39 protein-coding genes and 1 pseudogene (2 of these 40 cut by a window edge) are annotated in these 57,671 nt (G+C 52.2%); 13 read left to right on the top strand and 27 right to left on the bottom strand.

Annotation, left to right across the window (positions count from 1 at the left end):
* Positions 1 to 184, bottom strand: the start of a protein-coding gene (locus BUE18_RS13035; protein WP_073476374.1) for a hypothetical protein. Its footprint begins 2,978 nt before the window's first position; the window shows 184 of its 3,162 coding nt (coding positions 1-184); the start codon lies at positions 182 to 184; its stop codon lies off the left edge, out of view.
* A 325-nt stretch (positions 185 to 509) separates the two neighbouring features.
* Between BUE18_RS13035 and BUE18_RS13030 the strand changes: the two genes are divergently transcribed.
* Positions 510 to 1,436 carry an ABC transporter substrate-binding protein gene (locus tag BUE18_RS13030; RefSeq protein WP_170868358.1) on the top strand — a complete coding sequence of 309 codons (927 nt, stop codon included), beginning with the start codon at positions 510 to 512 and terminating at the stop codon, positions 1,434 to 1,436.
* Between the two features lie 444 nt (positions 1,437 to 1,880).
* On the opposite strand, the gene BUE18_RS13020 is transcribed toward BUE18_RS13030, so the two are convergent.
* From BUE18_RS13020 to BUE18_RS12975, 10 genes are all read right to left on the bottom strand, one after another.
* A complete protein-coding gene (locus tag BUE18_RS13020; protein WP_073476369.1) occupies positions 1,881 to 3,002 on the bottom strand; it encodes an acyl-CoA dehydrogenase family protein in 1,122 nt (373 codons plus the stop codon).
* 59 nt (positions 3,003 to 3,061) lie between these two features.
* Positions 3,062 to 4,261, bottom strand: coding sequence for an acyl-CoA dehydrogenase family protein (locus BUE18_RS13015; protein ID WP_073476367.1), 1,200 nt, complete (start codon positions 4,259 to 4,261; stop codon positions 3,062 to 3,064).
* Between the two features lie 65 nt (positions 4,262 to 4,326).
* Positions 4,327 to 5,499 (bottom strand): acyl-CoA dehydrogenase family protein, encoded by a 1,173-nt coding sequence (locus BUE18_RS13010; RefSeq protein WP_083610996.1) that lies wholly within the window; start codon positions 5,497 to 5,499, stop codon positions 4,327 to 4,329.
* Between the two features lie 81 nt (positions 5,500 to 5,580).
* Positions 5,581 to 6,366, bottom strand: a complete 786-nt coding sequence (locus BUE18_RS13005) for a TIGR03084 family metal-binding protein (RefSeq protein WP_073476365.1) — start codon at positions 6,364 to 6,366, stop codon at positions 5,581 to 5,583.
* 38 nt (positions 6,367 to 6,404) lie between these two features.
* Positions 6,405 to 6,899 (bottom strand): MaoC family dehydratase, encoded by a 495-nt coding sequence (locus BUE18_RS13000; protein WP_073476363.1) that lies wholly within the window; start codon positions 6,897 to 6,899, stop codon positions 6,405 to 6,407.
* Between the two features lie 45 nt (positions 6,900 to 6,944).
* Positions 6,945 to 7,187: an acetyl-CoA carboxylase gene (locus BUE18_RS12995; protein WP_073476361.1), complete on the bottom strand. Its 243-nt coding sequence runs from the start codon at positions 7,185 to 7,187 to the stop codon at positions 6,945 to 6,947.
* A gap of 49 nt (positions 7,188 to 7,236) precedes the next feature.
* Positions 7,237 to 8,793, bottom strand: a complete 1,557-nt coding sequence (locus tag BUE18_RS12990) for an acyl-CoA carboxylase subunit beta (protein WP_083610995.1) — start codon at positions 8,791 to 8,793, stop codon at positions 7,237 to 7,239.
* 23 nt (positions 8,794 to 8,816) lie between these two features.
* Complete coding sequence (locus BUE18_RS12985) at positions 8,817 to 10,367, bottom strand: acyl-CoA carboxylase subunit beta (RefSeq protein WP_083610994.1); 1,551 nt, start codon at positions 10,365 to 10,367, stop codon at positions 8,817 to 8,819.
* 40 nt (positions 10,368 to 10,407) lie between these two features.
* A complete protein-coding gene (locus BUE18_RS12980; RefSeq protein ID WP_073476359.1) occupies positions 10,408 to 12,114 on the bottom strand; it encodes an AMP-binding protein in 1,707 nt (568 codons plus the stop codon).
* A 62-nt stretch (positions 12,115 to 12,176) separates the two neighbouring features.
* On the bottom strand, positions 12,177 to 13,352 hold the full coding sequence (locus BUE18_RS12975; RefSeq protein WP_083610993.1) for an acyl-CoA dehydrogenase family protein: 1,176 nt from the start codon (positions 13,350 to 13,352) through the stop codon (positions 12,177 to 12,179).
* 380 nt (positions 13,353 to 13,732) lie between these two features.
* On the opposite strand from BUE18_RS12975, the gene BUE18_RS12970 reads away from it, so the two are divergent.
* The 4 genes from BUE18_RS12970 (at position 13,733) to BUE18_RS12955 (ending at position 23,864) form a co-directional block, all read left to right on the top strand.
* Positions 13,733 to 15,274 (top strand): sigma-54 interaction domain-containing protein, encoded by a 1,542-nt coding sequence (locus BUE18_RS12970; RefSeq protein ID WP_073476358.1) that lies wholly within the window; start codon positions 13,733 to 13,735, stop codon positions 15,272 to 15,274.
* A 1,031-nt stretch (positions 15,275 to 16,305) separates the two neighbouring features.
* Positions 16,306 to 16,821 carry a chemotaxis protein CheW gene (locus BUE18_RS12965; RefSeq protein WP_073476356.1) on the top strand — a complete coding sequence of 172 codons (516 nt, stop codon included), beginning with the start codon at positions 16,306 to 16,308 and terminating at the stop codon, positions 16,819 to 16,821.
* A 62-nt stretch (positions 16,822 to 16,883) separates the two neighbouring features.
* On the top strand, positions 16,884 to 19,652 hold the full coding sequence (locus tag BUE18_RS28700) for a methyl-accepting chemotaxis protein (RefSeq protein WP_073476354.1): 2,769 nt from the start codon (positions 16,884 to 16,886) through the stop codon (positions 19,650 to 19,652).
* Between the two features lie 690 nt (positions 19,653 to 20,342).
* Positions 20,343 to 23,864 carry a PAS domain S-box protein gene (locus tag BUE18_RS12955; protein ID WP_073476352.1) on the top strand — a complete coding sequence of 1,174 codons (3,522 nt, stop codon included), beginning with the start codon at positions 20,343 to 20,345 and terminating at the stop codon, positions 23,862 to 23,864.
* A 148-nt stretch (positions 23,865 to 24,012) separates the two neighbouring features.
* On the opposite strand, the gene BUE18_RS12950 is transcribed toward BUE18_RS12955, so the two are convergent.
* On the bottom strand, positions 24,013 to 27,195 hold the full coding sequence (locus BUE18_RS12950; protein ID WP_244549319.1) for a PAS domain-containing hybrid sensor histidine kinase/response regulator: 3,183 nt from the start codon (positions 27,193 to 27,195) through the stop codon (positions 24,013 to 24,015).
* Between the two features lie 9 nt (positions 27,196 to 27,204).
* Positions 27,205 to 27,633: pseudogene (locus tag BUE18_RS28770) on the bottom strand (PAS domain-containing protein); the annotation flags it as partial.
* Between BUE18_RS28770 and BUE18_RS28470 the strand changes: the two are divergent.
* From BUE18_RS28470 to BUE18_RS12915, 8 genes are all read left to right on the top strand, one after another.
* On the top strand, positions 27,604 to 28,146 hold the full coding sequence (locus BUE18_RS28470) for a hypothetical protein (protein ID WP_244549318.1): 543 nt from the start codon (positions 27,604 to 27,606) through the stop codon (positions 28,144 to 28,146). The pseudogene BUE18_RS28770 and the gene BUE18_RS28470 overlap by 30 nt on opposite strands.
* Positions 28,147 to 28,874: 728 nt before the next feature.
* On the top strand, positions 28,875 to 29,189 hold the full coding sequence (locus BUE18_RS27505; RefSeq protein ID WP_170868356.1) for a hypothetical protein: 315 nt from the start codon (positions 28,875 to 28,877) through the stop codon (positions 29,187 to 29,189).
* 209 nt (positions 29,190 to 29,398) lie between these two features.
* Complete coding sequence (locus BUE18_RS12940; RefSeq protein ID WP_073476347.1) at positions 29,399 to 30,187, top strand: CPBP family intramembrane glutamic endopeptidase; 789 nt, start codon at positions 29,399 to 29,401, stop codon at positions 30,185 to 30,187.
* A gap of 932 nt (positions 30,188 to 31,119) precedes the next feature.
* Positions 31,120 to 32,259 carry a hypothetical protein gene (locus BUE18_RS12935; RefSeq protein ID WP_139264729.1) on the top strand — a complete coding sequence of 380 codons (1,140 nt, stop codon included), beginning with the start codon at positions 31,120 to 31,122 and terminating at the stop codon, positions 32,257 to 32,259.
* A complete protein-coding gene (locus BUE18_RS12930; protein ID WP_073476343.1) occupies positions 32,252 to 33,394 on the top strand; it encodes a hypothetical protein in 1,143 nt (380 codons plus the stop codon). Before BUE18_RS12935 ends, BUE18_RS12930 begins: the two co-directional genes overlap by 8 nt.
* 610 nt (positions 33,395 to 34,004) lie before the next feature.
* Complete coding sequence (locus tag BUE18_RS12925) at positions 34,005 to 35,051, top strand: hypothetical protein (protein ID WP_073476342.1); 1,047 nt, start codon at positions 34,005 to 34,007, stop codon at positions 35,049 to 35,051.
* A complete protein-coding gene (locus BUE18_RS12920; protein WP_073476340.1) occupies positions 35,048 to 36,901 on the top strand; it encodes an ATP-dependent helicase in 1,854 nt (617 codons plus the stop codon). Before BUE18_RS12925 ends, BUE18_RS12920 begins: the two co-directional genes overlap by 4 nt.
* Positions 36,898 to 37,404, top strand: a complete 507-nt coding sequence (locus tag BUE18_RS12915; protein WP_073476338.1) for a hypothetical protein — start codon at positions 36,898 to 36,900, stop codon at positions 37,402 to 37,404. The genes BUE18_RS12920 and BUE18_RS12915 overlap by 4 nt, the downstream gene beginning before the upstream one ends.
* Positions 37,405 to 37,419: 15 nt before the next feature.
* Here BUE18_RS12915 and BUE18_RS12910 read toward each other — a convergent pair whose 3' ends face one another.
* The 14 genes from BUE18_RS12910 to brxC form a co-directional block, all read right to left on the bottom strand.
* On the bottom strand, positions 37,420 to 37,812 hold the full coding sequence (locus BUE18_RS12910; protein WP_073476337.1) for a hypothetical protein: 393 nt from the start codon (positions 37,810 to 37,812) through the stop codon (positions 37,420 to 37,422).
* Between the two features lie 125 nt (positions 37,813 to 37,937).
* Positions 37,938 to 38,666: a hypothetical protein gene (locus BUE18_RS12905; RefSeq protein ID WP_073476335.1), complete on the bottom strand. Its 729-nt coding sequence runs from the start codon at positions 38,664 to 38,666 to the stop codon at positions 37,938 to 37,940.
* Between the two features lie 400 nt (positions 38,667 to 39,066).
* Entirely contained in the window at positions 39,067 to 39,552 is a 486-nt protein-coding gene (locus BUE18_RS12895; RefSeq protein ID WP_073476332.1) for a Mov34/MPN/PAD-1 family protein, read from the bottom strand.
* Positions 39,552 to 41,408, bottom strand: a complete 1,857-nt coding sequence (locus tag BUE18_RS12890) for a ThiF family adenylyltransferase (RefSeq protein ID WP_170868354.1) — start codon at positions 41,406 to 41,408, stop codon at positions 39,552 to 39,554. The genes BUE18_RS12895 and BUE18_RS12890 overlap by 1 nt, the downstream gene beginning before the upstream one ends.
* Positions 41,401 to 42,552 carry an SMODS domain-containing nucleotidyltransferase gene (locus tag BUE18_RS12885; protein WP_073476329.1) on the bottom strand — a complete coding sequence of 384 codons (1,152 nt, stop codon included), beginning with the start codon at positions 42,550 to 42,552 and terminating at the stop codon, positions 41,401 to 41,403. The genes BUE18_RS12890 and BUE18_RS12885 overlap by 8 nt, the downstream gene beginning before the upstream one ends.
* 2 nt (positions 42,553 to 42,554) lie before the next feature.
* Positions 42,555 to 44,096, bottom strand: a complete 1,542-nt coding sequence (locus BUE18_RS12880) for an SAVED domain-containing protein (RefSeq protein WP_073476327.1) — start codon at positions 44,094 to 44,096, stop codon at positions 42,555 to 42,557.
* Positions 44,097 to 44,137: 41 nt separating this feature from the next.
* Positions 44,138 to 44,317 (bottom strand): hypothetical protein, encoded by a 180-nt coding sequence (locus tag BUE18_RS12875; protein ID WP_211482808.1) that lies wholly within the window; start codon positions 44,315 to 44,317, stop codon positions 44,138 to 44,140.
* 15 nt (positions 44,318 to 44,332) lie between these two features.
* Positions 44,333 to 46,363: a protease Lon-related BREX system protein BrxL gene (brxL, locus tag BUE18_RS12870; RefSeq protein ID WP_073476326.1), complete on the bottom strand. Its 2,031-nt coding sequence runs from the start codon at positions 46,361 to 46,363 to the stop codon at positions 44,333 to 44,335.
* Positions 46,364 to 46,365: 2 nt separating this feature from the next.
* A complete protein-coding gene (locus BUE18_RS12865) occupies positions 46,366 to 49,044 on the bottom strand; it encodes a PglZ domain-containing protein (RefSeq protein WP_083610988.1) in 2,679 nt (892 codons plus the stop codon).
* Positions 48,974 to 49,666 carry a DUF4276 family protein gene (locus tag BUE18_RS12860; RefSeq protein WP_073476322.1) on the bottom strand — a complete coding sequence of 231 codons (693 nt, stop codon included), beginning with the start codon at positions 49,664 to 49,666 and terminating at the stop codon, positions 48,974 to 48,976. The genes BUE18_RS12865 and BUE18_RS12860 overlap by 71 nt, the downstream gene beginning before the upstream one ends.
* Positions 49,663 to 50,775: an AAA family ATPase gene (locus BUE18_RS12855; RefSeq protein ID WP_083610987.1), complete on the bottom strand. Its 1,113-nt coding sequence runs from the start codon at positions 50,773 to 50,775 to the stop codon at positions 49,663 to 49,665. Before BUE18_RS12855 ends, BUE18_RS12860 begins: the two co-directional genes overlap by 4 nt.
* A gap of 12 nt (positions 50,776 to 50,787) precedes the next feature.
* Complete coding sequence (gene pglX / locus BUE18_RS12850; protein WP_073476320.1) at positions 50,788 to 54,636, bottom strand: BREX-1 system adenine-specific DNA-methyltransferase PglX; 3,849 nt, start codon at positions 54,634 to 54,636, stop codon at positions 50,788 to 50,790.
* A gap of 5 nt (positions 54,637 to 54,641) precedes the next feature.
* Positions 54,642 to 55,481, bottom strand: coding sequence for a HEPN domain-containing protein (locus BUE18_RS12845; RefSeq protein ID WP_073476318.1), 840 nt, complete (start codon positions 55,479 to 55,481; stop codon positions 54,642 to 54,644).
* A 3-nt stretch (positions 55,482 to 55,484) separates the two neighbouring features.
* Positions 55,485 to 57,671, bottom strand: the 3' portion of a protein-coding gene (brxC, locus tag BUE18_RS12840) for a BREX system P-loop protein BrxC (protein WP_073476316.1). It continues 1,461 nt past the right edge of the window; only the last 2,187 of its 3,648 coding nucleotides appear in the window; the start codon falls outside the window, past its right edge; its stop codon occupies positions 55,485 to 55,487.

Genomic DNA, 57,671 nt, shown 5'->3' with positions numbered 1-57,671 from the left:
ACAGATACACTCGGGCCCCGGAAATGGGGCCGTCCTGAACAGCGCCTGTGATGGCAAGGCCCGCGGCACCTCCGTTGTTGTTTTTCTTCGTAGTGACTGTATCGCTGTCGCTGCTGCTGCACCCGGCGAACAAAGCGGCCAAAATAATCAGGATGAGAACCTGATACAGAAAAGCCTTCTTCATCTTCCTCCTCCATCTACCCAAGTTTTATATTTTTTTGTGGAAAAAGCATCGGGAGTCCAAGCTCCAATGGGGATAGTTAGATATATAAAAATCTATTTTGTGTCAATATCATTTTTAGGCTTGACAAAAAAACTTAGTCATACACAATAACAGGGGACGGAAACAGGCCGCCAGGAAACTTAATTTGCATCCCGGCGGCCCTTGTAAAAACTCTAATCACCGGAAGGCGCAACACATGAAGCACTTACAAAGATCGGAATTGGGTACAGTTGGTTATCTGCATAGAACAAAGATCGGGATCGGGCGCCGTTTCCTGACGCCTTTAATGGTAATGATCGCAGCGCTTTGTCTGGCGGCGCCCGGCGCTTTGGCCTACGGAACCAAGGCGCCCAAGAAAATCCCCATTGTCATGGTGGGGGACCGCCTGGTGGATGTGGCTTATCATTTGGGGGTGGTTCCGGAGGTTATGAGCGTGCGATCCTCCCATTGGCCGGCCTCCAAAGAATTGGAGATGGTTTCGGACACGCTCATGTGTCCCACGCGTACGCTTGGGGATACGAGCCTCTTGGTGGAAACGGCGAAAAAGCATGGAATCACCCGGGTGATCGCCGAGTCCCGGGCCGGATCTTGCAGCGCGAATTCAACCATAAGCATGGTCAAGCTGGAGGACAGGCTGAAAGAGCACGGGATGACCGTGGAATTCGTGGATTTCAGCGAAGGCCTGGAAAAAGCGGTTCAGGAAATTGCCGCGGTTTTAGGGGTTCCGGAAAACGCGGCGTCGGTGTTGGAAGAATATAAAAAGAAGACGGCCAAGGCTGAAAAAGCCATGCCCAAGAAGCCTTTGGGCAAGAAGGTGGTTGTGCTTAAAGGCGTATACAGCGAAGAAACCGGCAAGTCCTTTTTGCAGGTGGAGGCGCCCGAAGGATACACTGACAGATTTCTTCTGGAGCCCCTGGGCTGCGAAAACGTGGGAAACCGGATGTTTCGGGAAGGAGCCAAGGAATCCCACGGTTACTACACCCTGCGCCGGCTGACCAACTTGGGCGTCGCCAACCCGGACGTGATTGTCATGACCGGCGATTCTTACGCCGGGCAAAAGGCCCTCAAGGAAGCGCTGGCGAGAGATCCGGAATTGCGTAACGTCCCGGCTGTCCGGTCCATGGCCGTATACAGCCTGCCCGCATTCGTCAATTCCAGCGCATTGGGGTATCCCGCTATTCTTTACAAGTGGATCAAAGCCCTGGAAATGTAGAGTCCCGGAAGGAATAAAGCGCCGGAAAATCAGGTCCGAGCTTCCTTTGCGCTGCAAATCCTTCCGCCTTGACTAAAAAAGGAAAAAGGCCGGATTACCGAAAGGGCGTCCGGCCTTTTTGCTTTTGGAAAATGGATTAAACCAAAAGCCTCAGGCGAACGGCTAAATAAAAGGAATTTCAGTTTCAGCAGTTTCAAACAGTTTCCAGTTTCAGGGGACATCCTATAATGTCTCCTAAAGCCATGCCGGAATTCCTCCGAGTCCTTGTAGCAGATTGTGGTGAGAATCCCCAGGCCGCCGGCCTCGGAAACGGGCGCGGCGATTTTGGAGGTCCCCGTTCCCCTCAGCCCCATGGCTCCCTGGATAATGGGGTATTGGACGCCCAGCATTCTGGTCAGGTCGTTTTCTATTTTCATGTCCCGTCGCTCCGCCCTTTATGTTGATCTACACAAGCCCTAACCGGTCAGCCGTTTTGTCCAGATGATACTGCACGTCGCCGAAGGCAGTCTCGCAGGCCTTGGCCTTTCGATAATAAAAATGCAGGTCGAATTCGTCGCAAAATGAAATCGCCCCATGAATCTGGTGGCTCAGGGCGGTCACCCTTTTGGCCGCTTCCCCGGTCCAGGCCTTTGCCATGGAGATTTCCACGGAGGCGGGAAGCCCCTGGGCGACGCGCCACGCCGCCTGATAGGAAATCAAACGGGCGCCGTCCACATCCACGACCATGTTGGCGCAGTGGTGCTGGATGGCCTGGAAGCTGCCTATGGCCCGGCCGAACTGCTTTCGGGATTTGGCGTATTCCACGCTTTGCTCGAAGGCCGCCTGGATGACGCCCACCGTTTCAAGGCATTTCGCCAGGGCGGCAAACTCCTGGAGGCCTTCAAGGCCTTCCCGCATTGCTCCCAGCGTTCCCAGGATGTTGGCGCGGGGAATATGCACATTGTGAAAGGTTGCACTGCATTGTTTTTCGTAAGCAAAAGTGTTCAGGGGGGAGCACTGGACGCCGGGGCTGCGGGGATCCACCATCACCACGCTTAAACCCTCGCCCGGCCCCTGTGCAACGCAGAGGATGTAGTCGGAAATATGGGCGTTCTCCACAAAAAGTTTGGCGCCGTTAAGAACCAGATCCTGGCCGGTGTCCGTCAGCGTGGTCTGGATACCGTCCAGCCCGTACCACTGATGCGTTTCGGCGACCGCCAGGGACAAAATGAGATTCCCTTTGGAAATTTGGGGGAGCAGTTCCTTTTTTTGCTCTTCGGTCCCCCATTGAATAATGGCCGCAGCGCCCAGCGCCACGGTGGAGAAAAAAGGCCCGTTGCAGCAGACTTCGCCCATGGCTTCCAGGATGAGGGCGAGGTCCAGAAAATCGCCTCCCATGCCATCGTATTCCTCGGGAATCATGATCCCCTGCCAGCCCAGCACCGCCATTTTTTTCCAGACATTCCGGGAGAAGCCTTCCGGGTCGTCGCGCATTTCCCGCACCGTGGACACCGGGCATTCCTTTTTTAAAAATTCCCGGGCCGACGACTTGATAAAGCCTTGTTCCTTGGTCAAATCCAAATCCATTGATACGCTCCTTTTATCGCTTTCCCTATGGGAAGGATAATATCCCGTTTATCAAGCCGTTACTTGGACGGCAGGCCAAGACCCCGCGTGGCGATGATATTGCGCTGAATCTCCGAGGTTCCGGCGCCGATGGTGGCGGAGATGCAGTCCAGGTATCCCCTGGGCGCCATGCCGTTCATGGGCGCGCCCTGGGCAGGGTCCATCAACATGCTGTACGGACCGAGAATTTCCATGCTGGCGTTGGCCAGCATCCGGCTCAGTTCGGTGGTGACCAGTTTGAGGGCCGAGGACTCCACGCTGGGAATTTTCCCCTGGTCCAGCAGGGTGGCGGTTCTCCAATAAAAAAGATAGGCAATCTCCACCCTTGCGGCGATTTCGGCCAGCTTCCTTCTCACGTGGGGATCTGCGCCGAGAGGCTTGCCGCCCCGCTCCGTCCGTTTTACGTAGCCGCAAAGCATTTCCAGCCCGTGCTTGAAGGCGCCGATATTTACAATAAGCCTTTCAAAATCCAGGGCCGTCATGAGGTAGTAAAAGCCCATGTTTTCCTGCCCTATGAGGTTTCGGGCGGGCACGCGCACATTGTCAAAGAACACCTCATTGAACGAGTGCACCCCTATGATGTTTATGAGAGGACGAATGGCGACCCCGGGGGTATTGTTGTCCACGACGATAATGCTCACGCTCCGGTGGCGATGCCCGTCCGGGTCGGTGCGTGCGATGACCCAGCCGTAATTGGAGGCGTGGGCCAGGCTGCTCCAGATCTTCTGGCCGTTGAGGACGTATTCGTCTCCTTCACGGACGGCCGTGGTCCGGATGGAAGCCAGGTCGGACCCTGCGTCGGGCTCGCTGTAACCCAGCCACATTTCAATTTCGCCCTTGGCGATTCCAGGGACCCAGTCCTCCTTGTTTTCCTCCGTGCCTATTTGCAGGATAGTGGGGCCCATGATGGCCGTGGCAATGTTCAAAGAGGGGGCGCGATAGTAGCTGGTGCGCTCAAAATAGATGGCCTGCTCCATGTTGGAAAGGCCCCGGCCTCCGTATTCCTTGGGCCAGGAGACCGTAAACCATCCTTCATCCACCATTTTTTGCTTAAAACTTTCCGCGTCCTTCCGATCCTGTTCGGAATCATATTCCATGGCGCCGTATCCGCCGGGCCAGCTTCTGGCTCTTTCCTGCCAGTCCGGGGGCAGGGCGCTTTTGATGAATTCTTCCAGCTCGGCTCTGAAAGCCAATTCCTTTTCCGTGAATTGAAACTCCATAGTTGCTCCTTTTTTGATCCGTGAAATCAGGCCTTTCTCGGATTAAATTCGGCGCGTAGGCGTTTTTAGAAGCCTTCGAGCCTGGCGATCACCTGGCACATGACTTCGTCAGCCCCGCCGCCGACGGAAATAATGCGGGCGTCCCGATAAAAGCGCGTAATCAGGGCTTCGTTCATAAATCCCATGCCGCCGAACATCTGGATGCAGTCAGCAGCGACTCCCTGCAAGACCTTGGCGGCCTTCAGCTTGCCCATGGAAATCTCCCGGGTGCATTCCAGGCCCGCCATTTTCATCTGGACGATGTGATAGGTCAGGGATTTCAGGCACTCGATCTCGGTCAGCCATTGGGCCAGGCGATGTTGCAAAAGCTCGCGCTTTATTAGGGGCTTGCCGAACACAACGCGCCCTTTGATATAGTCAATCGTCAGGTCGATGATGTCCTTTGCCACGATGTAGCCTCCGGGGATGGCGGAAAACCGCTCGTGCTGGAATTGCTGCATCTGGTAGATGAAGCCCTCGCCTTCCCGGCCTATGAGGTTTTCCTTGGGGATGCGCACGTCGTCGAAAAAGAGCTCGGCCGTGTCGCTGCTGCGCATACCCAGTTTGTCGAGCTTCTTGCTGACCTGGAAGCCCGGCAGGTTGGTGGGAACCACGAACAGGCTAAAGGAATGATATCCGGGGTCGTCGCTGGTGCGGGCGAGCAGCGTGAGATAGTCCGCCTGGGTTCCGTTGGTGATATAGGTTTTGGACCCGTTGATGACGTAATGGTCTCCGTCTTTCTTTGCGGTAGTGGCCAGGGCGCTCACGTCGGACCCGGCGCCCGGCTCAGTGACGGCGATGGAGGTCACCATGTCGCCCGCTATGGCCGGGACCAGGTAGGTCTCCTTTAAATATTCGCTGCCGAATTCATAAATGGCGGGCGTGGCCATGTGGGTTTGCACCGCAATGGCCACGGGCAGGCCCAGGCCCTGAATATGGGCCAGTTCCTCCAGAAAAACCAGTTCGTACCAATAATCCAGTCCCTGGCCGCCGTATTTGGGATCGTACCGGATGCCCAGGAATCCCAGGTCTCCCATTTTTTTGAACAACTCGTGCAGGGGCGTTTCTCCGGTTTCCTCCCATTCGTCCAGGTTGGGGGCGATTTCCTTTTTCACAAAATCCCGAACCGATTTTCGAACCAAGTCATGCTCTTTGGTGAAATACATCTGGTCTGCCGTCTTGATATTTTGCGTTGTCATGGCTTCCCCCTCTATTTTTGTTTTTGGAATAAGCAGTTGGGTTAATTGGCGGTTTAAAGGCTGCCGCCTTCAGTCAGATTTTCAGGGCTTGGGAAAAGACCCTGGCTTGGGGCCTTCCGCCGGAGGGCCGGCGAATATTTGGGCCACGGACATCCATTTTTCCGCCGCGTCCCCAATCACTTCCAGATTAACGTCCTTGAAATGCCTGCGCTGGATTACCACCAGGCAGAAGTCCTCGGCGCCGCCCGTAATTTTGTCTGCGGCCGTCTCCTCGCCCCAGGTCCACAAATCGCCGGAAGGGCCGGTCAATTCCACCCGCACCGGAGCGTCAGGAGGCGTCAGATCCCGAACCTTGAAGCTCCAGCCAAAGGTGGCCACGCCCAGGTGGGCGATGTGCTTCAAACGGTCGGTGGCTTCCCGCTTGACGCCCAGGGCGTCCACAATATCCTGGCCGTGGGCCCAGGTTTCCATAAGCCTTGCCGTTGCGGAGGATCGGGCGCTCATGGGGATATGCCAGGGAAGGCGCTGCTTGGGATCGCAAGCCAGGTAGGCGTCGATCATGGCCTTGCGCTCCGCCCTCCACCACGCAAGAAGTTCCTGGTTGCTCCGGTTCATGCCGGGCTCCAGGGTGACTTCAAAAAGCCGGTCGAAATTTTCGATCATTTTGGTCATTTCCATGTCGAAACTCTCTTTGTCCGAAGCGGACAACCGGGCGAAATAGTCAAAAAAAGCAATGTGGGAGATTTCCGCCTTGACGGTCCAGCCGTCAAACGGCGTTACAATGCCCCACTGTTCGTCGCTGATGTTTGCAACAATATCGTCCAATGCCTGGCCTTCGGCGGCCAGGTCCTCGCAGATTGCCTTCATGAATGCACTCCTGTATTGGATTGATTTTTTGGCCGCTTTCAGCTCTCCTTTGGCTCGAACATGACCTTTTCGGTGAAAATGGTGACCGGGATGCCGTCCTGGTTTTTCAAAACGTGCTTCAGGTTCACCAGATACTTGCCTTTTGACGTCACGCGGTCCACATAGGCCTCCACCTCCACCTGCAGGGTGTCGCCGGGAAAAGCCGGATATTTCACCACAGCCTCCAGCCCCACCATGCCGTGGAAGGCGCCCAGATTTTCCTCCTGGGCCAGGGTGTCGATCACGTCCATGATTCTGGTTGCAATGAGGCCCATACCCAGCGAAATCAGCAAGGGCGCGGGGGCGAACCTTTTATTATGCAGGCCCGGCAGGGTTTGCTGCACAAACTCCATATCGATAAATGGGGGCTCGTGCAGTCCGATCAGGTTGACGAAATTGACAATGTCCGTTTCAGATAGAGTCCTCCGGTGAGAGGTTATGCGGCAGACCTTTTTATTTTCCTCATTCACAACAACCTCAACTTTTCCTACCATGGCGCCCTCCTTTCCAAATTATTCGCCTTCCTCCTGAACGGGAGATCAGGTTTCAATGACAAACATCACGTCTCCGTCTTTGAGGGGTTGTTCATTTTCCGCAAGGATTTCCACGATGGTTCCGTCCGCCGTGGATTTGACCTTTTGAAATACCTTCATGGTTTCCAAAAGCCCCAGCACCTGTTTTTTCTTCACCACGTCCCCCACTTCGCAATAAGGGGGCTCCTCGGGAGCGGGCCTGCGGTAAAATACGCCGGACATCTTTGCTTTGACTTGTTTCTTCGCCATGCGCGCCTCCTATGGGAATTTCAGAATATGAATGTTTTTTTCGCGCAAATCAGGACGGCGCCGAACCATGCCGCTTGCGTCTTTCGGGCAGGGTTTCTTCCTTGTCCTCGGTGATGGTCAGGGCCTCGATGATCATTTTTCTTGTGTCCTTGGGCAGAATGATTTCGTCCACCATCTGGTTGGACCAGGACATGGCCGTATCAAAGGCGTCGACTTTTTCCCTGGAGTATTTCCAGAAAGTCTCCCGCACGTCCTCCTCGATGCAATCTCCCAGGACCTCCTTGTAGTCCATGGTGGAAGCCTCCACCGCAAACTGGGCGATGGGCCAGGCGTAGGTGATATCCGCGCCCATTCCCTTGAGCCCGCTCATAAACAGGCTGCCGGCGTCGGCGTAGGATTGCCTGAGCACCACCCCGATTTTGGGTATGGTCGCCGTGGCGTAGACGTCCAGAACCTTGCCAATGTGCCTGAGCACTCCGCGCACTTCTTCATCCTCCCCGGGAACGACCGGCGGCGTGTCCACCAAATTCACCAGAGGAATGCTGTAAGCGTCCAGAAGCTGCAGAAAGCGGTAGTATTTGTCGCAGGCATCCACATCCAGGGCGCTTCCGGGATATTTGGGATTGTTGGCCACAAGGCCTACGGAGCGGCCGTCGAACCGGCAAAAGCAGCAGGTCAGGTTTTTGGCGTATTCGTCCTTGATTTCAAAATATTCGCCCTCATCCACGATGGCCTTGATGACGTCGTGCATGTCATAGGTCTGGGAAAAGTCGTCCGGGACGATGTTCGTCAATTCGGGCGTTTCCCGGTGTGGGTCGTCTGTTTTTTCCCACATGGGGGGCTTGTGCCGGTAATTGGATGGCAGGTATCTGAGCATGTCCCTGCACATGAGCAGGGTTTCCTTGTCGTCGTTGCCCACGGCGTCGCAGGTGCCTGTATATTGCATGTGATAGTCGGCGCCGCCCACGTTTTCGTCATAGACTTCCGACGTGGCCGCCTGAGTCTGGCGAGGTCCGCCCAGCCACAGGGTGCCTGAAACCCGGCTCATGAGCAAGAGGTCGCACAGGGTGGGCAGATACGCGCCGCCGGCTATGCACGGCCCCATAAGCACCGTAATTTGGGGAATCACCCCGGAGTACCGGCTTTGGGTCCGAAAGTACCAGTCTATGCCGGCGAAAGGCACGTCCTGATAGCCCAGGCGCCCGCCGGAAGAGTCCATCAAGTGGATCATGGGGAGTCCCCACTGGATGGCAAGCTCGTTACCCCTCGCCAGCTTCATGAGGGTCTGGGTTCCCCCGGAGCCGCCCAGGACGGTGAAGTCGGCGGAATGGACCATTACGGTTCTGCCGTGTATACGGGCTGTACCGAAAAGCACCCCGTCGCAGGGGGCGTCCGACTTTCTGCCGTCAATGCGCACGCCTGTGGTGTTTACGCAGGTTCCCACTTCCTTGAAGGAGTTCGGATCAACCAGGATGTCAATGCGTTCCCGCGCGGTCAGCTTGCCCCGTTTATGCTGGCGGTCAATATGCTCCTGTCCGCCGCCCAGCTTGTTTTTTTCCTGAATATCCAAATATTTTTGAATGGCTGCATCCATTGTTGCGCCCATGCTTCTTTCCTCCCGTTGCTTGATCAGGCCGGTTTGACGGCTCTTCTTTTTTTAGGGGTGAGTTCCCGCTTGTTGGCCGATGCTTTCAAGGCTTTGACGATGCGCTTCCGCGTGTCTCTGGGGTCAATGACTTCGTTGACCGTGTAGTAATGGGTGTAAGCCTTGCCGAAGGTCATGACGCTGAACTGCTCCCTAAGGGTGCTCAGGAGAAAGTCGTACACTTCGTCATAATTGCCGTCCTCCTTGGCTTTGGCCAATTGCTTGTGAAACACCGCAAGCACAATGGATTCAGGACCGGTGGGAGCGAACTCCGCTGTGGGCCAGGCGAAAATAAAGTCAGGCCCCATTTTCGAGCAGCCCATGGTGATGTTGGACCCCCCGTAGGAACGGCGCAGCACTATGGTGATTTTAGCTGTGGTGACGTTGGCGTATCCATGGAGGTTTTTGGCGCCGTGGCGGATCACGCCCCGGCGTTCCCACTTATCGCCGGGCGGGTAGGCCGTGGTGTCGGAAATATTGATGAGGGGGATGTTGAACGTGTCCAGAAACATCATGAACCGGTCGTACTTGTCCGAGGAGTCCGGCTCCATGATGCCGCTCAGTTCATCCGGGTTGCTGGCGACAATCCCCACGGGCATGCCGTCAAACCGGGCGAATCCGGCAATCAGGTTGGGCGCGAAATCCTCCTTGATCTCAAAAAACTCCCCATTGTCCACAATCAGCTCTATGACCTCGTGCATGTCATAGGTGAACTTGGGATTGTCCGGCATGATGGTGAGCAGTTCCTCCTCGCGGCGATCCGGGTCGTCGTCCGAGGCGATTGCCAAAGGCTTTTCCCAGCAGTTTTGCGGCATGAATTCCAGCAGGCGCCGCGTGAGCTCCATGGCCTCCTCATCGCTGCCGGCCAGAAGGTCCACCTGGCCGCTTTCCTCCATGTGGAAGTCCGCGTTTCCCGCGTCCTCGCTTTTCCGTTCGCCTCCCAGCCACATGAATCCCGTGTTTTCGTTCATGATGGTGAAATCGGACAGGACGGGAATTTGGGCCATGGGGCCGGTGCAGGGCCCCAGAACCAGGGAAATCCGGGGGATCACCCCGGAGTACAGGCAGTAGTTGCGAATCAGCTTTGCATAGCCGTACAAGCCGATGGCGCCGTTTTTCAGGCTCATGCGGGAGCCTGCACCGTCGAACATCCCGATGATGGGAACCTGCTCCTTGCCGGCCATGTCCACCAGTTCGGCGATCTTCCAGGCCCCTTGATCCCCCAAAGCGCCGCACAAGACCGTAAAGTCCAGGGAGTAAACCATGATCTGCCGGCCCGCGATTTCCGCCCCTCCCATGACAACGCCGTCAGCCGGGGTGGGCTTGGATATCTTGCCGGAGGCCTCCCGGAAATCCCGCACCAGGGCGCCCATTTCCATGAACGAACCCTTGTCCACCAGAAGATCGATCCTCTCCCGGGCCGTGAGTTTGCCCAGGCTGTGCTGCAGGTCGATGCGATCCTGACCTCCTCCTTCCAGGTTCTGCTCATGAACCGCTGCCAGCCGGTCCATGAACCCGTCCATCCATTTTCCCATTGGTTCTTCCTTTCTTCGTAGGATATCCTAATAAATCGCCTCAGGCCCCAACGTTTGCCCGAAGCACTTTTTTGTCCAGTTTGCCCACGCTCGTGAGGGGCATTTCCTCGATGATCTCGATTTCCTTGGGAACCTCGTAGGGCGCCAGGTGTTCCTTGGCGAAGCTAATGATGTCCGCTTTCAAAGCCTCCTGGTCGCCGTCAAAAGTGTATTCCGCATCCAGCGTGACAAAGGCTTTGGCCACCTCCGAACCCGGCCTGTCGGGATTCGGCGCGCCGATCAGGGCCATGATCTCAATGGCCGGATGGTCCGCCATGATGTCTTCCACCTTTTTTGAAAAAACCTTGAAGCCGCTCACAATGAGCATGTCCTTGGTCCGGTCCACCAGGGTGATGTACCCGTCCTCGTCCATGAATCCCACGTCGCCGGTGTGCATGAATCCCTCGGCGTCTAAGGCTTTCCGGGTTTCTTCGGGCTTTTTGAAATAGGACTGCATGATCATGGGGTTGCGGACCAGGATTTCGCCCGGCTCGCCCAAAGGCGCCTCCTCGCCGGTGGCGGTGTCCACGATTTTGACGTCCGTATTGGGAAGCGGCAGGCCGACGGAGCCCAATTTCTTTTCCCCGTGGAGCGGATTCATGACCGCCACCCCCGTGGTCTCGGTCATCCCGTACAACTCGATGAGCTTTCCCTGGCCGATAACGGCCTCCAACTGCTTTTGGGAGTCCACGGGAAAAGGCGCGGCAGCGGAAACGCACTGGGCCAGGCCTGAATGATCGATGGTTTTAAACCGGGGCTGGGCAAGCAGCATGTAGTAGATGGAAGGGACATTGCCGAAAATGTACGGCTTCTCCTTTTCCAGAAAATCCATGATCATGTTCACGTTGCGAGGGTCCGGCAGCATCATCTGGGTCATGCCGCAATAGATGGCGAAGGCGTTGACCATGAGGCCGGCGATGTGAAACATGGGAAAGGCCGACATGATCCCGACCTGGAGGCCGGTCCATTCCATATAATGGGTGGTGAGCAGCAATTCGGAGACGAAGTTTCTGTGGGTCAGAACGGCGCCCTTGGACGGCCCTGTCGTGCCCCCGGTGTACATCAGATAGGCTGCGTCGTTCGGCCCCAGCTCCACTTCAATGGACCCTGTTGCGTATTCCGGATCTTTGAGGATCGAGGAGAAGGCCATGACGGTCTTTCCGGGAAGAGAGTGCAGCTTGCCCGAGGGGATCTTTTTCAGCAGTTTGCCCAAAATCTGCTTGATCTTGGGCAGGAAGCCGGCCACGCTCGCCCCCACCACCAGCTTGAGGTGGGGCAGACGGTCGGCCATGGGCGCCACCCGATGGACGAAAAGCGCATCCAGCGTCACCAGGCCCTTGATCTCGCCGTCGTTGAGCTGATGCTCCAATTCTTTGGGAGATAAAAGCGGCGACACGCCGGAGCTGATGCACCCGGCCCGCATGATTCCCAGCCAGGCGATGACGTACTCCGGGATATTGGGCAGGTTAATTCCCACCACGTCCCCCTTGCGGAACCCCTGCTTGATCAGCATGCGGGCGAAACGGTCGGCGTAGGCGTCGATCTCGCCGTAGGTAATCCTCACGCCCATAAAAATCATGGCCGTATTCTTTTTGAACCGGGCCATGGATTCATTGATGACCGTTACCCCGTCAGTTTCAAAAAGGTTCGGATCCAGATCAGGAATTTCTTTGCCATAGGATTTTCGCCATATCTGCTCCATTGCCATTCTTCCCTCCTTAATCTTCAGTTCCGGTTGGGTTGCTTCCGATATTGAGATTGAATCCTGGACTAAAATCCTTCGAGCTTGGCGATCACGTCCTTCATGACCTCGTCGGCGCCCCCACCGATGCCCAAGCCTATGGAGTCCCGATAGTACCGGGAGATAGGCATTTCCTTCATAAAGCCCATGCCGCCGTGCATGCGAAGGCACCCGGCGACCATGGAATTGAAAATCCGTCCGGCGTAGAGCTTGCCCATGGAAATCTCCCTGGAGGCGTCCAGGCCGGCCATTTTGATGCGTACGATTTCATAGGAGAGGTGCTTCAGGCATTCGACTTCCGTGATCCAATCCACCAACTGGTGCTGAAGCGCCTGCTTTTTGATCAGCGGCTTTCCGAAGACCACCCGCTCTTTTAAATAATCCACCGTCATGTCGATGATTTCCCGGGCGGCGGTGTAGATGGGGGGCAGCAGGGAGAAGCGCTCGTGCTGGAACTGGCGCATCTGGTAGATGAAGCCTTCCCCCTCCTGGCCGATGAGGTTTTCGGCGGGTATTCTCACGTCATCAAAAAAAAGCTCGGCCGTGTCGCTGCACCAGACCCCGATTTTTTCCAGCTTGCGGCTGACATGCACCCCCTGCAGATCGGCCGGAACCACAAACAGGCTGAAGGCGTGGTAGCCGGGCTCGTCGCTGGTCCGTGCCAGAAGAGTGTAGAAATCCGCCTGGGTTCCATTGGTGATGAACATCTTGGAGCCGTTGAGGACGTAGCTGCTTCCATCCCTTCTGGCGGTGCTTTGCAGCGCGGACACGTCGGAGCCCGCCGCCGGTTCGGTGACCGCAATGGCCCCCACCAGATCTCCTGCGATGGCGCCCCGAAGATACTTGTCCTTGAGGTATTCGCTCCCGAACTCGTCAATGGCCGGCGTGGCCATGTTGGTCTGCACGGAAATGGCGATGGCAAGCCCCAAACCCCGGATTCGGCCCAGCTCTTCCAGAAAAACTGTTTCGTACCAATAGTCGAGCCCCTGGCCGCCGTACTTGGGATCGTACCGGATGCCTAAAAAACCCAGATCCCCCATTTTTTTGAACAACTCCTTCAAGGGGGTGGCGCCGGCCTCCTCCCACTCATCGATATTGGGGTTGATCTCCTTTTTTACGAAGTCGGCCACCGACTTGCGGATCATGTCGTGTTCTTTGGTGAAGTGGATTTGATTGACCGATTTGACTTGTGAGTTGCTCGCCATGGTTTGTCGCCCCTCCGATCGGCTGGAAATTGTTTGTGAAAGCACATTCGCCTGCAGGGAAAACGCCGCCCGTTCAAGACCAGGAATCCGGGGGATGGAGATAGTGTTATTGGATTAAGCACAAACCGTGCCTAAGAGAAATAAATAATAATATTAATAATTTGTATCTGGTGCGATTGATTTCTTATAAGGAAGTTGGGCATTTTAGCCGAATACGGCGAAAATGGGTTGCCAAATATGGCGAAAATTTGATAGGCTGCGTCAAGAAATTTTCTGACCTTTCATTTCTCCAGGAATTTTAAGGGGTTTTACATCCCCATAATTCGTTCGGTAATTAAAATTCGCCGAATACGGCGAATTTAAACCAAGGAGCCTTGCCCGTGGTCGACCCAAACGCCTTTTTTCGGGAAACCTCCCATCCCCTGAACGCCAACCTGGACCTTTTCCGCGCAGTACGCCAGTGCCGGCAGGCCCTAAAACGGTACATGCCTGCGGAAGGGCTGGCCGTCATCCAGTTGGAGCCCTCTCTCAAGTCGGCAAGGCCCATTATCTGGGATCATGACGGCGGCATCCATTCCGATCTCATCGCGAAATCCGTCATCAGCATCCCTGTGGACACCCGCACCCAATGGAAAAAATCCCCCCTGCCGGACGCCCGGATCATCAACCGTCCGGAAGACGATCCGGTGGGCTATTATTTTCAGGAGATAAGCGGTCAGGATTTTTCAAACCTGGTGGTTTTTCTGGAAAAAGATGGAGTGCGCATAGCCATCGCAGCGCTCATCAGCGCGGACCGGGACCGCTATACGCAGAGGGATCTGGATTTGTTTTCCATGCTGAAGGAGCCTTTCGCCAAGGCTTTGGACCATTATTTGCTTGGCCAGGAAATCATCAAGCTCCAGAGAACGCTGGACAACACGGCCGTGGACACCCGGGGCGGGATCGCCCTGGAGGAAATCGTAGGCCACAGCTTTGGGCTGAAAAACGTGGCCAATCTCATAGAAATGGTGGCGCCCATGGACAGCCCCGTCCTGATAAACGGAGAAACCGGCGTGGGCAAGGAGCTCATATCCGGCGCCATCCACAAGATGTCCGCCCGGCGGGATGGGCCTTTTATCTGCGTGAATTGCGGGGCTATTCCCGAAACCCTGGTGGACAGCGAGTTGTTCGGCCACGAAAAAGGCGCTTTTACGGGCGCCATCACCCGGCGAAGAGGCCGTTTTGAGCGCGCCCAGCACGGGACGATTTTTCTGGATGAGATCGGAGAGCTCAAGCCCGACATCCAGGTAAAGCTGCTGCGCGTCCTGGAAAACATGGAAATAGAACGGGTGGGCGGATCCGAGCCCATCCGTATGGACGTCAGGATCGTGGCCGCCACCCACAGAAACCTGGAAAACATGGTCAAGGAAGGCGCCTTTCGGGAGGATCTCCTGTTTCGCATCAACGTTTTTCCCATTGTCATCCCCCCGCTTCGGGCCAGAAAGGGCGACATCCCGGCCCTGGTGGATCATTTCATCCAGAAAAAATCACGGTCCCTTTCCATCCACCCCATTCCATCCCTGGGCGGCGACGCCATTGACATGCTCATGGATTACAACTGGCCGGGCAACGTGCGCGAGCTGGAAAACGCCGTGGAACGGGAACTCATCGTCAATCGCAGGGGGCCCTTGTCCTTCTCCACCTTCCATGCAGTGTCCTTGGAGCCCCCAAAAAAATCCGAGGAGAGCCGGCCAAGCGAACTCCTTTCCCTGGACGACCTCCTATCCGCGCACATTATGCGTGCGCTGGACCGCACCAACGGACGGATCAGCGGCCCGAACGGCGCGGCCAAAATCCTGGGAGTCAACCCCAGCACCTTGCGTAATAAAATGATTAAACTGAAAATACCCTTCTCCAGGGCGCAACGAAAAATCCGAGGGTAGATGATAAAAAAGATGATTTGCTATCATTGTTTAATGTTAATATGGACGTTACTAAATTTGTGGATAGCGCGGAGGTATGATACATATAATAGCTGCAACATCATAGTATGTATTTCAACTTTACTTGTAATAATCCTGTTCTGTTTTATTTATCACCAAGAATTGGTTTTATTGAAAATAAAAAATCATTCTTATTCGTTTACCCATTGACAAATTTTATTATCTTGATTTTGGGACCTTTTGTATTTGGTTATTTTTTGTGGCCGGATTATTTATTCTGGGTAAGAGTGATGAAGCCAATGTCTGCGTTTGATACTGCCTATTTCTTATCCTGTTTAATTATTTATTTCCTGGCGCTATTTTTTTATTCAAAGAGGACCAAAACCGTTTTAGGAGATATTATAGGATGTCCCCTGAAATACGACTAATCGGTCTCAAAGCCTTGAAATTGTCAGGGCTCAAAAGCTAAGAAGCCCGATCAATCTCCGGAGAAAGACAAGCATCAGGATCGGTTCAAAGCGGCGATTTATCTCATCGCAGACCCTGTCAAACAAATGACCCCCGAAATGCATGAGCGTCTGAAATTTCTACGTCCGTATTGCTGCGCCGCCGGAAACCTTTCCCCGGCGATCCTGGTTGACCATTTTGATGCGTCTTCCAGTTGAAAAAGCCGGTCATTTAAATCCCAAATTTTTGCATTTTTCAGCAGACCTTATTGAAATAGGCGTTTGGCCACTGAAGCGCAACAGGCGCTTTTAAAATGCGTGTTTTTAGCATCTAATGCTATTTTTGCAAGGAATTCTCAATTAATAAGCCATGGTCAAATCGCTCTAATTCATAATACTTTAAACCATTTCCGCCTTTTTTTCTGGCGCCGTCCTTGCATCAGCCCTATTAAAATTTTTTGACTAAATTAAGTTTAATTTAACACAGTCGTCATAAAGGTTTTGCAAACCATCTCCCCTGTTAGCCCGCAGGCTATAAGATTGGGTTAACCAACCATGATTTTAGTGTTTTAGACAGGAGAAGCCATGAAACGAGAATCAGAGGCAATGAACCAGGCTGTCAAGGCTGCCATGGCAGAACATGAAGGAAAGTACCTCACATTCACCCTTGCGGAAGAGGAATACGGCATCGGCATTCTGAAGATTCGGGAAATCATAGGGATGATGCCAGTGACCACCGTGCCTCAAACCCCGGATTTTGTTAAAGGCGTCATCAATCTCCGGGGGAAAGTGATTCCCATCGTGGATCTCAGACTGCGTTTTGGCATGGGATCCATGGAGTACACGGAACGCACCTGTATCATTGTTGTGGAAATTGCATCAGAAAACGTGACGGTGCAGATTGGAATCGTAGTGGACTCGGTTTCGGAGGTTCTTAACATCCGGGCTGAGGACATCGAGCCCCCCCCGACTTTTGGGACAAAGCTCAATACTGAATTCATTTTAGGCATGGCAAAAATGGAGGGCGGAGTAAAAATCCTGCTCCACATCGACCAGGTATTGAGTGCGGCGGAGGTTGGAATGATTGAAAAAGCTGCATAGACCCTTTTGCAAAACATAGGAAGATCACTCACTATAATATTTTCACAAAAAGGAGACGACAAATGTTCAAGAACATGAAGTTAGGAACCAAGCTGCTTGTGGCTTTTTTGGCTGTTGGCGTAATACCTTTCGGGGTGATAGGGGCAATTTCACTATTCAAAGCCAGCGCCGCTTTAGAAAATCAGGCCTATAGCGCCTTGGAGGGGGTGCGTGAAATCAAAAAGGGGCAAATAGAAAGTTTTTTCACGGAACGGCAGGGCGATATGGGCGTCTTGTTGGAGACCGTGAGAAGCCTCAAAGATGCGGCTTTTGACAAACTGGCCACAGCCCAGCAACTCAAGAAGAACAACATTGAATCCTATATGGCAAGCCTTCAATCCCAGTTGCGTGTTGTCAAAGATGATCCATACACCCTCAATGCCATGATAGAATTGGACGCGGCATACAAGTCATCCGGCAACTCCGTAGACACGTCCCTATGGAAAACGGCGGCCGCCCGCTATGACGAGCGCATGCAAGACATTATGAATGACAATGGCTGGTACGACCTTTTTCTGATTCATGCCGACGGGGACATTGTGTACACCGCTGCCAAGGAGTCGGATCTGGGCATGAATATCTTAAAAAGCCAACTTATTGACTCCCCTTTGGGCAAGGCTTTCAAAAAAGCTCAGGCCATGGGCAAAGACGATATTGCCGTGGCCGATTTTGAGCCATACGCCCCCTCCGGAGGCGCTCATGCGGCGTTCATGGTCGGGAAGGTGCTTGACCAGGATGAATCGGTAATAGGATATGTGGCTTTTCAGGCGCCCACGGACAAAATTAACGGGGTCATGCAGCAGCGGGCAGGCATGGGAGCCACTGGCGAGTCTTATTTAGTGGGCGAACTTGACAATTTGTCGTCTTTTCGCAGCGACATGAAAACCATGGGAGGCGGAAAGTACGTCATAGGCTATGAAATCAGCACCCCCTACATCCAGGAGGCTCTTGCAGGCAATTCAGGACAGCGTATTGTTACTGACAGCAATGGTAATCTTGTCATGGTAGTCTATGATCCTCTGAATGTGGACGGCCTCAATTGGGCTTCGGTGTCCAAAATCAACCTGGAAGAAGCCATCGTGCCCCATGCAGAGGGCGAAGCCCAGGACTATTTCGCCAAGTACATAGACAAATACGGATATTATGATCTGTTTCTTATTCATCCCGAGGGCAAGGTTTTTTACACCGTCTCCAAGGAAGCAGACTTTGGAACCAATATGGTAAACGGACAGTATGCCAATTCAGGATTAGGCAAGCTGACGCGCCGTGTTATCGAAAGTAAAGATTTTGCCATAGCCGATTTCGAGCCTTATGCACCTTCCAACGGTGAACCTGCGGCTTTTATGGCGCAGCCTGTTATCCATAACGGGAATGTGCAATTGGTTGTGGCCCTCCAACTATCTTTGGGCGCCATCAACCATATTATGAACCAAAGGGCTGGCATGGGGGAAACAGGTGAAACCTACCTTATCGGCCGGGATAAACTCATGCGGTCTGACTCTTTCCTTGATCCTCAAAATCATACGGTTCACGCATCCTTTGCCAACCCAACCCTTGGAAAGGTTGACACAGAGGCGGCTCGGGAGGTGCTGGCAGGAAAGACGGATCAGAGGATTGTGGTTGACTATAATGGCAATCCCGTGCTTTCCGCCTACACCCCGGTCAAGGTCGGAGATTTTACCTGGGGTCTTCTGGCGGAAATTGATGAAGCCGAGGCTTTCGCCGCTATCAAGGCCATTAAAGGATTGATTGGAATGATCGCGGTTATCACCTTGGCGGCAATCATTGGGATTGCCCTGCTTATCACGCGATCCATCACCAAACCCATCAATCGCATTATAGAAGGGCTAAACGAAGGCGCGGAGCAGGTGTCGTCCGCCTCTGGACAGGTGTCCGCCGCCAGTCAGTCCCTGGCCGAAGGCGCTTCAGAACAGGCGGCTTCCCTGGAGGAAACCTCGTCCTCTCTGGAAGAAATGGCCTCCATGACCAAACAAAATGCGAACAATGCTGACCAGGCGGACAAACTCATGCGGGAGGCCAATCAGGTGGTCAACGCGGCGAACCAATCCATGGGGGATCTGACCGTATCCATGGGAGAAATCTCCAAGGCCAGTGAAGAAACTTCCAAGATCATCAAAACCATCGACGAGATCGCTTTCCAGACCAATCTTTTGGCATTGAACGCTGCTGTGGAAGCGGCGCGTGCCGGAGAAGCCGGTGCGGGATTTGCCGTGGTCGCCGATGAAGTGAGAAACCTGGCCATGCGGGCCGCCGAGGCGGCCAGAAACACATCCGATCTCATTGAAGGCACTGTGAAAAAAGTGGCGGATGGCTCGGATTTGGTGAGCAAGACAAACCAGGCCTTTGGCGAAGTCTCTACGAGCGCTTCCAAAGTTGGAGAGCTCGTGGGTGAAATCGCGGCCGCCTCCACGGAACAGGCCCAGGGCATAGATCAGGTGAATAAAGCGGTTTCAGAAATGGACCGCGTAACCCAGCAAAACGCCGCCAATGCGGAAGAATCGGCCTCGGCGTCCGAGGAGATGAACGCTCAGGCCGAACAAATGAAAGACATCGTAAAAGAATTGGTGGGCATTGTAGGCGGCTCAAAGTCCAGCAATCATCACGGGTTCAGCACTGCAACAAAAACGCCGGCCCCAAGGGCTTTGCCTGGAGCGAAGACGAGGCATATCATGCCTCCTAAGCAGTCTAAAGCCATTACCGGCTTGGCAGACCGCAAAGCGGATCCCAATCAAGTAATCCCCATGGATGATGAGGATTTCCAGGATTTTTAAAACCTTGATGCGACTCTGGCTTTGTGTTGAGCGCACTGGGCCAGAGTCGCCCAATCAAATCAGGAGCACGTTCCCATACCCCCTGAATCCGTCCCTGCTTGCGAACTGCCAAGAATAAAAGCCTCTTTGCGGCTGTAAGGGGATTTCAAACGACTTCCGGCCCCATAGAGGCTCTTGGGTTCGACGAAGACGGCAACCTGATTGAGCGTATCTTTCTCTCACTAACCTGCTGACGATGGAAATATGGGGGATGCAGTGAAGCATCGAGATGCAAAACCGTCATTGGCTTAGGAGACGGAAAAATTTTTGACGACAGTCCATCCAATCAGGTATTTTGGAAAGATAAAGAAAGATTCGTCCGGTTTAGCCTGCCGGCGTTTACCCTTCCCTTGATCCACGATCCATTTTGGATGGAATTGCATCCAGGTTTGGGATGGGGAAGACAAAAAAGTCGACGGAAATGCATGTCAACTCATGGAAGGGTGAAGCATAGACGTTGGCATACTCTTTTTGATTAGGGCGAATTTGCAGGGACGCAAAATGCTTGTCAGGGGGAATTTCATTTTCCTGCTCTGAACAAGGAAGAGCCGCATCAAAAAACGGAAAACCCCTTGAGCGGGCAGTTTTAAAAATTCGCCCCGCATAATATCGAAATGGAAACGCCTTTCATCATGATCTGAGGCCGAACTCATGCCCAAAAAGCCAACCTACGAAGAACTGGAACAGAGAGTCATAGAGTTGGAATCGGCTGCATCCGAATGGAAGCGGGCTTTTGATGATTTAAGACGAAGTAGATTGTTATTACAATCCAGTATCGAAAGCCCCAAGGATGTGATCATCCTTTCACTGGACAGTGAATATTGCTACCTTTACTTCAATGAAGCGCACTCCCAAATAATGAGACATGTATATGGTTCCAAGCCAAAGATTGGTGATTGTATTTTTGATCATATGAAAGGCAGTGCAGATATAGAAACTGTAAAACAACATTATGACAGAGCCTTGTCAGGAGAAGGGCATGTTGCCATAAATCAATATGGTGACGGCCAGTTGCGGTATTTTTACGAAGTACGCTACAATCCCATTTATGATGAATCAGATAAGATATTAGGCGTCTCTGCCTTTGCACAAAATATAACGGAACGAAAGCAGGCGGAAGAGGAACTATCTCAGATATTTTCCATGTCACTAGATCTGATATGTATTGCAGATATAAACACAGCAACTTTTATGAAAGTCAATCCCTCGTTTACGGAAATCCTTGGGCATTCAGAAAAGGAGCTTCTGGAAAGACCCTTTATGGATTTCGTCCACCCTGATGACATGGATGCCACACGGGCCGTGATTGAGCAAAAGCTGAAGTCAGGGGCCAAAGTAATCGACTTTGAAAACCGTTACCGTTGCAAGGATGGAAGCTATCGGTGGTTAAGCTGGGTCAGCCATCCAATCCCGGAGCAAGGCGTAACCTATGCAGTTGGACGCGATGTCACTGAATCGAAACTGCAAGTTGCAGAACTAAACAAAAACAAAGCGCTTCTTGACGCCACAGGCCGCATGGCAAAAGTGGGGGGATGGGAGCTGGACGCGGATAGCTTAACTGTTACTTGGACTGACGAAACCTATCGTATCCACGAACTCCCGTTAGGTGAGAAGCCATCCTTACAGGACGCAATTCATTTCTTTCACCCTGAAGACAGACCGAAACTGGAACAGTCCATCCAAAACGCCCTTGACCGTGGCGCTCCCTATGACATGGAGCTGCGGTTCATCACCGCCAAGGGAAATCACCTGTGGACGCGCACAATTTGCGAACCTGAGGTGGTGGATGGCAAGGTCGTGAGGCTAAAGGGAACCTTCCACGATATCACAGACCGCAAACACGCGGAGCGGATGCTAAAAAATAGTGAGGAGCGTTATCGCCGATTAACGGAAAACTCGCCTGACATTGTTTATCGCATGTCATTGCCGGACGGAAAATATGAATACATTAGCCCGGCTGTATCGACTGTTTTCGGATATCCTCCGGAAACATGGTATGAAAACCCAGCCTTTATTCGAGATATCATACACCCCGACTGGCGCTCCTATCTTGAAAAACAGTGGGAGCTATTGCGAAACGGGCAAGTCCCCAAAACTTATGAATACCAGATCGTTCATAAAAACGGAGATATCCGTTGGATGAATCAGCGCAATGTTCCGGTGAAGGACAATAACGGCCGATTGATTGCCATTGAAGCAATCATCACAGACATTACTGAACAAAAGCGAGCAGATGAAGTCATTAGGGAAAGTGAAGAGCGCTATCGGCTTATTGCTGAAAAGACAATGGATATCATATGGACAATGAACTTAAACCTTGATTTCACTTACGTTAATCCCGCAATCAAAACAACATTTGGGTATACCGCTACAGAATGGATAGGAAGCAACTTGCAGGATCACTGTGATAAATACAATTTTGAAATGATGGCGCAGATAATTGTAGAAGAGTTGGAGAAAGGTACGGATCATTCTGGCGTAATTTTTGAAGCGACAATGCTTAAAAAGAACGGAGATGCCATTCCCGTGGAGATTCACGGGCAGATTCTATTCGACGAATCCGGGAAACCCTTCAGCCTTCAAGGGATTACACGAGACATAACCGAAAGAAGAGAAGCCGAGGCCGCTTTAAGAACGAGCGAAAAAAGATTACGGGCGGCTTTGGACGCTTCCCCGTTTCCGATTGTGCTCGTGGATGCCAATGATGACATCGTCCACTATTGGAGCCGGAGCGCTCAGGATCTATTCGGACACACCGCCCCCACAGCGGCGGAGTGGTACGAACTGGCCTATCCGGACCCTGATTACAGAGCCCAGGTGATTGAAAGATGGAAGCCTTGCCTTGATATCGCCCGGGAATCAGGCCAACCTGTCAACACCGGTGAATACCGGGTGACTTGCAAAGATGGCACGGTACGGCTTTGTGAAATATATGCAACCTTTATCACAGAGGGTCTCGTTGTCTCCTTTAATGACATCACAGAAACAAGGATGTCCCAGGAAAAGGAGGCAACGCTGCAGGCCCAGTTGAACCAGGCTCAAAAAATTGAATCCATCGGCCGGTTGGCCGGAGGTGTGGCCCACGATTTCAACAACATGCTCAGCGTTATCCTCGGCCACGCGGAAATGGCGCTGGATCAGATTGAGGAGAGTTCCCCACTATCCAATGATTTGATTGAAATTCAGTCGGCAGCCAAAAGATCCGCTGAACTGACCAGACAGCTTCTCGCGTTTGCGAGGAGGCAGACCATATCGCCTAAAAACCTTGACTTGAACGCCACGGTGGAGAGCATGCTCCGTATGCTCGGCCGGCTCATCGGCGAAGATATTGATCTTTCCTGGCTTCCCGGCAAAAACCTCCATACAGTCAAAATGGACCCCACCCAACTGGACCAATTATTGGCCAATCTCTGCGTAAACGCACGGGATGCCATTGAGGGAGTCGGCAAAGTTACCATTGAGACCTGCAATGTTTCCTTTGACCAGAATTATTGTAACGACCATTTAGGATTTAAACCGGGAGAATATGTTTGCCTTTCCGTTAGCGACAACGGTTGCGGCATGGATAAAGACACTTGCGCCAATGTTTTTGAACCCTTTTTTACCACAAAGAAAACAGGGGAAGGGACCGGTCTTGGCCTTGCCACTGTGTACGGCATCGTCAAGCAGAATTATGGATTCATCAATGTTTACAGTGAGCCCGGTGAGGGGACAACCTTCCGAATTTATCTGCCCCGCCATGATAGCCTTGCTCAAAATATTGACGGTTCAAAGAAAGACGTGATCAAGGAGGGGTCTGGTGAAACCATCCTTTTGGTTGAAGACGAAGCCGCTATAATGAGAATGGGAAAAGCCATGCTGGAAAAATTGGGATATAAGGTTCTTCCATCGGACAACCCCATGGATGCGTTAACAATTGCCCAGGAGTATCCCGGAGAGATCCATGCTCTCATAACTGACGTGGTCATGCCCGAAATGAACGGCAGAAACCTCGCTAAACGTCTTCAATCGTCAAACCCTGCATTGAAAGTCCTTTACATGAGCGGATACACGGCCAACGTTATCGCCCACCACGGCACATTGGACGATGGGGTTCACTTTCTTCAAAAACCGTTTTCCAAGGCCCAAATTGCCTCTGCCATAAAGAGGGTCCTTGAACCGGAAAACGAATAGACGCTTTTTGCTCCGGTCTTGACGCTGTGGTATTCATCAAAAGCCAAACAAACTCATCCGGTTTTTGGGAAGGGCGAGAGTCTGGAGGGGATGCTCGCATTGATTTTGGTTTTTCCATTCTGCTTTCCCGTTGAAAGCGTGAATGTTTTTAAACAGGCCCTACATCAAGCACCTCTCGTATCAATTTAGCCATTTCAGTCCTGACAATCGGTTTCATTAAAAAGCCCCTGATCCCAAGTTCCTTGGCCCGGTCAGCATCCAGTTGTTCACTGAAACCTGTGCATATGATCACCGGGATGTCCGGCCGGATTGCTATCAACTCCTCGGCAAGCCGATTGCCGGTCATGTTCGGCATGGCCATATCCGTGATCACCAGGTCATAGGAGTCAGGGGCGGCTTTGAACGCCTCCAGGGCGTCAAGGCTGCTCACTCGGAAGGTGACTCGATATCCGAGCCTTTCGAGCATTTGCTTTTCAATCCGTGCAACAGCTTGCTCATCATCCACCAACAGAATCCGTTCATTACCGGAGGGAATGGTTTCTTCGACGCTAACGGAGGGGGATTCCTGGACCCCGCCCCTTAACGGTAAATATATGTTGAAACTCGAACCCTGTTCCAATTCGCTGTATACTTGGATATCACCGCCGTGTTCCTTGATAATACCGTATACCGTGCTGAGACCTATGCCGGTGCCTTTGCCTTGTTCCTTAGTTGTGAAATAGGGGTCGAAAATTTTATCCATGTTGTCTGGAGCGATGCCGCACCCGTTATCGGACACTGTCAACAAGGCGTAAGAACCGTGTTCGATATTCCTTTCACTCAATGTTTCCGGTTCTAGTAGAACCTCTTTCAAGTGAATGGATATATGGCCGTTTGCCGGATCAACGGCATGATAAGCATTGGTGATTAAATTCATGGCGATTTGATGCAGTTGCGTAGGGTCCGCCATGACCAAGCCGCAATCCCAGTCTATGTGTTGCGAGATGGATATGCTGGCTGGGATTGTAGCGCGAACCATTTTGATAACTTCTTTTAACACCTGCTGGATGCGGACAGGTATTTTTTTGCCTTCCGATTGGCGGCTGAAAGCCAGGATTTGCTTAACAAGCTCACTTCCTCTTTTGCCAGCCGTTAAAATTTCCTGGAGATTGTCATATTCCAGGCTGTCTCGGGGGATATCCTCCAGCAGCATTTCCGACATCCCGACAATCGGACATAAAAGATTGTTAAAATCGTGGGCGATGCCGCCAGCCAAGGCGCCGATGGCTTCCATTTTTTGAGCCTGTTGCAGGCGGGCTTGAAACTTTTCCCTTTCATTTTCCGCATTTTTCCTATCCGAAATATCCCGGCACAATCCCATGACGACAAGCTGCTGGTTAATCATAAGTTTGGTGAGGGTCACTTCGACCGGAAAAATGGTCTCATCCTTTCGTTTTTGTCTGGCCTCAAAACGAAGCGGCTCCTTCATTCCGAAACGGCCCCAGAAGCGCCCCGAGTCTTCTCTTGCGGCATAATCCGGGTCCAATTCAGCCACATGCATGGACAGCAGTTCCTCCCTGGAATAGCCATAGCCGTTAATGGACGCCTGGTTCACATCTATGATGCGGCCTTCCATATCGTGAACAAGCAGCATGTCGGCGGCCTGATCGACAAGTGTTCGGAACTTTTTTTCACTTTCTTTCAGTTCCTTTTCCGCGCGGATTTCCTCGGTGATATCCCTTTTTACGGCGACGAAATTGACAATCTGGTTGGCATTGTCAAACACGGGTGAAATGGTTGCAGCCTCAATATAAAACAAGCCCTCCTTTGTTTTGTTGGTCAACTGTCCCTTCCATGTGCTGCCGGAAAGAATCGTTTGCCAGAGACGTCCGTAAAACGCTGCGTCTTGCTGACCGCTTTTCAGGATGCGCGGGTTTTGTCCGATCGCTTCGTTTTCGGCGTATCCCGTCACCCTTTCAAAAGCCGGGTTGACATATTCGATTGTCCCATCCGTATCAGTGATGACGACCATTTCGCCGGTCTGCTCGACGGCGGACAAGAGGCGCAGCAACTCGGCTTCAGACAGTTTGCGGTCGGTAATATCGGAAAAGACCGTGGAAAACATGCCTTTGGCAGGCCGGGTGACAGTAAATTCCAGGTTTCGTTGAATAGGTTCGAAAAACGTTTCAAACCGCACGGGTTCTCCGGTCTCCACAACCTTGGAAAGCGTGGACAAAAAAGGCGCCTCACCGGTTCCGTATAGTTGGGAGCCCAGGGCGTTTCTTGCTTTTACTCTGCTGATCCCCATGATCTTTTCATAAGAAGGGTTTACGTCTAAAATCCGGTAGTCAACCGCCTTTCCATTTTCATAGATGATCTCGTCAAGGCAGCATCCGGATGACAAGCTCTCAAAAAGCGTCTTGAAACGCTCCTCGCTTATATGCAATGCTTCTGCATGCCGTATCTTTTCGGTGATATCAATGACAACCGCCATGGCGCCGGCAAATGCGCCTCTTTCATCTTTTATCGGGCTGGCCGAAAGGGTTGCATACACTTTTTCGCCGTCCTTTCGAACAAACTCGAAGTCATGCAGTTCGGAAATGCCGCTGCGACGGCGCTGCATATTTTCAAGAGCAACTCCCCTCCAATGCTCATCCATGAAATCAAACAGCGTGCTACCGATCATGTCGTCAACAGCGTAACCAAGTATTTCGGCCATTCGGGGATTGACATAGGTCGTGACAGCCGCCGCGTCCAAGGTCCATATTCCGGCCTGGGCATGTTCGACAAGACTGCGGAACTGCTCTTCGTTTTCCTTCAGGGCCTTTTCCGTTTTGAGCCGGGTCAAATAACCGCCTAAAAATTCAGCAGCCGTCCTCAACAGCAGCATCTCTTCTTCCAGCCATTCTCTACGGCTGCGGGTTTCGTCAAAACCGATGAAGCCATGCCAGGCGCCGCTGACGAATAACGGAATAACCAAAAGGGAGACGATTTCCTGCGATTCAAGAATTTCCCGTTCACCTTCGGGAAAATCGGCGACATGTCCTGAAATGTAGCGGCCGGCGCTGAGCTCTTCCCGCCAGCGCTCAAAGCCGTCCGTATAAATAACATGCTGAAGCTCGGGGTTATCGATTTGAGGAACGATCTCGGTTCCGCATGCCTCATGGGTCTGGCGCATGCAAAGGCCGTCGGCATCGTCATGAAAGTTCTGGAACATATACACCCTTGACACGTCGGCTGCTTCGCACAGGCAGTTGAGCGATTCCGTGATGTTCCGGTCTCCGTCGCCGGCAGTGAGCAGGCAGGTCGATGCTGCGGATATCCCCCGTTCAAGTTGCAACTGCGTCTGCAAGGCGTCCCGGGCCTTTTTTAATTCCGTGATGTCACGGGCCGCCCCCCACAGGTAATCGATTTCACCTTCTCCGTTTCGTACCGCGTAGGATCTGAGTTCCACGGGGAAGACCACGCCGTCCTTGCGAATGTATTCCTTTTCATATACGCCCGAGTAGCCTTGGCGCATCAGGCGGTTTTCCCAGATTTCCTTCGATTCCCATTCATGCCATCGTTCGGGGGTGATTTGATAGAAGTCCGGCAGGGAGCGTAGTTCATACAGAGAGTATCCAAGCATTTCGCAAAAAGCGAGGTTGGCGTCAATGATCCGGCCTTCCGGGGCCACCATGACAAAACCGTCGCGGCTGCGTTCAAAAATCTCCAGGTAGCGTCTCCGGCTTTCCTCCAGGCGCCTGGCCGAAGCGATCTTGTGCAGGGCGTAAGCCAGATCGCCGGCCACTTCATCGAACAATTCCCGCTCCTCATTGTCGCCGGCGTATTCCACCGGCACGGCGGCGGACAGTATGCCGTAGGTCACGCCGCTGAAATGCAGCCGCCTGGCAAAACCGGTCAGCTTGTCATATCCGGAGGACAAGGGACAGTCAGGGCAATGTTCAGCCGGATTGCCGGTGACGATGACTTCATCCCGTTCCAAGGCGTGTTTCACACAGGGAGGGAGATCGCCGGACTCCATCTGATTTTTCATGGTTTCAAAGCCGCCTTCGAAACCCGCTTCCGCAGTTGCGCTGACGGGTTTTTCCGCCGGCAAGCCAAGGGACCGCCCCGCCTCTCCCCCAAACAATGCGATCCAGGCATTCAGATAGCCCATGGTATCTGTCAAATTGACGCAGGCGAGCGCGACAAGATTTTGAGGGTCGTCTTCGGTCACGATAAGCTGATTGACGTTTCGGATGCCGAGCAAAACGCTGTTAACGTGAGCAAGCCGCTGTTGTTGGACGCGAAACTGTTTTAAAGCGACCAGGGCAACCATGGCCGTGGCCGAAAACAAGGCCACCAAAATTGATTCCACAAAAAAGGGCTGCGTCTTCCAACCGTTAAGGACATGCGGCCACACCGGTTGATGCTCCGTAAGAGCAATCACCCCCCAGACCACGGGAGTGGTGAACGCTTGATAACATGCCAAAATAAGCGCCGACCAGCCCAGCCAGAGCGGCCAATCCGGCCCCCAGCGTTTTTGCATGCGGTTTGAAAGCGGACGAATCACCAGCAACGCGGGAACAGCGTAAAGCATGTTGCCGCCGAAACCAATCCACAAAGGGATGGCCGTTCCATATGGGTAGGAAAGTATGGCGCCCAAGATAAGCGCAGCCCACCACCGCCGGAGAAGAGCGAAGCCGAGGAATCCAAAGGCCCAGCGCCCATCAATTATTACTTCTGTATGAGGTATGTGCACATGGGTCTGTGCGGCGATAATACCGAGAACCGCAAGCAAAACGAAAAGTTTCACCTGTCCGTGCTCAAAATGGAAATCATAATGGCGTTTGTTCATTGGTCACTTTTAAAACAGCAAGCGCCCCTCGTTCTCTATACAAAGTCAGAGTCGGGCGGCTTTTGCTCTCTCTAAACGGACGATTGCTGCAACCAAGGCCGCATTATTCCCAAAACCATAGCCAGGGAGCAATAAATGGGGCGTCTCAGCAACTAATTCCAAACATTCCGCCCATGCCGGCGGCACATGCTTTGTTGGAATCCCAAAAAGAAAAAAACCATAAAATGATGCCTGATAAATTATCAGAATCGAAGAAGTCCTGTCAAAAAAAAGGGTGGGCAACAAAGACTGCCCCAAAAAATGAGGGGCAGATGTTCGCCGATTTTGATGTGCATGTCTTGATCCCCCAGGATGGGACCGCATTGGGACAACAAAATGATTTTGGCGGGACTGATGAAAAACTGCCTATCCATGGATCGCCGCATGAAACTCATCTCTGGTCCCCACCACGATCCGTTGAAGGGAACCGTATTGATGGAAGGGACGGAACCACCATTTCCGCTTAGCCCCAGCGCTGTCCAAGCCGGGGTCGTGCACACGCCCATGCCTGAAGCCTCGTAAACACATCCGGTTCATTGGCAGTTTTGCCGTTTAGCAATATGGCTTCTCGCGGATTAGTCATGATCTGAAATGATTTATGATACCCATACCATCCAGGAGATGCTATTCATATTGCGGCCGATGCCAATATTTTTCACATGAAGGAGTTTTTAAAATGCGTCAACGTGACCTGATCCCCTTTTTCGCCATGACTTTTTTTATCGCATGGGGAGTTCTCGGGCTTTACATTTTCGCCCCTGACACCATGACCCGGATGTTTGGAAATCTCACAGGCGGACATCCGCTGTTTTACCTCGCCGTATACGCCCCCGCCATTTCGGCGTTGATTTTGGTGTTATACCGGCACGGAATTCAAGGCGTCAGGTCTTTTCTCTCCCGGCTGCTTTTGTGGCGGGCATCCATATACTGGTATGTCATGTTGGTATTCATCGTGCCGCTGGTGTTCTATATCGGGGCATTTTTTAAACAAGGCGCCTTGGAAAACCTGTTTCCATTTGCGTCGGCCACTGCCTATCTGTCGGCGCTTTGCCTCATGGCCGTCAAAGGGCCAATCGAAGAAATTGGCTGGCGCGGACTGGCCCTGCCCATGCTTCAACGCCGCATGGCGCCCATTTGGGCCGCTCTCTTGCTTGGAATCATCTGGGCTCTATGGCACCTGCCTGCCTTCATGCTCAGCGGAGCCCCGCAAAGCGCGTGGGCGTTGACGCCTTTCTTGGTGGGCACCGTTGCACTCAGCATTATTGTGACGCCGCTTTTCAATCATTCGCGCGGCAGCATCCTGCTCCCCGCATTTTTCCATCTGCAGGTGATCAATCCTCTGTGGCCGGACGCCCAGCCTTACGACACCTGGGTGTTTGTGATTGTCGCCGTGATCCTGGTATGGCTCCATCGAAAGACCATGTTCTCGCGTCATGACGCCGTAACGGAGGTGGTCGCAGAATGAAAACCGTGATTTTGATTGTCTGCGCATCCATGCATGCAGCCTGCGCCGCTCATCAGCCTTTTCAGATCCATGCCTCACGATTCCAAACCGAGACAGATCGTGTGCAAATGGATCAGGCTTGATCGTTGATCGTTCAAACAGCCACCGGACATCCTTGCTTCGAGCAAATTCAGGAGCGGTTTCTGGCCCCCCTTGGACTTTCCGACGCCTCGCCCTCACATTCCTGGGGATGTCGCTTAATAAAGTACGAATTTTCCATTTGAACAATTTTCGGGGACGTCCCAAAAAATCCTTAGGTTGGACGGTTCTGCGCCTGATGTTGCTGATAGAAGCCCAGGCCCTATCCTTCCCCGAAGCTCGATATTCAATGAAAAAGCAGACGCGCAGGTTCATCCAACACCCCGCAGCATTTAACGCTCCCGAAAGTTGAGGTAATAACAATCAATGGAGTTTTAGGGGGAGGCGGACGGCCAATAAAAAAACCCGGCCCAAAAGGACCGGGTGTTGTTTTTTGGCTCCCCAGCACGGACTCGAACCGCGGACCCAGTGGTTAACAGCAAAGGCCCAAAGGCTTCCTAACCTCCTCGATTTTCAATAGATTGCCGAATTCATTGCCAATTTTGTTCCAGTCTTTTTGCGATCTTTTCCTATTTTGGTAGGCTTTGGAAAGATTTTCACACACAGATTCTCACACAATCTGAAAGCAGTCAAAGAAGGGAGCTGAATAGCTTAGGCCCTTTCCTTGATGGCCATCATTTGAAACCATCAGCCATCTTTTTTAAGTTTTTCGGATCAAGAGGGTATTTCCTCTTTAAATAAGCCATTTAAGGGCATATATGCCCTTTGAAGTGTAATATCAATATGTTGTAAGCAAAGCCACCGGCCAAAAACCGGTGGCTTTCTTTATTTACCCAAACAGAAAGGACAGAACTATGGCGAAGAAATCTAAAACCACAAAATCCAAATCCGGCAAGCCGGACATGAAAAAGCGGGCCACCATGGCCTTTGCCAATCACACCTTAACCGAGGAGGACAAGGACCGCATCATGGAGAACATGATGGGCCTGGACCCCTATCCCGGAGGAAACGAAATCCTATACCTCGAAAAGGAGGCTTTCATTATCCCAAGGGTCCTGAAACGATTACACAAGAAGGACCGATACCACGACTTTGAAACCCTTGACCCCGAGAAACTCGACCCACTGGAGCTTGTGGAACTTCCGGATGGAGTGTTGTGCCTCAAACACGGCTACAGGCGCTACCGATACATGAAAAGAGAGGGGATAACCGAGTTTCCGTGCGTCATCGTCGGCATCGCTGTCTGTGAGCCCCAGGTTCTGATGGCCAATTTGCAGGACATGTCCCAATTTAGCAAGCCCATGACGAACTGGGAGCGCACACAACGGCTTCTGAAAACGTCCAGACACATCCATCGGGTGTTTGGGGATCGTGTTTGTGGGCACGGTGGCAAACGCAAGGGCAAGAAGGACTGGGTAAGCGAAACCGCGCTTATCTACGAACAGACCGGCCTCGGCGAGGACACCGTGGGAGAGCTGCTGAGGTTCGGAAAGCGTATCGGTCTGCTCGCGGTTGAAGGACTCGCGGAATACTACCCCGAGGGTATGGGCACCAAGAAAACCAGAAGGTTCTCGGTAAAGCACAAGCATCTCGGGAAAGAAATCGACCAGGAGCTAAAAAGGTTGGAAGAAAAACGTGGGTGCCCGCTGGCGCGGAAAGAGAAGGTTAAACACGCGGGCCTGATAGCCTACAACGCCTTCAACGCCGATTCGGAGCCCAGTTCCGGAGGGAAGGGCAAGGGGGGTGCCCCGCCCCCGCCTCCCTCAAACGACACCGATGGCGAGCCTGCCAGGGACATGAACGTTCCCATGGAGGTCTGTGTTTACATTGCGGCTGCCGCTGAAGAACTCAGGGGTAATCTGGCGGAGGGTGCTGTGACAGATGAAGGTATTTGCGAACGATATGAACGGCTTGATGAGACCGTCAGGCTCCTGGGTCACATTCTTCAGGAACTGGGCATTCGTCAAAACAGAAATGGAGGAAACGATGAATAAACGTTGTAAATTCTGGTATTTGTCGGTCATGAACCCCACTGAGGGGGTGGCCCCTGATTTGACCGACCAATTCATGATCAACCAGAAGTACCCCTTTCCGCGCTCACGAGAGGGGGCCTTGCGTAAAAAACAATTGGTCTGTTCGGATTCCGGGGGGTATCAGATTCTGAAATGCCTTCAGAATGGTGGCCGGGTGTGGGTGAGCCCACATCTGCGCCCTCGAAAAACGAAATCGCATCTAATCCTGAACCCTCGGGATATCTGCTTGGAATATGCCCGAACGCACACCACAGTAGGCTTCCTGCTCGATTATCCGACTGACGAGTACGACACCAAGGAAGACTACATCTGGAAGAGGGATCAATCCATCAAGGTACGGGATATGATGCTACCGTTGGCCGAGAAGATATGCCCCAACGTGGAACTCGCCATCGCCTTGCAGCCCAGATACGGGGTGATAAAGGACGTTGAGGACTATTTCCCACGCATCCGACACCCTCGTGTCCGCACGTATGGCTTTCCAATACGCGGTGGAGGGCCGCAGGAAATCGCCTACGCCCTGTCGTATCTGAATAGCCAAGGGGTGCGCAAGGTCCATCTCCTCGGTTCCTCGACCGCCCCCCATGTCATGGTCCTCGGCCAGGCGGCGGGGATGCGGATGTTCAAGCGCATTACATTTGATTCGACCACATACCTCCAGCACTTCCGCGCTGGCCTATACAAATTCGGGAACAAGAGTTTTCTGGATTATCACACCATGGCTTCGCGACCAAGGCGGGACGGCGAATTGTGCAAATTCCGGAACTCGGCCCGCCTGAAGCCCCTCCTGGATTACAACGACGGCAAGTGGGAAACGGTTCTGGGTGAATATGACCCGCCTGAAGAGGCCACCGTCAAGGACTGGATCGGATTCTACAATATCCAGGTTATCCATCAATTTGCCGAACGCATGGCCCGATACGCGCGCAAGGGCATCCTATACGATCACGTGGAAGGCTGCTGGCTGGACCTGGAAGCTAAAACGAAGGTCCTGTGCGCCTTGGACATGCTCCATCTTGCGGTCGAGCAGGGCCATGATAGCGTTAAAGAGTATTACCGCCGCACAACGCCGCCAGAGGTCTCCACAGACGATTAACCCCTCCTCCACGCCCCGTCCCTGTTTGCCAGGGACGGGGCTGTAAAAGCCTATTATCGACGCAGAGGCCGGTGTTCTGGGTAACCAAGCACCGGCCCTTCCCACCAGAAGCCGGGTGAAGCGATCCAGCACGATTGAGCATGAACTGATGGTCCGTCAAATGACTGCCCTTGAGGTAAAGGGTCACGGCTGGGCTGCGGCCTGATGCTACGAGGCCATGGTGTTCGTACCGGGGATCGTGGGCATTGAGGGCACGGTGGGCACGGTGGAGTCTTAGCGGCGGGGTGAAGGGCCATGGTGAGGCTCGGGGTGGGGGTGCTGGCCATGCAGGTCTTCAGCTTGAAAAAATGGGTATCGGCAGTTTTTTGAAGGCTTGTTAGCTGTAAGAGGTATTCTGGGAGTGTCATTATATTATTATATGTCACTCCGCATATAAATAATTCCCACCAACCCTATTTATTTATGATGAATGATTGATGGGTCAGTACGCACGACTTCCCTACAACCACGATCATAAAAGTATAACTTACTGCTGATCCTGTTCACAACCATTCATAAAAAACATGGTTATAGCTACCAAATTACAAACCTTCTGAAAAGAGGTATAGGCGTGAAACTACCACAACATATAAAGTGTAGTATTGATGAAGTCACAATTACAAGTACCACAAGGATAAGTGTTGACCACAGACACCTCCGGCTCCCTGGTTATAAATATATTGGGAAGTATAAGAATAACCTGAAGGAAAAAGGTTCCAAGGGGAAGTCAGAATTTGTTTACTCCTATGACTTCATTACTTCTGACAAACGGAAAATAGTAAAAGTCTTCCCTGTTGTTGGTGATGAACATGTGGTCCCGACTTTCACCATCAAATTTTTCTCATCCTACTTTGCCCCGCTTGAATATAAAGAAGTGGTAACTGTCTTGAACCATCTGACGGAATCCTATGGGTTCTGGTGGAGGTTGTCGGAATTTCATTTGGCCTTGGACCTTGTCTTCGGACCAGGGGAAGATCGCCTCCTGTGGGTGGTGGATCATACCAAGGCGGTGAGTAAAATTGACCCTGCGCCATGTGATACCTGCCCTGAAACCTTCCATCATCATTCATTGGACAGCAGATATCGCCTGACCACGTACAACAAGAGCCGGGACCTGTTGTCTAAAAACAAAAAGAACCTGGCCCGTAAACCGGCGAAGAGAAGACTCATTCTAACCAAGGAAGAAGAGGCGTGGGTGCAGAACCACAATATCGTCAGGATGGAAGCAAGGTTTGATAACTCGGAAATGAAAATCGTCCCATCGGTGGAATCCTTAGCGAATTATGACTTCTCCTTCGTACCGCCGGACAAAGAGTTCATCCCCTATTACATTTCCCTCAGGGTGCCAAACTATACCAAATTGGCCCGCCACGGGATCAAACCAGGACATTGTAAAGGAATGTCGCTTGCCGAAATGCGGCGGTTCTTCAGGGAAAAGGGTATCGCCAGCAACCACGGCTACTACCTGAAGGACTCAAGGCTCAATGCGGTCATCAAGGACACACTGGCAGCCTTCCAGTGGTGTTCAAACCCCGAGGACTTTCCCTTAATGACCCCTTCCCTCCGTATGCGTGACCAGCGTGTGCGGTTTGTTTCTAAGAAAGGATGGTGGAAATGAAGCCTACCCCAGAACAAAAAGCGGTTATTGGAAGCAGGGCGCCGGTGGTCAGCCTGTGCGGACCAGGAGGAACAGGCAAAACAGAAACCCTGGCGTTGATACTACATTCAAGAAAAGACCGCTATCCCCGGGTTCTCTTACTAGCATACACAAACAAGGCTGTGGTCAACATGCAGGACAGATTCAAGGGCGGCGCTGCCGGACATGAAAGGGCACGGGTGTCAACATTCCATGCATGGGCCTGGAAACTGCTCAAGAACGCAGATCATGAGGCTCTTGGGTATCAATGTCCTCTAAAATTGACACCGGGCATCAACGCATCAACCATCAAGAACCAAGCCGATGCTGCCGGAATTTCCACCAAGGGAGAACTGGTTTTCCTTCAGAAGGTCTACACCCAACACCTGCGCCGAGGGGTCTCTTTAGCCACTGCCTGCAAACACCTCAAGACTTGCCCTACCCAAAGGAAAATCCTCAACAATGTCCACGCTCACTGTCTCTCTACCGGGCACATAGATTTTGACCACATCCCCTTCCTGTTGCACCGCGCTTGTCAGGACCCAGATTATGCAAAACATCTAACAAAAGTCTTTCCCTGCATCATGGTGGATGAATTTCAGGACCTAACGGCTGTCCAATGGAAGACCCTCAAAATCCTGATAGACCACGGGACTCATTTTGTAGGGGCTGGTGATCCATACCAAACCTTGTTCCGTTTTGCCGGGGCATCTCACAAGCGGTTTCCCGAATTGTGGGCCATGCGTGGTTGCGAAAGTCACATGCTGACCAAGAATCAGCGGCTGTCCAGACAAATCCTTAATCTGTCCAATGAAATCCGGGGGCAAATTCGGCAACACCTACCTGGCTATCCAATTCTTCCACAATCTTCGTCAACCAAAGGTGAGAAACCCATCGTCGTTGTAAACCGCAAACGCCACATGCATGTGCGCGGGGTTATCGACAGAATCCAACATCATATCGCCAACGGTATAACCCTCAAGGACATGGTGGTCCTCGTTCGTCAGGATAAGGATGCCTCGTCCCTTGTTAAATCATTGGACCTGGAACAATGGCCATACATCTCACACCTAAAGAACCATGAACCAACAAAGTCTATCAATATAATACAGGTGGTTCTCAAGATTCATTATGGGACCGCAACCAAAGACGAATGGGCCGCCGTGCTCAAGGCTCTGCCAGGGGTCGGGAAGACTACGACAACGAGAGTCCTCAACCTGGTCAATGAAAACCGATGGACTACGGACAACATTTCCAATGAAGGCAAACGGGTCCGGGATGTATTTCAGAAATTCGCCAACCTGTCTTATGCCATCAACCAGGCCGGGGATGATCTAACCACCGCCCTCAATGCGGTACTCGATTTTGTTCGAACAATGGACAAGATGCCGGACCCATACACCGATCCAACCATCGAGAATTTGTTCAGGAATGCGCGCGCGACCGGGGTTCTCGGGGAAATCCTCAACCTGGATTCCTTCGGCCATTACGTTAATCATGGGGTGCCAGACACCAATGATTTCCTGACCATCGCCAATATCCATCAGTACAAGGGTGGTGAGGCCAAGGTGGTGTTTTTCCTGGCCCCGTTCCCGTCATTTTATAAAACCCACGGCACCTTCAAGAAACAAAACCAGGTCATCGACGAGATGATGGTGCTCGACACGATCATCACCAGGTCGTCAAGATTCCTGTACCTGTTTTTCCCAATGGGTTTCAAATCTTGGCAGAACCTCAAGCCACAGAAGTCCGCAGCCGATTTCATCATGCCCACCCCGCCCGAAACCTACAACCTTTGGACGATTGTTAATCACGAGGAGGAGCAATCATGATACCGATTTTTTTTGAGCTGGTTGAAGAGATGGACCTTGGCCTGAACGAACATATTTTCCGGCAACTCAAAAATCTTCAGGATTCGATTGTGAGGGAGTGTGGAAAATCAAGTGCGCGTGGAGAGCGCGATGTAAAAGGGGGTATGATCAATTGGTTGTTTTTTGACAGGAGTTTCGGTTTGGTAAGATATTTCACATCCATCGACGATTCCTATGGCCCAGTCCCTCCAGTTCAACCTGGCGAGACCGTACCCATAAAATTTGTATTGGAAAACGGGGTGCAAATGTTCGCTGATTTTGATGTGCAGGTTTTGATCCCACCACCCAGGATGGGACCACAATTGGCCAACAAAATGATTTTGATAGGACTGATGAAAAACTGCCTATCCCTGGATCGCCGCATGGAACTCATATTTGGTCCACACCACGATCGGTTGAAGGGAACTGTGTTGGCGGAAGAGACGGAACCGCCCCTTCCGCCGATTTTCGAGCGAATCATCTGATGTCCGTAATCAGGCTCATGCCCCACCCCTAATTTCCTTGAGGACCAGCAACATCTTGCCTACCAGGTCAATGATTTCGTTTTTGAAAATAGACCCTGACGGAAACCGCGTCATTCCGGTCAAAGTGCCGGTTTCCTCATCGAAAAACACCTTGTCGTAACCGTTGTAGCTGTTGATGGTGTTGATGATTTCAAGCGTGCGAGGTGTGATGTCTAATGCGCCCAGGTATTTCATTTGGAGACTGATGGCGGTGGAATTGATGATGATTTTCAATTCGAATGGTTTGCCACCGTATTCCTGATGCGCCGTCAACAAATGATCGTTTTCTTTAACGGTGTCTTCAGCCAGACGATAACCGTTTTCCGTCAACCACAGTTTCACTGCCAGGACCAGATTTTCTATTTTCATTGTCTTCCTCCTTTGGCTGTTTGAAATCTTCCATAAGAAGATAGGATGAAAAACCAAAGGAGGGATAACTCGGACATCGGACATCAGCGTACTCTTGTGGCGCCACAAAAGTACAAGATGCTGATTTATTTGACTTCCTTTTTCTCAAGCACCTGGATCAATTCCTTGTATCGGCCGATCACCTCTTCCATGGATTCCACCAATTGCTCAGCCTCGGATTTCAGGGCAGTCCTGGTTTCATCACGAAGGCTTTTCAGTTTTGTGGTGTCGGAGAGGAAATCCAGCAGGCGGTCATCGGACAACAATCGGGTGGTTCTCTCCAGTTTCGCTTTCACCTGGGGGGCAGACAGTGCCTTCGCTCCTGTCTTTGCAGTTATCTTCTTGATTTCATCCGCCAACTGCCGAGAGGACAGGCCCTTATCCAGCACCTTCTTCACCAAGGATTTCTTCTTGGCCCCGTTGTCGATCTTCGCGAGTTCGGCCTTGTGCGTGTAGGACAAGCCGCTGATGTCGATATTATTCCCTGCAAACCATCTCTCCTGGGCCGCTACTCGGACGGCCACGGACAACCAGGCCGGGGCCACGACCAGGTCCTCCCTCTTACACAGTGCTTGATAACTGGCCGGCTTATGCGGATTCCGGGAAGACGCCTGTTCGACATCTCCACCATAGAATTTGTCAAGAACGTATTCCCCAATTTCGATGGAACCCTTGTACATGGTTTTGTTGGCGATCTCGTTGATGTGGGTCACCGCCTTGTCCACCATGGCCATGTCCACGGGTTCGGATTCCCGTTTGGTAGGGGTGAGGGTGTCAGCGGCTTTGCGGTTTTTCGAGGGTTTGCTATCGGCCATGATCTTCCTCCACGGAAAGGGTTCATTGAGAGATGACGTGTTTCTGTTTCAAATAGTTTGTCTGGTGACGGACGTCAAGAGCGGAACCATTCTTCTATGCGACGAGTGCTCCGAATCTGTGAGGTGGTGATTGATGTTTCTGGTAAAACCGGCGCTACTCTGGTAATCAGGACCCAAGGAGAATGTCTATGTGGCAACCCAAGGAAATCATCGTTCACAGAACCATAGCGGATGATCCTGTGACCCGGCATGTGCTCCGGCAATGCGTAGCATGTAGCCCAAGTAGCTGTGCTACGCTGGTCAAAGGGCCGCAGGAGACGGATGCGGGGCTGAACGGCCGTGATGCGGCCGGATCATGGATTCTTGGATTTCTTACCGCTTGAATCAGGAATCGAATGAACTACACCTTACCAAATTCAATACGCTTTTGATCTCTTGGAAAGACAAAAGCTCTTACAGGAGTATCGGTTTTTCCTTCTTTTCCAACGATTATAAGAATCGGTTCATTACAATAGTAGCGTTTTGATCTGCTTATACTTTCCATCTGTCTTAAATCTGCAATGCTGGGTTCGATTACCTTGGCTGGATGGTAATGCCATTCTCCAACGTAATATGTTCGTTGTTTCTGATCCCATCTCTCAAGAAGAAGTGACCGCAAGCCAGTAATACCCCTCCAAAACCATGTTCTTCCTTGCTGTGAGTCCTTTGGTGGTGGAGTAGCTTCACAAACAACAGCTATTCTGTTTTCATTTGTATAGTAGCCAATTAGAATCCCCCCAATTTCATTATTAATTGACTTTATACATTCACGTTTAATGGAATCCCAAACATTTTTGGTTATTGACATTCCGTAAGCGCCACAATCAGTTCGCCATTCATGATGCATCACTCGCCCTCCATAGAAGATAAGAGCGAACATTCTTTACGAGTTAGTCCAGTAAACATATCATTTGAAAACGATTGTTCAAAAACAACTACTTTGGCATCCGGACGGAATTGCAATAAACATTCCTCAATTACCTTGATACAAGATGTTGCCGAAAGTAGCAAATCATCAAGACGTGCAGGAAACAAGGGTGACCAACAACCAGGTCCTTCTAAGGTTTCACCATTTTCAGCCCAATTGTTTCGCTCCTCATTTAGTATTGGTTCCAAAATACGCCGGAACTCTTCTGAAGGAAATTGATGGCGTATTGCCTTAAAGATAAAAGTGCGTTGCGCCTTATAGCCAACCGATGACGATATGAATAATTTAGGCATCTCCCACCAGACATTTTCCAGAATTTGTATAATTTCATCGCACCCAGTACAATCTAACACTATTTTACGATCCATTAGGAGAGATTCAACTTGATCGGATGATGAAGATAAATAATTGTTTATTGAAACTATTTTGGTGAAAGGATAGGATAATGATAGGCATTCAGCCAAAGCATCAGCTTTGTTTTTTCCTATTACATCACCATAAAGAGTATGGCGTACAAGATTGTGTGCACTGAGGTGCTTGCCGTCTATAAGCATAATATCCTCTACTCCTTCTCTAACTAATAGCTCGGCAATTATTGAACCTAATGCACCACATCCAATGAGGGCAACCTTCGCTTTACACATTGTAGAACCAAAACGTCCTCTCGCTTGCATTCTATCGGGATGCCAATTTTCGGTTTTCAAGTATGCAAATTTATGTTGATCCATAAATGCTTGCCTACGATCGCGCCCCCAAAAATTTTTTTCAGTTGGAAGGTATCCACCCTTGGGTGCTTGTTTTGTCGATTCAAGTCTTGGCAGTCGGATGGCTTGCCAGTAGATTTCACATGCCCCCTCACCACATATTAGCGGCATTGGATAACCGATCAATAGCACAGTTGCCGCCTCCCCTCGGACGAGGGAAGCAATAGACCTCAATGCTTGATCAACATCTATGTCTTGTTGATCTCCTATCTCTCTAAGCTCACCCCAATTCGTTGGAGCTTGCCAGGGAGGAAGAACGATCGGAGCTTTCCACAACCACCAAAATCCAGTCCGCCGATGGCGACTATTTATGCCGTGATTTTCCTCTGAGTATGGTCGAGTTCTTCTTATTGGAATGCCATCCATGGTCTCAAAACTGACAGCCAAGTCCCTATTGTCGTTTTTAAATACCTCATGGAATACAACTATGCCTAAAGAGCCATCGTTGTATGGTGCCCAAAGATGGAAGGTCGCCGAAGATTCATTATGAACTATATGCCGCCGCGAAGAACATGCATAATATGGCGTCTCGAACGGATCGCCATCTTGCATTAAAGAGTTTGTGGCCGCACAGCCTAACCAAGTGATTGCTCGTGATAAATGCCATCGAAACCTTTCCTCATAATTCCCTATCGGGTCTTTCCCTCCTGCTATTCTCCCGAGCCCCTGGACAGGACTAACAAGGCAAAGCTTACCGTCCCTCCAAGGTTGTTTTTCATTACCAAATGAGTTGAGGTCTTGATGGGGAAAGGTAACGTCAATCCCGTTAGCCTTGGACGGATACACCCAAATGTCTCCAAAAGGATAGCTATCCTCTATTAAAGCGAACCATTCTGTTGTTTGAGGAACAATGTCTGAAGATGCTCCGATTTGCAGGCGAAGTGCGAAACCCCAAAAAGAAGCTCCCTTGAACTGCTTTAAAAATGGCTCATCGAAAAATTCGACACCGGGAATGGCTTGAGCATTGTGCGCACCAACACGAATAGTCTCGGGCATTTTTATTTCAGTCAAGATACTCTCCAGTTGTAGCAAATCTTCCACCTCCTGGAGCAGCAGCAGCGGCTGGCGTGGTATAACCCGCCTTTGCTTTTCCTCCATTATCTGGAGGTGCGGGGAATTTAGAACCCAGTAATTTACGCCACAGGTTGCCACTTTCATTGCGGTCCTGTGAGTCGTAGGCCCGTCTGGCGATTTTTGCTCCTTCTTCGGCCTGATTGTAGAAAATGTTAAAATCTTCAGAGCTTAGGCGACCAAGAACATCATGGCCCGGGACGCCATAATCAGGGAGTATCGGTTTACTGTTCGTGATAGAATAGGCCATGTAATTTGAAACAATAGATTCAAGGGTGGTCACAATGCCGTTTGCAACGGAGGTTATGCCATCTGGACAACAGTCACCGATAATTCGTTCAAGAGGAAAACCTTTGGGGTGCTTGGCCTCATCGTAGTTTTCAATCTTCCACCATTTTAAGGCTTTTACCACATTGACAAAATGATAATTGGTGGATGCGTTTTTGTCTCTGGTCCACTGGATTTGCATGAGAGGGTGTGTATCTTCCCAATTCCCGGCTTCACGATTGGGGATGCGAAGGGCACTTAGTTTCCATTCACTCTCTGATTTGGCTTTTGCCAACAACTCCTGTGCATTCTCAACCAACCACCTACTATCCGACGAAAGCCAAGAAGGATGCAAACGCCAGTCCTTGGCTTCAGCAATATCAGTTTCTGAAGTGACAGATTCCGATTGAAGCGCTCCTATTTCAGCTTCGGAAGGAGCAGAAGTTATCACCAAGTCTAAATCCACATATGACAAGGAAATACCAAATGATCGTCCTTGTCTCTGCCATTTATCTTTATAGTATTTATCAAGAAATGGTACAAAGATATCCATTGCAGCATCAGGAGTGTATTCTTCCTCATGCAATTTCGTAACAACAATTATATCTACGTCAGATCGTTTCTCGCCCTTTGGCCGAACAGCGGTTGCTCTGCGATAGCTTCCTTGTAGGAAATCACTTATGTAAACATCCTTAAGCTCCTGGAAATCTTTTAGTCTCGACCGCAATGTTGTGTGGCCTGTTTTTAATTCAGACCGCTGGTTTTCTGTTGGCCTAATTGCTGTGAGAAAAGATTTAAAATCAGTTGGCAGTTCCACTTTTATCCTCCATGATCTGGGTTTACGTCTTTGGGTACGAGAATGCTCGGTGAATAGGTACAGTGTCTTTCAAACCCGAAGTCGTATTCATAAAGTTGCAAGCGGCCCAATGCATTTCGGTACTGACCCAAAAAAAACATGAAAGCATTTGGCGTACTACCGAATACGTGAATTACATCCGATGCCTTGGACCTTAAATTCCGCAACAGCTCAACAACCTCGTCAACAACTTGCAAAACGTGATCTGCACCTTTGAGGCTATCACCACCAGGACCGCCTTTAGGTTGAATGTTAACAATCTTGCTTATTTTTATCCCGGTATTTTGGAAATATGATTCTACATCACCCAATATACCATGCGTAAACGAAAACGATACTGCGATTTCACCATCGTCTTCATATTTTATTTCGGTTAGGACAACTGTTGGTGCTTCGAATGCGGAGTTTCCGTCTGGTTTCCATGTTTCCATTCGAGGTTTTTGAACAGGAAAGACCTGACTGCCGGAGTTTCTGCTCATTTCATATCCTGCCAAAAAGGCGAATGATCCATGACATTCAAGTAATAGTCGATGATCCTTTGATCGCAGAGCCTTTGTCAATTCTCTATCAGACAGGAATGACAATATCCGTGAAGTCGAAATTCTCCATGATCTATCATCAATTGGGTGTCGGCCTTCAAAAAGATCGCTTACGCAAATGAATTTATCAGTTTCCTCTTCGATGTTCTCTGCAAAGCGAATGAAACTTCTGATGCCGATTACTTTGTCATTCCGTGTTGGGCTATCCTTTAGGTCAATGAGTTCCTCACGACGGCACATTTCAAAGAATGTCTTCCTGTCGAAAGAGTTTGGTCCATCCATCAGAAACTTTTGAACTAGACTCTCATATGGGCATGCCGCATGATCGGCAGGAGGAATGCGTAGACCAGCACGTGCCAATCTATCATTCACCCATTCCTTTAAATCTTGCCGGCCAAAATAGTTAAGATGAAAACGTAATGTTTTCGTAAAGGATTTAAAAGCCTCCGTGTCAAGATCAAGATGTTTGCGCCATTGTTCACGGATTTTGCCTAAATCACTTCTCGGGCCGAGCGTGAAAAATGATTGTGGTAATGCACCATCAGACTCTCTGATGGATTTTGCCAAAAGATCATCATCTCTCCACTGCCAATTTGAAACCAAATGCAATCTGAATGAACCATCTGTAGCGATTAGCTTTTTGTAAGCGTTGTGGAATCGCTGAAGAAGTGAAGATTTCGCCTTGGTAAACGCAGGGTCAACAATAGCGTCTGAACTATAGGCATGACTGTTGTCGACATGATATTTGAGCTGATAGTAGTCAGCCATACATTGCCATCCGCCGGCATTTATCCCGTCCGAACCATAGAACACCGCTACGTCGTCAACTCCGTCTGCTTCATCATGTTCTATGGTTACCCGAATAACCAGCGATTCTGGTATCATCAGCTTTGCGGCCTGTTGCCAAAAGAAGAGACCCTGGACGACATCGCCTTCTGTCCGAGCACCTACTTGTTTTTGAGCCATAATCTTCTCCGCAAACCATTCACTTCATCGACACCCGACAGCTAAACCCTACTCTCCTCATACGTCACCGCAAAGATCGTGTCCGCCAGCCACTTCTTGAAGCCCGGGTTGTCGCTGAACTGCTTGAACAGTTCCGTGTGGTCGGCGAGCATGCCGATGACCACCTTTTGCAGGGCGCGGTCATGCTCAAGCCGGGCGGCTGCACGGTCCGAGTTTTTCATGGCGTTCCGCTCCCTTCATTTCAAAGCCAGCGCCTTCATGGCTGCGGTTTGAGGATCGGAGTAGAAAACCGGATCGACGGTTTCCATGATGTCGCCCGAGACCTCCAGGAAATTTCGCTTGTTCTCCAGGGGGATCAACGCGCGCCTTGCTCCGTTTTCCATGGCCATTTGGAGCGGTTCGACCAGGGATTGCACTGCCTTGATATTACCCTGGATGCTCAGGTCGCCGAGGATCACGAGTCCGGGCATGGCTTGGGCTTTCTTGATGGCCGAATAGATTGCGACAATAAAGGCTACGCCCGCCTCGCAAATTATCTTGTTGCCGAGCAGGTCGATAGCTTCGACATGAAAGTCCGTCGTGTCGAACACGCTTGCGATTCCCATGGGAACCTTGTGTCCTTGAAGAAAAGCGAATGCGCGTTGAGCGGATTCCTTCATATGGCTTTGCAACCCGCCGGCCAGTTTGAGTTTGCCGGTGCCCGAGGATACGCCGGTCTCGATGCGATATAGGCCCACCTTGCCCTCGGGATTCACGGACGCAGTATACAGGCAGCCCGGCGCTAACGGGTCCGTGGATATGAGGTTGCGGCCGCCTTCCTCTGGCACACCGACGTAAGTTTCCTCGGTTGTTTCTTTGTCCCGATAGGAAAACGAGGTCTGGTGGTATTCGAAGGCCCCGATCTTCTTCAACTGCTCCTTGACACGGCGCCGACATTCCAGTGCAAGACCAAGAAGCTCCGACAATTCGTCCTTGGTCACATCGCCTTCCGGATAAATGAGCTTGACCAACCCCGACACTGATTTTCTGACGGCCTTCACATCCCTGGCGTTCAGGTGATCCCCAAAGGAAAAATACTTGTCCACCAACTCGGTGTGGTTATGTCGGCGAAGAACGCGCATGGCTTCGGCGAGGTAATCCACCACGAATCCGTAATGGTCGGTGAAAAATTCCATGCGCATTTTCGGCACCTCCCACCCGGGAAGGTATCCATGGATACGGTCCAGAAAAGCGAGGTCGTCTCGAATCACATCCGGCATGGGCATGAACAGATGAGATGACCGGACCATGACCTCAACCGGCTGGTTGGTATTGCCGAACATGGCAATCGAGGCTTGGCCGCTCAGGGATTCCTTGCCACGCGCAAAGGAACCGGATTCGCAGTAGGTTTTGAGTGTGGTCACCACTTCCTTGGGCATTTTTTGCAGGTCGGCCACTTCATCAAAACCGATGGCGTCCCAAAGACCGACCAAGCCCATTTTACCGGATGCCATGTTGTAGAAAAGATTTGCCACGGTGGTGGGACCGGTGAGCAGAATGGCGTAAGGGCTCAATTCCTGGTAGGCGAAAGATTTGCCAGTGCCTCTCGGTCCAAGTTCAACGAGGTTGTAATTACCTTCGCACAGGGGCACCAGCCTCAGAAGAAACAGCAATTTAAGACGTCGATCAAACTGAGATGGCTCCAGTCCCACACTGCGGACAAGAAGGTCCACCCATTCATCGGAGGTGAACCTGGCCCTGGCCTGGCGGTATTCATCCAGTTCAAAATGGGCCAACTGGATCGGCGTGATCTGCTCCACCCAAAAGGGACTACGCCTCCCTTTCATCTCCTCGTCGTACTCATGGCGGATTTCCACCTGAGCCCATACCCCACCCATGAGAAGGCGGTCGAACTCGCGGACGAATCGGTCCGGGACATGGAGGTACTTGTTCCCGAAATTGACCAGTTCAGCCCAGTATTTGTCATCCTGCGCCAGGTAGCGGACCTTGATTTTGTCGATGAAGGTGTGGCGTCCCTTTTCCTTGACCAGCGCCTGGGCCTTGTTGGCTTCCTCGGGGCGGCAGAAATTTTCAGCCAGGGTGTTGTTCACCACGCGCATGCCGGCGTCGATGGCCGCCGGATCATCGGTGGCGCAATACTTGCCCAACAAATATTCCAACACGAACACGGGAACATTGGCGCCGACCTTGATTTTCCGCACCAAATCCTTGCGGACCACCTTCCCCGCGAAAACGTCCGTCACCTTCCGGTCAAGAGCATCGTCCATAATCAAATCCCCAATTTTACAGGCACATCGGCCATGGTCGCCAATTCAAGTTGTGTATGGCAGTCCACTATCTGAATCGTCACCTTCTCGATGCCGGAATCTTCGGACAGCATGAAGGTGAGGGCGTTCGGTTCGTTCACACGCATGGTGATTTCACGGGAGCCCTCTTCATAACCGTAGGCTGCCATGGCGCAGAACCCGACCTCCTTTTTATTCGAAAGAACTGCGGCTCGAACCCGGACGTTTTCAGACTCGAAAAGGCCATGGGTTTCCAGCGTAGCGGTCATGGAAAAGAAACGGTTGGTGATTGCCGATTTTCCAAATTCCAGTTTCAACGTGACACCGGATGTTGCACCGACGCTCGCGGCACCTTTCCCATTCAACACGGCGACGGGAATGACCATCTCCTGAAGGGAGACGCCTCCATGGAAGTACCCGCCAACACCGCCTTTTACCTTGAAGCAGGACAGCCCGCGCGGAAATGCCATTTCCAGGTCGCCGCCGTATTCCAGTTCACTTGCTGAAACCCGGACGTATCCATTGGCGTCCGCTCCTCCCTTACCGATCCATGCGCGAGGGTGAAGCTCGACAACTGTTCCGCCGGGAGAATCCATGAACATGCCAGGGTCCACCCTATCGGCGAACAGGTAACCATGATCTGCCGTGATGACGAAATGCTCAATTCCCGCCTTCGCAAGAATCCTGATGGAGCGGCGCAACTGTTCCAGCATGTCGTCCATGAATCGGCGGGTTTCGGCGTAGTCGTCGCCGTCCTCGCCCAGTCGGTCGATTTCCTGGGAGGTCACGATGACCAGGTCGGCCTCCTTCAAATCTTTTTTCCTTTTGGCCCCCAGCCTCAGGACATCGGCCAGTTTCAATGCCATCACCTTGCCCGGAATCTTTTGCTGCGCATATTCAAGCCGGCTCTTGCGATCCTTTAGGAGGTGGCCCGCTATGCCCACGCACATTCCGGACTTGACCGCCTCCAGTTCCATTCCCAGTTCGGCGCCCGGCATGAGCGCCGCCATTCCCACCGGCGTGATGGAGGGCAGGCTACAGATTGCCGGTTCAAGAGCCACGTCGAAATCCTTGTCCATGCCTTCGAGCAGTTCGGCGGCCATTTCGTAGCGAAGCGCGTCCACCAGGAAATACACCGTTTTTTTCTTTTTGGTCATGGCCGGAGCGACACGATCATGGAACACGCGAGATTGGGATAGCACTCCTTCGATTTCGAGGCCGGCCTTTCGGAAACGGTCCACAAAGGCGCGGTTCAGTTCATCGGCAAAATCAGAATACATTCTCCTGACCTTGGCCGTCAGCTTTTCGAGCCGATCCTCCTCCATGTCATCGGGATCGAGATTAAGGAGGCGGCTTTCCCAATGCCGATGCAGGCGGTCGATCATCATCCAGGGTTCCGAAAACAAAGCATAGGCTCGCACCATTTCCGACACCGAGTAATCATGAGCCTTGATTTGCTTGCGCACCTTTGCGGCTTCGATCATGAAACGCGCGGCGAGTTCCAGAGCGGACCATTTCAAGAGCAGTTCCGGCAATTCCCGGGGCCAAAACGTGTTCTTTCGAAGCTGAGTTATGCGCATCGCCTCGTCGAGTCGACCTTCCAAAAGGCAATCCTGCACAAACCGGACGAGCAGGTTTTCGATGCAGGGAAACGTCCGAGCCGTTTCCACATCTTCGGGATTCAAGGGCAACTGGGAAATGCCGGCGGCGTGCTCAAGGTCCAGGGCCGCCTCGACATATCCCTCGCGAAAGTCCACACGATTGCGCCATGTCTCACAAAGATGTTTCAGCGCATCCATTTGCACGGGATTTTCAGGGAGGGCGACGGTGTCCAGCGTGGAGGGCCGAGCGGTTTCGGATATGGATGCAGTGAATTCCGCCAGTAAAATGACTCGGCGCAGTTCCCGGCGCGCATCCTCCGGGGATGTCGCGTCACCAAAATCAAGACCCAGCTCGGATTTCACCAGGCTCCGTAATTCGCCGAGCGCCTTTTTCCGGGAAATCTGTTCATCCTTGTCCGGTCCGGAAGCGAATTCAATAATGGATTCCAAAGGCGATGCCGCGCCGAACACGAGCTTGAGTGCGCCCGAGGTGATGCTCCCCACCTCTTCGGATATCCGGTCCAAATCCTCCAGGGTGAGCAATCCTTCCTCCACTTGCCTGGCCAGGTGGCCCGCCTTTTCCGGCGCCTTTTCCAGGAAAAAGGACTCTGCCTGAACGCGCAGGCGGCTGTTGCGGTCCGCAGTTTCGGCTCCCGGTTCCACCACCACGCCGGCGGTTTCCGCCTCCACCAGGGCAAAGGAGGTTTGTCCTCGCTCCATGGGAACGTAGACCACCACGTTCGGCGCCACGCCGCACCCGTCCTTGGGTTTTTGCTCCGAATTCACGAATTCAAGGTAGGATTCCAGTTCATGGCGCAGGCGAAAAAAGGAGTCCGCATATTGGAGGACAGCGGTTTCCGGCAGGTCCAGGTTTTGAATCAACCCCGCATAGGCTTTCTCCGGATCATACCAGACAACAATCCCACGGTCCTTGACTTGGCGGGCGATCATGCTTCGAATGCGGTCGGATAGTTTGGCCATCCCTGAATCCTCAGTTTGGAGCAAGTGATTCCAACATAGTGAGCCAGCAGTTAAATTTCGGGCACTTTTGGCGTATGGCATCCAACCCTAACTCAAGAACCGCCAGGGCTCCACCGGTCACTTTGTCATAACGTAAATTATGCGCCTCAAATATCCGAATGATCCGTTTGGATGGAGCGGTAATAGGACTATCATTGATGTCTTCCGGGTTTTCAAAACCGGCCGTGTCTTGGACAAGAGCGGTCATCGCGTCTTCTTCACCTGGATATGCAGTGAGCAATGAGTTGGGATCACTCAGAATGAGGGTTTCATATTCATGCAGGAACAAGAACGGGAGAAAGCGTGAATCATTTATGTCCTGAGCCCAAGCATTTTCTACGGCCAATGCTTTTTCCAAGGGAGTAGCTCCTATTGGAAGAGGTGCGTCTGGAGCCGGGAAGTCACTTGGCCTCCCGTAATAATCTATCAAGGTTGTGATAATGTAATTATCCCCCTGCCTATGTAACAACCTTCTCAAATCCTTCCTTATAGGGCCATATTTATTGACTCCACCACGTGAAGTGCGATCTTTGCGAACGCTGTTTGCCACTAGTATCGGTTTATGCCATGGGATTCCCAAAGTGCTCAAATGCGGTCCAATAATCTCGTTAACAAATTCCCGCTCCGAGGGACCTTCCACATAAAAAACAATCGACTTGCTCATGGCTGGCCTCCCATCACGTTTTTTCTCCAGACCTCTCCAAGCGTGTAGTCTTCCAGCCAGACTTGCAGTTCTTCCATTGTTGGCCTGCGGAAATCGCTCGCTCCATCCTGTAATTCGCAGACGATGACATCTTCCGGTTCAAAATTGTCCACGAGGCTCGCTGATTGGGTTGCCAACAGAACCTGACACTTGGCCGAAACCGACCGGATCATGCCCGCCAGCAGGGCCTCAGCTTCGGGATGCAACCCTAATTCCGGCTCGTCGACGATGACCATGTCGGGCAAGTCTTCGGGAGGTTGCAGGAACAAAGTGGTCAAGGCCATGAGGCGCAAGCTACCGTCAGAAAGCTGGTGCGGTCCAAAGATGTATTCCGGGTCAGTCCCTCTCCATTGAAGCAAAATATGATCACCTTCGGGCTCCAGAACAAAATCCTGGAAGCTGGGAATCATCCGGCGTAACTGTAATATAATTCGTCTATAAAAATCCGATTTGTCTCTTTGCAGTCTGAATAATATTGCCGACAGATTGCCGCCATCCGAACGGAGGTAGCGGTTGTCATCAAGATGCGTCGCCTTGCGTAATCTGGATTCCAACGAGGTGTCGTGGAATTGATAGACCCGTTTTCTCATCAATTGACTCAAAATGGCCCTTGCTGTTCGTAACTCGTTGGCATTCAAAGGCGGGCTGGTGGCTTTGGGCAGATTGCTTTCCTTGCTCCCCGGATCAAGCTCGCATTCAATAGGATGTGGGTGTCCTTCCGCCTGGAAGAAAACCTTTTCCTCGGAAAAAATGAGGCTATCCCTTGCAGCGGGAACCAGAGTGAAGCAATAACGGTTTATTCCCGTCTCAACTTGGAACTCCAACTCGGCGTGAATTCGGTGGGTCATCTTGGAGCCCAGATGGAGAAAGCTGTTTGCAAAACCTCGTGTCGAAACATAGGTCTGCATACCCTCGGTCATTGCGTAGTTCAGCAATTGAAAAAAACTGACGAAGTTGGATTTTCCGGCTCCGTTCGGACCGATAAGTACATTGATCGGCCCCAATTCCAAACAATCCAAGTTTCGGATGGATTTGAAGCCCTCAATACTGATGCTCTTTAATATATCCATGACTCCCCTCTCTCATGCCAACCCATGGGCGATGGCGAAGGATTTGTTGGTTTCGCACTTTTCTTTCACGCGATCGGGCCAGTGGTCCATGGCTTGGTGCGCCCAGTCGAATTTGCCTTCCTCCAGTTCCTTCCATGCCTTTTTCGTGTCCGGCCAGGAGGGCAGAAGCTCCCAAAGGGGCGCGGCGTTGATGAGCACGCCGTCGTCTATGCGCGGGGTGTAGCCCCTCTGGATCACAGCGTTCAGGCGTTTGGAAAATTCCTGCACGTCGTCCAGGATGTCGGAAAGTTTTGAGGCTTCCTTTTCAAGGTCCCGTTTTACCGCGCCCGCGCTTTGGTCGGCCTTTTCCTTGAGGTCTTTGACCTGGCCCTCCAGCCAACGGATTTTCGGGTCCGCGAATTCGGAGCGCACCTTGAACAGGGTGTCCGGGGTGAAGCGCTCCTGAAAGACCCATACCGTGAATTTGCGTTTGGGGGATTGCAGGGGCCAGTAGATGGGCCGCTTGCGGTACAATTGGAAGTGGTGGCGCCAGAAGGAGACCTCCGGTTTTCCGGTGAAGCGGTCCAGGAAATTTCGCAGCAGGTCCTCGGGGTCGCCGTCCGAGTCGGCGGCGTTTCGGATCAAGGCATGGGAGATGTCCGATCCACGCATAAGCTCCAGGCATTTGAGGGTCCGCGCCGTAATGTCCTGCTGGTGGCCTTGGTCAGACGGCATGACTCCGTCCTCGTCCACCAGGGCGCGGATGGCCGCCACGGTTGCCTCGTCAAAATCCCCACGGCCCAGGCCCTCGGGTTGGCCGATGGCGTACCGGCCCAGAACCGTTCCTAAAGCGTAGCTGATCCAGGCGCGCGCGAGTTGCGGCTCGGTCCAGGCGCTTTCGGCAGCCTCGTCCTCCTCGTCACCATTGTCAGAGTCCTCGCCTTCCTCGTCCACATCGGCGGTGGCCGTGCCCTCCAACTCAGCCTTCAGGGCAAGGCGGTCCTCCTCGGTCAGGCCGTAAAGGCGGGTCACTTCCCTGTCGATTTCCTCCTCGATCTCCCGCAGCCGGGCGTGGCGATTATCCACCTGCTCGATGGACAAAGGGGGAAGGGTAAAATCATAGGTGATTTCGCTTTCAACGCTGGTTTGCCTCGCAAGATCAACTGCCCTTTCAACCAATGAATCCAGAGTGGCCGAAGACTGATCTGGAATGGGCAGACGCTCTATATCTCCCACTTGATAATGAATGGTGGGATTCAGAGCACTCAAAAGATATTTGGCCACGGTTGAATTGAAAACGGACAAAACCTCATACAATTGGGAGTCCTTCGGGAAACAGGTCATCCCGGACACATCATGAACAAAGCCTCCGGGTGACAGCCTCCCCGCGAAGCCTTTGGAACTTACATCGCTCCAAGTAACACCTTTAAGGAAATAATAACCTGTGTTTTGCGGGCGTGACAGAACCTTTCCTTTTTCATTTGTAAAATTTCTGATTTCAACACCGTCATCTTTCCAGTTTACAATGTGCTCTTGATTTCCGTACCAATGAATCGGTGCCCCTCCCTTCATATAAGGAAACCACTTTTTACCTGTAATCTTGCTGTCAGCGCAGGTCGATGCATTTCTGACTAAATTGGAGAGTGCAAGTTCCCACCACTTTCGGAGAAAACGGCTGTTATCAGCAGTAGCAAGACCTTGCCTGGGGGGGGCGGTATTCCCCAAAAGATCAAGATTAAGAAATAGCTGAAGTATAGTCGGTGGCACCCAATACACCCACGGCTTACCCGGAACCGCATCGAAATCCTCCATGTGAGAGGTGAAGACCAGGGGATGGGGTTGTCCGGCCTTCAACGCGGCAAGGCCGTTTTCAAAGGCGAGGCGTTTCCCTTCCGAATCCTTTTCCCGCACCAGCCGGAAAAACGTGCCCTGGTGTTCCAGGCGTTTGGCCGTCTCTGTTTCCTTTCGCAACACATGGGCGGCTGTCTGCAAGGTGCCGGGATTGCCTACGGCAAACAATCCGCCGCCAAAATGAGCAAGGGTTTCCACGCAAACATTATCCCGGAGAGTTTCCCGCATGTTCTCGTAACTACTGATGAACATGAAGGAATGCATGGTGAGCATGCCCACGAAACCCTTGGGGCGCGCAAGCTCCTGGCACCGAAGTATGAACGCGGCATAGAGGTCAGCCTTGCCCTCGGGATATTGATCCTTGAGCATATCGGCCAACCTTTTGTTCATTTTTCGGCCGGAAAGGTACGGCGGATTGGTGGCCACCACGTCATAGCGATCCGAGACCAGGCTCAAAAGCCTCAGCCCCTTTGCTGTTTCCGATGCAAAGTGATTCGGCTCCTGTTCGCCTTCCCGGGATTCCTGTACAAAAAGGTCGAGGTGTCGGAGAATATGGACCTCAAGAATTTCAAAAAACTCCTGAACTCCAGCCTCGGTTGTGAACTGGTCCTGTGTCACCCCGGGAAAGGCCAGCCCCAATTGCTTTTGGGCGTCCACCTTTTTCCGTTCTTCGGCAATGTGGTGTTCCAAGATTCTTTCCAGACGAAGGAGGCTACCCAATTGCTCTGAATCCTTCAGGCTGGCGGCCATGGCGCGAAGGATGCGTTCGTAAATGGGGTGGCTGAATTGGGTCTTGGAAATGAAGTCGTCCAATCGCCCTCCGGTCACGGCCTCCACGTTGGCGCAGACCAGATTCCGGTCGGTGAAATCACTTTGTTTGTTCAGGGTGCGGGCTTTCAGAAGGAGCGTGAGCGCGGACAGCTGGACCGCCCGCAGGTCGATGTCAATGCCGTGAATGTTGTTGCTGATGATGCTGGCGGGTATGGTCTCTTCGGAATCCACACTTGGTTTTTCCGGCCACCCTGGTTGCCCGGCCTTTTCTAGTTCCTCCCGGTGCATCTCCACAAGAAGGTCAAAGGCAAACAGACCAAAATGCATGGACCCGCAACTGGGGTCCAGGAAGGTGATTTCCCTGACCAGTTTCAATTCGCGCTTGGTTTCAGAAAAAGGAACCAAATAATCCATATGGTTCTTGAGGCGGGAATCCGGATGCATTTCCATCCAGAGACGCCCCAACGTATTTTCCACCAGAAACTTCACCACCCACTTGAGAGTGAAGAGTTGCGTCACTGAAGGGATGTCTTTTGCCTCGAACTTGGTTTTCGAAAGACGCGCGGCAGTGAAGGCCGCCTGCAATTCTTCGGAGTTGAATGCCTGATACACCCACCCCACGGTTTCCTCGTTCCCGGCCTGCCATGCCTCGGCCAGTTCCGGCGGGTTCATGGATTCCACGATCTGCTTCAACACGGCCGGTCGGGGAAAAAGGCGGGAGGAAAGGGTCTCTGGATCAAAGAGCACGGACACATCCTTGGCCAGTTGACCGCATTGCCAGAGGATGAATTGCCGGTACGCCTGGTCGCTGGGTCCTTCGCCCATGGCGTTTTTGGGGAGGGCGCCCTGTTCATGGAGGGCATACATGTCCTCGTTGCCGTCCGACGTGAGCCAGAAAATGAAGGCGTTGGATTTTTCCAGCTTGCCCACCGTGGACTTGATGATTTTGCGTTCCTCCATCATGCGCAGGGCCACGATGCGGTTGAGCCAGGTGAAGGCGGTTTCCCGAACCAACTTTTCACGAGCCTCCCTTCCCGAAACGCCGGCTGCCTTTTCTTCCCCGGCATGGGCCTCCAGCCGACTGCGGGTCACGACCGCTTCCTCGATCTGGTCCAGGGCCGGATACTTGCCCGGGTCCGCGAAATCGCCGTTGGGTAGCCAACCATAAATGCCCTCCAACTGCCGGCTGGCTTCGGTTTCCAACATCTCGCGGGCTTCCAGGGTGAACCGCTGTATCTGGGCAATCAGGGAATCGTTCATCTATTTCATGACCTCATGGTTTGCCGGGCAAGGCGTTGCTCCTCTTCCCGGTCAAGCTGCTCTTCCAGTTTCTTCAAGGTGGCGGTGAAAATTTCCGACGCGGCGGACACCACGTTTTTCGCCGTGGCCACCCGGGTGTTGGCCCAGGCGTAGTTGATGGCGCGCAGGCCATGGCCGTCCTGTTCTTCGGGCGGGTCCGCGTTTTCATCGGGCCGGTCCGCACGGTGGGCGATCTGGTTGCGGCGGGTGATGATCTCGCCGATGTGCCGCTTGATTTCATTGTCCGGATTGCCGGTCTTGGCCGCAACCTGGTCCCAGAATTTTTTTACCGTGAGAATCTTGGCAATCCGTTCAATGGAAGAAGGATCGTACAGAGTGCCCCGTTCAAAATTCTTCAGGATGATCTGCTGCAACCGAAGGTCCGGGTCTTCCCATCCTTCGAGGGACAGATAGTCGTCCAGGGACAAGGTGATCTTACGCAACGACTCATCCGCTCCGCGTTTTCTGGCCCGCACGATGGTGAGAACGTTTTCGCGCAAGGCATCCCAGAAAAAGGATTCTAGGGACGTGCAGCCGACAACCACGGCCTGGCGCAGCAGGAAATTCGTGCCGTCTGGAACCAGGAGACTTTGCGGTATGGGTGCGGTGGCCTTGGCCACCATGACCACCCGGTCGTTTTTTGCATGCCGCAGGACCGTTTGCTCCGGCACATCAAGGCAGCTGCACACGGCCAGGCGCAGGTGCTCGTCCACCTGGCCTTCCTGCAAACCACGAAACAATTCATGGAGTTGCAGGAGGTGTTCAGCTACTGAAAAATTTTGAATAGCCAGGTCATAGGCTCGCATACGTCACTCCAAAATCACCTTGCATCCCTTGGCCAACAGCTTTTCCAACTTGTCGCGCAGGGCCTTGATAACGGAATCCAGGTCTTGTTCGCTTTCGATTTTTCCCGTGAAATGTTGGGATATGCGGAACCGCTCCACTTTTTCCTCGGGTTCCACCGTTTTTTGCAGTTGCCGCACCACTTGTCGGGTGAGGCCCTCCACCGCAACAAGGTCGCTTTCCATTTCCGTCACGGTGGCATGGGTGGCGCGGCAAACCGTGTCCCCTTTGCGCAGGTCCAGCTTTTTGCCAATGCGCGAGAGCAAGGGGCGAAGAAGAGCATCACGTTCTTCCTCGGGGACGTCAGTGTCCTGACTCACGGCAACCCATTCGGGCAGCCCTTTCACGTGATCCACCGCCGCCTCATAGGCTTTGTTCCGTTTCTCGAAGGTAGCGCGATACAGACGGGTGTACTCATTAGTGAGCTGGTCGGCTGCCTGGCGAATACGTTCCAGGTGGTCCAGCACGTTTTCCGAGTCAAAGGATTGCTCCAGTTCCACGGCTGCTTCGTTCAAATCATCCGAGGTGGTGCGGTCCTTCAAGACAGGCCATTGCTCGTTCAATATGCGGCGGGCATCGGCCAGAACCTGGAGGTTGGCTTCGGAGGCCAAATTCTCCAGCCTGACCGCCATCTTCCTTCCTTCCAGATAGGATTTACCTTCGCCGGCAAGGGTTTTCACGCAGTCATCGGGCGCCATGTCGAGAATGCCCTCCACCCATTGAAGGTGATCGGCAACCGCCTCCGAACCGGGAACCTTGAGCGCCTTGAGTCGGGCCGCCACGGGCAACAACTTGTCCCGGTCGGCCGCCGCCACCTCCTGAAAGGCGTTGGCGATGTCGCCCTCCTCGATGTTGACGTCCTTGCCCGTTATTTCCTCATAGGCTTGCGCCGCTCTTGCCAGAATCTTGAGGTCCAGGGTTTCCCTTGGAGCAAAGGACGCGGCGCGAAACTTGGGGTTGTTCATGAAAGGTTCCCGGCACGCGGGATCGCTGTAGTTTCTGTATTTTCGGCCCTGGTGCGTGACCTCCACGGCCCCGCCCCTGAAGAGAATGGCCAGGCCAAGGCGCAAGGCTTCCCTTTCCCATCCGTAACCAATCCCGGAAAAATAGGATTCAAGGATTTTGCCGGTGACCTTGTTTCCGTAGGAATGCTCCTTCTTGATGTAGTCGAACAGTTCTCGGCAAAGGTCGGCGCCGAGGTTGGGCAGATATTTTCCGCTCTGCTTGACGACGAGGCTTTGCTCCGGTTTGTCGTGGTAAAAAACCTGAGGCAGACCGTTTAGATTGGAGGCGACGATCAGTTTCTCGGCCTCGTCCCCCTTGAGGGGAAGCACGCCGATTTCCAACTTGGGGTAGAGGACCGGGACCACGATGTCGAAGAGTTTGTGGAAAACGTCCACGAACCCGGAACCCAAGGCCGTGGCGTCATGCTGCACCCCCTGGAAAAACCCGGTTCCCGACTGGACCGCCTCCAACATTTTGGCCCGGAGCTTCTTGAGGTAAGAGTCCTTGCGATTCTTCTCATCGGAGAGGCAGGAGGATTCCTCGCCACTCAGCCTCTGCTGTGAGGCCAGTCGCTCGTATTCCGACACCATTTCCCTTGAGCGGAACAACTCCACCACCAGGTCATGGATTTCATCGGTCAATGTCACGATCCAAAAAACATCGTTTGGACGGGCATTGCTTTCGTCCCGAGCCTCGGCCAGCCGATCCGGTTTTATTTGCACGGAATCGGCAAGCAAAAGATTGAGGGGTATTTCACCGGCGGGTTCCACCGTTTCGCCCTCAACGTTCAGGGTGTTCCGGAATGTGCGCAGCTTTTGATATTGATATTTCCTGAGTTGAGGGTCTGAAAAAATCTGGCGCAGGACCTCCCTCTTGATGCGGTTGCGATCCGCCTCGCGCGGGTCCAGCCCGTTGCGCTTCGTTTCCCAGTGCTTCTCCTCGACGGTGAGCAGTTTGTACCCTTCCTCGGAATTCCGGATCACCTGCGCTTTCTCAAGCGCTTCGATGGCCTGCTCCACTTCGCCGAGTATGGGACCCGAGGTCACGGACGGATACAACACCACGGCCAGGTTATGCGGCGTGCGGGGAAGATTCTTGACCGGCTCCAGAAGCGCGATGGCCTTGGCCACCTTGTGGGCCATGGGGTT

This window comes from Desulfatibacillum alkenivorans DSM 16219 (assembly GCF_900142135.1).
GTDB classification, from domain to species: domain Bacteria; phylum Desulfobacterota; class Desulfobacteria; order Desulfobacterales; family Desulfatibacillaceae; genus Desulfatibacillum; species Desulfatibacillum alkenivorans.
The sequence above is the reverse complement of the archived record's forward strand: the minus strand, read 5'-3'. Positions and strand labels throughout refer to the sequence as shown.

Excerpts from the sequence above, each read along its gene's own strand:
- BUE18_RS12875 (WP_211482808.1), bottom strand. The coding sequence starts at position 44,317 with ATGAAAAACTCGGACCGTGCAGCCGCCCGGCTTGAGCATGACCGCGCC.
- BUE18_RS12910 (WP_073476337.1), bottom strand. The coding sequence starts at position 37,812 with ATGAAAATAGAAAATCTGGTCCTGGCAGTGAAACTGTGGTTGACGGAA.
- BUE18_RS12880 (WP_073476327.1), bottom strand. The coding sequence starts at position 44,096 with ATGGCTCAAAAACAAGTAGGTGCTCGGACAGAAGGCGATGTCGTCCAG.
- BUE18_RS12860 (WP_073476322.1), bottom strand. The coding sequence starts at position 49,666 with ATGAGCAAGTCGATTGTTTTTTATGTGGAAGGTCCCTCGGAGCGGGAA.
- BUE18_RS13000 (WP_073476363.1), bottom strand. The coding sequence starts at position 6,899 with ATGGTAGGAAAAGTTGAGGTTGTTGTGAATGAGGAAAATAAAAAGGTC.
- BUE18_RS12920 (WP_073476340.1), top strand. The coding sequence starts at position 35,048 with ATGAAGCCTACCCCAGAACAAAAAGCGGTTATTGGAAGCAGGGCGCCG.
- BUE18_RS12895 (WP_073476332.1), bottom strand. The coding sequence starts at position 39,552 with ATGCATCATGAATGGCGAACTGATTGTGGCGCTTACGGAATGTCAATA.
- BUE18_RS12955 (WP_073476352.1), top strand. The coding sequence starts at position 20,343 with ATGCCCAAAAAGCCAACCTACGAAGAACTGGAACAGAGAGTCATAGAG.
- BUE18_RS12980 (WP_073476359.1), bottom strand. The coding sequence starts at position 12,114 with ATGGCAATGGAGCAGATATGGCGAAAATCCTATGGCAAAGAAATTCCT.
- BUE18_RS13005 (WP_073476365.1), bottom strand. The coding sequence starts at position 6,366 with ATGAAGGCAATCTGCGAGGACCTGGCCGCCGAAGGCCAGGCATTGGAC.
- BUE18_RS12905 (WP_073476335.1), bottom strand. The coding sequence starts at position 38,666 with ATGGCCGATAGCAAACCCTCGAAAAACCGCAAAGCCGCTGACACCCTC.
- BUE18_RS28700 (WP_073476354.1), top strand. The coding sequence starts at position 16,884 with ATGTTCAAGAACATGAAGTTAGGAACCAAGCTGCTTGTGGCTTTTTTG.
- brxL (WP_073476326.1), bottom strand. The coding sequence starts at position 46,363 with ATGGACGATGCTCTTGACCGGAAGGTGACGGACGTTTTCGCGGGGAAG.
- BUE18_RS13030 (WP_170868358.1), top strand. The coding sequence starts at position 510 with ATGGTAATGATCGCAGCGCTTTGTCTGGCGGCGCCCGGCGCTTTGGCC.
- BUE18_RS13015 (WP_073476367.1), bottom strand. The coding sequence starts at position 4,261 with ATGGAGTTTCAATTCACGGAAAAGGAATTGGCTTTCAGAGCCGAGCTG.
- BUE18_RS12935 (WP_139264729.1), top strand. The coding sequence starts at position 31,120 with ATGGCGAAGAAATCTAAAACCACAAAATCCAAATCCGGCAAGCCGGAC.
- BUE18_RS12990 (WP_083610995.1), bottom strand. The coding sequence starts at position 8,793 with ATGGGCGCAACAATGGATGCAGCCATTCAAAAATATTTGGATATTCAG.
- BUE18_RS13020 (WP_073476369.1), bottom strand. The coding sequence starts at position 3,002 with ATGGATTTGGATTTGACCAAGGAACAAGGCTTTATCAAGTCGTCGGCC.
- BUE18_RS12965 (WP_073476356.1), top strand. The coding sequence starts at position 16,306 with ATGAAACGAGAATCAGAGGCAATGAACCAGGCTGTCAAGGCTGCCATG.
- BUE18_RS12940 (WP_073476347.1), top strand. The coding sequence starts at position 29,399 with ATGCGTCAACGTGACCTGATCCCCTTTTTCGCCATGACTTTTTTTATC.
- BUE18_RS12995 (WP_073476361.1), bottom strand. The coding sequence starts at position 7,187 with ATGGCGAAGAAACAAGTCAAAGCAAAGATGTCCGGCGTATTTTACCGC.
- BUE18_RS12975 (WP_083610993.1), bottom strand. The coding sequence starts at position 13,352 with ATGGCGAGCAACTCACAAGTCAAATCGGTCAATCAAATCCACTTCACC.
- pglX (WP_073476320.1), bottom strand. The coding sequence starts at position 54,636 with ATGAACGATTCCCTGATTGCCCAGATACAGCGGTTCACCCTGGAAGCC.
- BUE18_RS12845 (WP_073476318.1), bottom strand. The coding sequence starts at position 55,481 with ATGCGAGCCTATGACCTGGCTATTCAAAATTTTTCAGTAGCTGAACAC.
- BUE18_RS13010 (WP_083610996.1), bottom strand. The coding sequence starts at position 5,499 with ATGACAACGCAAAATATCAAGACGGCAGACCAGATGTATTTCACCAAA.
- BUE18_RS12930 (WP_073476343.1), top strand. The coding sequence starts at position 32,252 with ATGAATAAACGTTGTAAATTCTGGTATTTGTCGGTCATGAACCCCACT.
- BUE18_RS12865 (WP_083610988.1), bottom strand. The coding sequence starts at position 49,044 with ATGCCATACGCCAAAAGTGCCCGAAATTTAACTGCTGGCTCACTATGT.
- BUE18_RS12985 (WP_083610994.1), bottom strand. The coding sequence starts at position 10,367 with ATGGGAAAATGGATGGACGGGTTCATGGACCGGCTGGCAGCGGTTCAT.
- BUE18_RS12915 (WP_073476338.1), top strand. The coding sequence starts at position 36,898 with ATGATACCGATTTTTTTTGAGCTGGTTGAAGAGATGGACCTTGGCCTG.
- BUE18_RS12855 (WP_083610987.1), bottom strand. The coding sequence starts at position 50,775 with ATGGATATATTAAAGAGCATCAGTATTGAGGGCTTCAAATCCATCCGA.